The following is a 41,293-nucleotide window of genomic DNA, read 5'->3' as shown; positions in this document are numbered from 1 at the left end:
AACTCAGCCCGGAGACTCTGTACTTCACCCAGCCTCACACCAGGACCTTGCCCGCCACCAGGCGAGATCACTCAACCTAACGAAGCACTACTAGGCACTGTCCGGCGGATCATTCTTCGGGGGCGACGGCCCTGAGGTCGTAGAGGTAGGAGCGGTCATCCTTGAAGCTGCGCCAGACGGTGGCCGGGGGTTCGGGTTCGTCAGCGAGGCTGTTGAGGGGATGGGCGGTGACGAGGCCGTCCGTGATCTCGCAGTGCCAGCCGTCGGCCGGCGACCAGACACACCACACCTTCCCGTCCGTTCGGCGGTAGGCAGGACGGCCGTTGTGCTCGCCGTCCCGTTCGAAGTGGTAGCGGAGCCCGTCTATGTGGCGCACGAAGGTAAAGGATGCGAGTGGCGTCATATTTTCGGCACTGTATGAGATGACGCTGCCGGTGGCTAAGCAGTTCTGTGTGTCACCAGATGCAGGGCGCATCTCACGGGCGGAGCCAGAGCCGGATTGCGGCGACGGTGACGGTGACGGTGCCGTGGAAGACGTAGACCCTCTTGTCGTAACGGGTGGCGATGGCCCGGGAGTTCTTGAGCCGGTTGATCGTTCGCTCGACCTCGTTGCGGCGTTTGTAGATCTCGCTGTCGAAGCCGGTGTGCCGACCGCCCTTGCTTCCGCGTCTTGTGCGGTTGGCCCGCTGGTCCTTCGGTTCGGGGATGGTGTGCTTGATCCGGCGTCTTCGCAGGTAGCGGCGGTTGCGGCGTGAGCTGTATGCCTTGTCGCCGCCGAGGCGGTCTGGCCGGGTGCGTGGCCGTCCGCCCTGCGGTCGGGGAACGGCGACGCGTTCGAGGACCTCGATCATCTGCGGGGCGTCGCCCCACTGGCCGGGCGTAAGAAGGAACGCCATAGCCGGCAGCCGCCCTCACCGGCGAGGTGGATCTTGCAGGTCAGGCCGCCCCGGGACCGTCCGAGTCCTTCGTCGGGGTGGTGGTGCCGAGGCGTTGTCCTTTTTTCGGGATGCGCGGCTTTTTCTTGCGTGCCCCGGCAGCGTGCTGATGGGCACGGCAAGACGTCGAATCGACGCTGACCATGCTCCAGTCGATCCGGCCCGCGAGATCGGCGTCCGCCTGGACAGCACGCAGAATCCGGTCCCACGTGCCGTCCGCCGACCAGCGCCGGTGTCGCTCGTAGACGGTCTTCCGGTTGCCGAAACGCTCCGGAAGATCCCGCCACGGTATGCCCGTTCGCACCCGGAACAAGATCCCGTTGATCACCCTGCGGTGATCACTCCACCGGCCGCCACGCTGCCCCGACACCGGCAAGTGCGGCTCCAATCGGCCCCACTCGGCATTCGTCAGATCACCCCGCCCCATGCAGGGGACAACGAGCCACCAACCCGACAGTCACATGATCCGCCGGACAGTGCCTGGTCCCGGCGAGTGAAACGCCCGGCCGCAGGTGGTCGCGCGCTCACGAGGGGAAACCGATGAAGGCGTACGCGGCCGTAGGCGCCGCGCCTCCCGATAGGAGAAACCATGCCGCAGGGTTCGAATGCCAAGCGTGAGAGGCAGTACGAACACATCAAGGAGAGTGCCGAGAAGCGAGGCACCTCCAAGGGCCGCGCGAAGGAGATCGCCGCGCGCACCGTCAACAAGGAACGGGCCCGCTCCGGCGAGTCCAAAACCGCGAGCAGGACATCCACTCAGGACAAGAAGTCGGCCCCGCAGCGCGGCGGCGAGCACTCGCACAGCGGAGCCCAGGGACCGACCAAGGACCAGCTCTACGCGGAGGCGAAAAAGCGCGGCATCGACGGCCGTTCCTCCATGACCAAGGCGGAACTTGCCAAGGCCCTCGGCCGCTGAACAGGGCGCCCCCGCGACGCGGTGGGACCTACCGGTTCCCTGCGCCGCGGGGCGCGAGGGCCACGACGGCGGGACCTTGGCGGCCGGTGCCGACCGGGGGCGGGAGGCGCCGAACCGGAGCGCTCTCCACGCCCGCAGCACGAGAGCCGCGGCTCACTGATCGCCCCGCCTGTACAGAATCAGGTGGCCACGTCTGGCGGGACCTGCCCTGCGCCAGGGGCTCGCGGTGGGGCGAGCGTCAACTGCGGGAGGGCCTGCGGGCAGGGCGCGGTTCCGCAGCCTGGGCATCTTGCTCGGCATCTTGCTCCAGACACGCTCCAGAATGGATCATGCCGAGAAGCCCTCAGCCATGCGCGCGGGAGCAGGGTGTGGCCGAGAAAACGGTGGGGATGCGCATCCGGCGCAGGAGATCGCGGGTAGTGCGCTGGTGCAGCGTGCTGCGCCAGGTGAGTTCCGGGTGGCGGGAGCGCAGGTGGGAGAGCGCACGGGTGCCCAGACCCGTGCTGTGGAAGTGCTCGTCGATGACAACGGCGGTGATGACACCCTGGGTGCAGTCCGTGCAGATCCGGTACTGGACTTGGCCGACGACCTTGCGGATGTGGACCAGGAGCAGACATTCCTCGCCCGGGCCGGGGCCGTCCGGGAGGTGCGTGGGCAGGAACTCGATCGCCCTGTAGGCGAGAAGGCGGCGGCGCAACCGCAGGCCGAGCCGGCCCCCGCGGGAATGCCTGGCGCCGCTACAAGCGGGTGGTGTGGTCCCGACTGCGGAGGCCCGGCCGAACAGAGTGCTCTTGGTGGGACGCGCATGTTGTCCGTGCATGACACCCCGAGTGCCCCAACAGCCAATAGCTACCCGCTCGGATGCCCGCGTCGCCCTCAGGGGTCCGGCAACCCTCGTGCGGTTCACTGCTCGACGGTGGCTGCTGGGGATTCTCCCCTCGCAGGGCAGACCGATTTCGCCCCCGCGGACTTTTACGCACCAAAGGGTTCATGAAACAGGGCGATGCGGGCACTGGTATCGCAGTGGAGGGGGAGGCAGCCCCTCCGGATCCGGGCCTGTGCCACTACCGGCGTTGAGGCGGAGGGCCGCGCACGGTGAAGGCACACACGCCTGCCGGACGAAGGAGCCACCGTGAGCAGACGTCATGGGGGCGTACGCGCGGCCGGATTATCCGGGCTGGGCGAGTGCCGGCGGGCTGCGCCATGCGGTGTTCTCCCGCTCCCTCGGCCTGGTGATGGGCGCGCTCTTCCTGCTGTCCTGGCTGACCCAGTCCCTCGCGGGCACCGCCGCGTACAACGACTCGCGGGCACCGCCGCGTACAACGACTCGCGGGCACCGCCGCGTACAACGACTCGCGGGCACCGCCGCGTACAACGAGCAGCAACTGCGTCAGCTCCAGGACCCTGTCGACTGGGGGCAGTACGTCGCGTCCGCGGACTTCTGGAGCCGGAGCCTGCAGAACTGGCAGTCCGAGCTCCTCGCCGTCGCCTCCATGGCCATCCTCTCCGTCTACCTGCGCCAGCGGGGCTCCCCCGAGTCCAAGCCCGTGGGAACCCCGCATGCGTCGACCGGCATCGAGGGCTGACCTGCGGCGACCGCAGAGGAACGGGCGCCCCCCTCGACGGCCGACCGACCGCGACCAGGACGCAAGCAGGCCCTCTGCCCGGCTCCCTACCTCTTCACCCTGGTCACCGGGGAGGTTCTTCTCCTGGGTCCGCCCCCGTGCCGTGCCCCTTTCAGCTGCCCTGCCCTGTGTCCGGTTGCGGGCATTAGGCTGTCGCTATGTCCACTGCCGCACAGATTCCGCCCGCCGCCTTCGACGTGGTCTGTATGACCGCGTCGCTGGGCGGGGTGAGCGCCTACCGCGAGATTCTGTCGGAGCTGCCCGAGTCGTTCCCGGCCGCGCTGGTGCTTGTGCAGCACCGTGCGGTGCGTGAGCAGGACTCGCTGGCACGAGTGTTGCAGTACCGCTCCGCACTCCCCGTGCGGTTGCTGCACGACGGTGACCGGCTGGCACCCGGGGTGGCTCATGTGGTGCCGTCGGGGCGCTGGGCCGCTTTCGCCCCGGACGGCCCGGTGTCGCTGCACCCGATGGACGGCCATTGCGCGGGGGATTCGACGTTCGCCTCTGCCGCAGCCGCTTTCGGTCCGCGCCTTTTGGCCGTGGTGCTGACCGGCCGACTGCAGGACGGGGCTTTGGGGGTGCGCCATGTCCGCGGTGCGGGCGGGCGGGCGCTGGCCCAGGATTGCATCACGGCCGAGGCGTGCGGCATGCCGAGCGCGGCGATGGCCACTGGGTGCATAGACTTCGTGCTGCCCTTGCCGGTGCTGGCGCACGCGCTGGTCAGCCTGGTGATGGTGCCCGGTGCCGCGGGCCTGCTGCGTGTGTCGCTGCCGCCCTGGGCGGCAGCCCTCCCCCCGGCCTTCGCCACCTGATGTGAGGACGAGAGGCGGACTTCATGACGAGCGGCACGACCGGCCCGGATGACCCGCAGCGCAACCGGCTCCTGGCCGCCCTGTCGAAGAGCGGACGCGAAGAGCTCCTTCCCCACCTGGAATTGATCGAGTTGACGGCCGGGGAACTGCTGTACCGACCCGGCGAGCGCATCGAGACCGTGTACTTCCCGCTGATCGGGGTGATCTCGATCGTCACCGATCTGGAAGGCCCGACCGTAGAGGTCGCCACCGTCGGCGACGAAGGCATGGTGGGCCTCCCGGTCTTCCTCGGCGTAGCCACCTCCAGCGAACGAACCCTGTGCCAGGTATCCGGCCGGGCCCTGCGCATGGACGCCGACCAGTTCCGCCATGAGGTCGCCGTCCTGGACGGACCGCTGCAACAGGTGCTGCAGCGCTTTACCCAGGCGATGTTCACCCAGCTGGCACGCAATGCGGGCTGCATTCGCGGCCACCGCACCCATGAGCGCTGCGCGCGCTGGCTGTTGATGACCGCTGACCGCATGCACAGCGACCGTTTCGACCTGACGCAGAAGTTCCTCGGCCAGATGCTTGCGGTGCGCAGGTCTTCGGTCAGTGAGGTGGCCGGCGCCCTGGCCGCGGACGGCTGCATCCAGTACAGCCGCGGCACCATCACCATCCTGGACCGCGACCGCCTCGAAGCCCACGCCTGCAGCTGCTACCGCGTCATCCGCGACACCCTCGACGCCACCCTGCCGCCGAACACCGGCACGTACTGACGTGGCTCGCGACCGGCTTGTCCCGACGGCCGCGCCATGATCGGCGCGCACAGCGCCATCGCGGACCTTCGTGGAGCCGTTCGCGGCTATCCCGCCCCGGCGCATGCCTCCGCCTCAGTCAGGTAGTGCGCCACCGGGCCCAGGGTGAGCATTCCGCCGGCGGCGCCGGCGTGTTCGGCGCGGGCATCGCGCAGGGCGACTGCGGCGCGTGCGGCGATTGCGTGCTCGCCGAGGCGTACGGCGGCGCGGGCGGTCAGGCACCACATCGCCTCCTGCATGTGATCATGCGGTGGCTGGGGCATCGCGAGGAGGGCGGCACGGGCCTCCTCGGCCTGGTCCTGGGCGAGCAGCACGAGGGGGAGCGCCCAGGGCCGGTACGGGCCCCAGTCGAGGCGGGGGTCGGTGGGTGCGGGCCGGTCGTGCAGCAGGCGCAGCCCCAGGAGAGCGAGCGGGAACAGGCCCCGGTGCAGCCCCGGCATTCCGGCCGTCCGGAGGGCGTCCTCGGCAGCGCGGTAGTGCGCTGCCGCCGTGGCGGCGGTCGGTCCGCCGGCTTCGGCGCTGCGAGCCGCCGTGACCCGTGCCCGGAACCACCGGGTGAGGACGGGGACAAGGGGTGCCTCGGTGGTGGTGGCGAGCTGTTCGGCTGCCTTCGCGTGCGAGGCCGCGGCGAGGAGATCGCCGAGGGCCGAGGCGGATTGCAGGCGGACGAGTCGGCCGAGTACGGCGAAGTTCGGCAGCTCGTGCTGGGTGGCCAGGTCGAGGATCTCGGCGCCGATCCGGTCCCGTACCGCCGCGAGTCCGGGGCGGCTGAAGGTCTGTAGGAACACCCCGTTGAGGGCGAACGCCAGCAGGGCGGGATCGGCCAAGTCCCGTGCCAGGGCCTCGGCCTGCCGTGCCGCCTGCCGTGCGCGCTTCAGCTCGGAATGGGACAGATCGGCGCTGCGGCTCTCGACGGCGATCGTGGCCAGGAGGCGGGCCAGCAGGTCGGCGGAGCCGTCCGGGCCGAGCGCGGTGAGCGTGCGCTCGGCCGCCGCGACGACGGCGCGGGACTGCTCGGGATCGTCGGCCCGGCTCCAGAGGGCAGGTACGTCGTAGGCGCCGATGATCCGGGCTGTCAGGGAGAGGTCTCCCGTGCGTTCCGCGGCCTGGACGGCGGCGAGGCGGTCACGCCGCGAGTGGACGAGGGCGTCCCCACCCGCCAGCGCGAGGGTGCGGGCCAGATCCACGGTGGTGCGCGGGCCGAGCCGGACGCCATGGCCGGCCCACCCGGCACGGGCGCCTTCGGGGGGCACGTACCCGTTGAGGATGTCCGCCTCCAGGCGTTGGAGGCCGGCACCGGGGTCCAACCCGAGTTGATCAACGAGCATCGTGCGGGCGCGGCGGAGGGTGGCCAGCGCATCGGCCTGGCGGCCCGCGCGGAGGAGCGCGCGGGCAAGGAGCCCCCAGGCCGGCTCGCGCCACGGGTGTTCGGTGACGTGGGCACCCAGGTCGGCGACGAGATCGGCTCCTTCCCCGGAGTCGAGGAGGATGCGGGCGCGCAGTTCCGCCCCCTCCAGCCTCAGCTCGTCCAGCCGGGTCCGCTCGCGCTGCGCCCATGCGGCGCCGGTCACATCGGCGTAGGCGGGTCCACGCCAGTTGGCGAGAACCCTGCCGAGATCGGTCACCGCGTCGGGGTTTCGCCGGGCTCGCGCCAGGGTGTCCTGGAACCGATGGACGTCCACGTCCTCGCGCGGTAGCCGCAGTGCGTAGCCGGGACCTTCGGTGACGATCACGCGCGGCGGATCGCGGGGTGGCCGGTCGGGTTCGAGGGCGCGGCGCAGCGCGGCAACGAACGTACGCAAAGCGCCCACGGCGCGGGCCGGCGGATCGCTCCACAGGTCGTCGACAAAGCTGTCAGTGGTGACCATCCGCCCCTCTGCGGCGACGAGCCGGGCGAGCACTTCGCGATGGCGGGGTCCGCCCAGGTCAACCGGACTGCCGTCGTCGCGGAAGGCCCGCACGGCACCGAGGACGTCGATTCGCATGCCCCCATCCTCCTGTGTCAGGGGTCGGCTGCGCCCCACCGTACTGATCGGCTGCTGATCGCCGTCGCCCAGGCTGATCCAGTCCTGTTCCCCATCCAGTCCTGTTCCCCATCCAGTCCTGTTCCCACCCGAAAAGACGGCTCTTCATGACGCTCACCATTCCCGGCTTCGACCACATCCGCCTGCCCGGCGCGGACGGTGTGGAGCTGGCTGCCGCCGCGGGCGGCAGCGGCAGTCCGGTCGTGCTGTTGCACGGATTCCCCCAGACCCACCTGATGTGGCGACACGTCGCCGAGCGGCTCGCCGACGAGCACACGGTGATCTGCCCCGACCTGCGGGGCTACGGCGCCAGCGACAAGCCGGCGGACACCGGCCCCGACGTGTACGCCAAGCGGACCATGGCCGCCGACGTCGTGACCCTGGCGGCGGCCCTCGGCCACGAGCGTTTCGCCCTCGTCGGCCACGACCGGGGCGCCCTGGTCGCCTTCCGAGCGGGGCTCGACCACCCCGAAACCCTCACGCACCTGGGCATTCTCGATGTCGTACCGACGCTCGACATGTGGACTGTCCTGCGCGGTACTTCGGCGGCAATCGGCTACCACCTCTTCCTCATGGCGCAGCCGCCAGGCCTCCCGGAGGAGATGATCGCCAAGAGCGCGGACGCGTTCTTCGGCTCGTTCCTCGACGCCTGGGCCAACGACCCGGCTGCCATGCCGAAGGACGTGCGTGCCGCATACCTGCGGGCAAGCGCTGCGGCGGTGCCGTCGATCGTCGCGGACTACCGGGCCTCGGCAAGCATCGACGTGACGCACGACCAGGCGGACCTGGACGCCGGGTCGCAGCTGGCCATGCCCGTGACGGTCGTCCAGCAGGACTGGGGCGCGCAACTGGGCTTCGACGCGGCTGCCGTGTGGAAGGCGTGGGCGCCGGACCTCGACCACCGGCTGACCCGAGCGGGGCACTTCATGGCTGAGGAGGCTCCCGACGAGATCTCCGAAGCCATCGAGGACCTGCTGGCCCGCTGACCCTGCTTCTCCCTGCTCGCCGACCGGGCTGCGGATGGTCGCCGTGAGGAATGCGGATGGTCGCCGTGAGGAATAAGAAGAGCCCCGGCTGGACGGGGGAGACCAGCCGGGGCGGTAAAGCGTGGCAGGCGGAGGGCGGTCGCCTCGCGGCGAAAGGCTCCATGGGGCTTCAGCCGAACGATCTTCCCCATGGGCTATAGGTAGGGCCCGGGGACACTGTCCCCTCCGCAGCCACACTCAACAGAACAGCACCCCGCCCCCGGATGTTCCGTGCGCACCCCCCATCAGGCTGTGAAGCGCGGCACACCGGGAGGCGGGGGAGGCGCCGCCGAAATCACAGCGCCATCCTGCCCCGTCCCGAGCCCACCGGCGTTGTGATGCGTCCGGCCTCGTCCGGTGGCGACGAGGGCGGAGAACAGGATGCGGAGGTGACGATCAGCAAGGAAGCAGCCATCGGCTCACCAGCGCTCGAACGCGGAGAAGGCATGATCGCCGGCCGCCCCGACGACGATGATCCGCCCGTCGTGCTCGGAGAAGTAGCCGCTGGGCGCTTCCTCGCGGAAATGACGCTCGTCGAGCTCCTCGCCGTCGCGGGCGTCGTACACGAGCAGCTCGGTAATGGCGCTGGCCTGGGTCGACCACTCGCACAGCACGGTGATCCGGTCGCCCCGCACGGCCAGCCCGGCGGCGGGCTCGTCCAGCTCTTCGTTCCACACCTCTTCGCCGGTCTTCAGGTCGAAGGCGATCAGCCGGTAGTGCCGTCCTTTGGAATAGGTCCACGCCAGCGCGTACATCCGCTCGCCGACGACCTCCGCCGCGTCGATCTGTCCGTAGTCGCCGCTGAGTTCGACGCCCTGCCGGGTACGCCCGTCCTGATCGAAGGGGACGAACGTGCCCGTCGCCTCGCCCGCGTTCTCGTTCGAGGACCGCACGACCCTCAGCACCAAGGGGTCCGCCGACTCGATGGATACCTTGGCGTCCGTCGACACGGGGCGGCGGGCGTCGATGGGAACGTTCCACTTCAGGGCGCCGGTCCTGCGGTCGAAGGCCGCCGCCATCAGCTCCAGGTCACCGCCGCCGTAGGAGCCCGGGTCGTTCACGCCCTCCCCGCAGGCCAGGACGGCGTGGACCTGTTCCTCGCCCACGGAGGTTTCCCGCACCCCGCACGTGCCGGGAACGGCCGCCGTCCAACGGGCCTTGCCTGTACGGAGGTCGAGGGCGCGCAGGGAACGGTTGCCACCGGGCTTCCGCATCTCCTGCTCGGTCCGTTCGTGCTGGATCAACGCCAGTCCGCCCCCCGCCTCCAGGACTCCGCCCCCGGGGAACCGGCCGTCCGAGACGGTCCGCGGGACGCTCCAGAGTTCCCGTCCGTCCTTCGAGTCGAAGGCGACAACGGTCGAGCAGCCCTTTCCCTTGCCCGGCGGGGCGGGCTTGCCGCTCCCGCCACTGGTGGCTTTGCTCTCCAGGCCGTACGCGACCAGGAGGACCCCCTCGCCCGCACGAGGCGCGCTCCCGCAGATCTGGGCGCGGCCGGGCGGTACGAACTCCCAGAGCTTCTTGCCGTCCTGCCCGTCGGCGATGCCGAAGCCGGTCACCGCATCGAACCGGCTGCGGACGGCGACGTCCCCGACAACCCAACTGTCGTTGGACTTGCCATCGCTGGGCCGGTCCTTCGCGGTGGCCCAGGTCCGCACCATGGCGTCGCCGGGCAGATAGCCCTCGAACGACAGGAACCAGGCGGTGATGGACCCGATCACCCCCAGCACGAGGCCGATCACCGCCAGCGCCTTCATGAACCCTGCTCTGCCTGACATCACGCGCTCCCCCTGCCGTGCACCGCACGCCCCCTGCGAGCGGCGTTCCGGAGAACCCGCCCGACACGTTGATCTTCGAACGACGGTCAGGCTAAGTGCAGGGCCTCCCAGCCGTCCATGCCGATCCGGGGCCGGTGGAGGTCATGCCGGCCCGAGGGCGAGCTGCGCATCTGCGGATTCTCTCCCTCACCACCGACGATGTCCGGGCCCTCGCTGCTGAACAGCGCGAACGTGTGCGGAGCGGAGGGGCAGTCGCGCAGACTGAACGGCATGACGACACCCGCAGAGCTGCTTCGGTCCTTCGCCCGCACCCGGGCCTCGCTCGACGGGGAGGAGGTCACGTACTGGTGGTCCGGGGATGTGTACTCCTGGGCCCCCGACGAGCCCTACCAGCGTCTCTTCGGCTTTGAAGGGCTCAACGTGTCCCGCCTTGCCGAGGACCCGGAAAACGGCCCGGACGCCTATCAGCTCCTCACCCGCGAGGCCGCCTTCTACCTGGACCCCGTCACCCGCGAAATCCTGGAGACGTGGCAGGGCCTCCCGGTGGTGCACATCTGGAACGACCCGGCGAACCAGAAGTGGCGCCCCTTTCCGATCCCGACGACGGCCCTTGGCGATCAGGTCTGCTTCAGCCTGGAGATCCCGCTGGCCTACCCTTCGCCGCTGCCGGTGGCCGACTACCCGCTTGCCTCCGCCGGAGACACGTACAGGGCCCTGGAACTCTTCCAGTTCTTCGCCGACCGCGCCGACCTTGCCGGGGCGGCACCCAGCGTCCCGGCCACGATGTCGTGGAGCCGGATGTCCCCGTGGCTCCCGTGGATGGGCCGTGGGCAGCAGCCGGGCGGCCTCACTTACCACTGCCGGGGCCGCAAGCTCACCTCGTACGACGAGGTCCCCGAGCGCACCCGCGCCCACATTGCCGATCATCATCCGGAGTTCGCTCACGCCCCGGAGAAGTGGAGCGAGCCGAACGAGACCAGCTGGACGTACTGGCGCAGGCTCCACCCGCCCAAGTAGTTGCCGAGAGCGCTCACGCGACACCGGGGGCAGCGGGCCCTTGTCGGCGGGCCAACCCGTGCCGCCCCGTGTCTGCGCGAGCTTCACCGGGCCGTGACCGCGAGGGCCACCCACCGGAATCCGGCGTCCCACCCACCGGAATCCGGCGTCCCGCGCCGACCATCGTCGCCATGATCCGACCGGGATTTCGGCACAGGATGTGAGCCGGCCGAACCGTGCCCCGCCCCCAGCGCGCACGCTTGTTCGGAGCGCACGGTAGCGCACGAGAGCGGGGCAGTGAGCCCCCTGTGCTTCGCGGGGGCGGCGGCGGAGCGTTGCTTCATCCCCGTCATGGGAACTGGTGTTGCGGTGTCCCTCCGGGTCCGCCCGGACCCCCGGTCAAGGAGTGCAGCGTGATACGTGTCCAAGTCGCCCATGCGGAAGGCCTGTTCGGCTCGGCCCTGGTGGCCCTGTTGCGCGAGGAAGTGGACTTCGAGGTCACCCGTGGCCCTGCCGATCCCGTGACGGAGGACCCTGGCTGGGCGGAGGTGCTGGTGGCGGACGCCGACGAGTTACTGCCGCCCCCCGTCCCCTCGGTTCCACCGGCCTTACCGGGCGCGGAAGTCTTACCGGGTGCGGGAAGGGGAAAGGGGAGGTCCGTGGAACCCGAGGCGGCTCGGCGCGCCGCCCCCGCCCTCCCCAAGGGGGCCGGCCTGCTGGTTCTGGCCACTGCCCACCGGCCGGGCGCCCTGCGACGCGCCTTCGATGCGGGGGCGCTGGGCTATGTCAACAAGGCGGGCTCCCCGGAGCGACTGGCCGAGGGGGTGCGTGCGGTGGCCGGAGGGGCGCGGTACGTCGACGTCTCACTGGCCATCGATCTCCTGCGCGCCACCGAAATTCCCCTGACGCCGAGGGAGTTGAGCGTCCTCGCGCTCGCCGGAGCCGGGGCCGGTGTCCGCGAGATCGCCCTCGCCCTGCATCTGTCCCGGGGGACCGTGCGCAACTACCTGGCGGCGGCCATCCGCAAGACCGGGGCCCGCAACCGGGTGGACGCGATACGCATCGCGCACGGCGCGGGCTGGGTGTGACCGGGGCCCGGAGTCCGACCGGGCGTGTCCCCGTGCCCCCTCCTGCCAGTGACCCGCCAGGTCCCGGTAGAGGGGGGACCGCTCCAGCAGCTCCGCGTGCGTTCCGCAGTCCGCCCGGACGCCGTCCAGTACCAGTACCCGGTCCGCACGCAGGGCCGACGACATCCGGTGCGCCACCACGACCAGCGCTCCCGGCCGTGCCGCCAGGGCCCGCTCCGCGCGTTCCTCCGACTCCTGGTCCAGGTGGCAGGTCGCCTCGTCCAGTACGAGGAGCGGGGCGGGCGACAGGTGGGCGCGGGCAAGTGTGAGCAACTGGGCCTCACCGTGCGAGAGTTGGGACGGATCGAGGGTGGCGTCCAGGCCGCCGGCCCGGTCGGCCACTGGGTCCAGGTGCAGGGCGGCGACGGCCTCCGTGACCTCGGCGTCCGTCGCGCCGGGGCGCAGATGCGTGAGGTTGTCGCGCAGGCTCGCGGTGAAGACGTACGACTGCTGGGGGACGAGGGTGCGCCACCGCGCAAGTTCGGCGGGGGTACGTTCCCGGACGGGCCGGCCGCCGAGGAACACCGCTCCCCGGTCGGGCGCCAGCAGCCCCGCGAGGATGTTGGCCAGGGTGGACTTGCCGATGCCGCTGGGACCGACCACCGCGAGGTGCTCCCCGTCGCCGAGGGTCAGGTGGAGGTTCTCCAGTACGGGTCGGGCACCGGGGCCGTAGGCGAGGGTGACGCCCCGTAGTTCGGCGGCGGGCACGGAGGGGCGGGTGGCCGGGGTTCGCGAAGTCGTGGAAGTGGGGCCGGGTTCGGTGGTCGTACGGGGGGATGGGGTGCCGCCGGGCGTCCCGTTGCTCCCGGGTGCCTCGTCGCCGCCGGGATCGGGCGCGAACCTGTCCAGTACCACCAGCAAGCGGGTGCCCGCCGCGCCCAGCGCCGTCATGAGGGTGTGCAGGGCGGGCAGGAGCGATTGCACGAGATAGGTGAGCGCACCCGTCAGTGTGCCCGCGGTGAGGCCCCGGTCCAGCAGCCACGGTACGGCCAACAGGAGCAGCAGGGGCGGGAGTTGGCCTGCCAGTCCGAGAGTGAGTGTACGTACCGCGGACCAGCGGGCCAGTACGCCAGCCGCCCGCTCCGCCGACCGTGCCGTCCGTGTGACACGCGCGCCCACCTCGCGCTGCACGCCGCAGGCCGTTACGTCGCGCAGACCGGCAGCGGCCGTGCGCGTTCGGTCGGTAAAGTCCTCCTCCGCGTCCAGGGCGGTTCGCTGGGCTGCCGCCATCGGACGCAGGGTGACGATGAAGAGTCCGAGCCCGAGCACCAGGGGAGGGGTGGTGACCAGCAGCAGCTCCGGTGCGAGGACGAACATTCCGGCAAGCGCGCCGGCTGCCGTGAACACGAACGACCGCGCCGTGAGTACCAGTCCGGCGAAGCTGTCCCGGGCGATCTCGCTCTGCTGGGAGAGGCGCGAGACGGCGCTGCCCGCCGCCCCTGCCGGGCGGGAGGCCGCAGGGGGTGCCCCTGCCGCGGCGGCCGGAACCGCCGCTGTCGCGTCGCGGCCCGTGACGGCACGACGCAGTGCTTGGTCCACCGCACGCCGTACCAGTGCGTCCCTGAACGGCTCCACCAGCAGGGCGAGTTGGGTGAACACACCACGGGCCACCGGGCCGCCCGCCAGGATCGCCAGCGCGGCGAACGCCAGCCAAGCCGCACCGAGACCCGCCCGCCCCGCCAGAAAGCCCCGGTCGAGCGCCTGCGCGAGGCAGTAACCGCCCAGGAACGTCTGCGCCGACTCCACCAGCGACCACGCACCGACACGCACCAGCACTCCCTTGCGGCGGGCGAGGAAACGCCACCCGTCACGCCACAGCCAGGAGCGGGAGTTGGGGTTGAGGTTGGGGTTCGGGTTGGGGTTGCCACCTGGGCTTCGGCGGATGCTGCTGGTGCCGCTGACAGTGGCCCCGCCCCCGCGATCCCCGTTCGCCGAGCCCCTGCTTCGGGCCGTCCCGCGCGCCCTCACGGTTCTATCGCCCCGGGGAGGCCGGGGCGTACGGCCTCCTGCGCAGCCCCGGCGCCCTGGGCCGTCGCGGCGAAGACTTCGCGGTAGGCGCTCTCGTGCCACAGTTCCCGGTGCGGGCCCACCGCTCGCACCCGTCCTTCGTCCAGCCAGACGACCTGGTCCGCGCGCACCGCGGAGGAGAGCCGGTGTGCGACACACAGCCGGGTGCCCGGGCCCACGTCCTGGGTGAGGGCCTCCTCGATGCGCCGTTCGGTCGCCGTGTCCAGGCTGGAGGTCGCGTCGTCGAGGATCAGCAGGCGCCCGGCATGTGCGAACGCCCTTGCCAGGCCCAGGCGTTGGAACTCGCCGCCGGACAACGGTGCTTCGACGGGGTCGGTGTCGTATCCGCTGGGCAGTAGTTGTACGAAGTTCTCCGCGCCCGCCGCGCGGGCCGCCGCCCGCACCTCGGCGGGCGTCGCGGTACGCGCACCCGAGGCGAGCGCGGCGGCGAGGGTGTCCCCGAAGAGCGCCGGACGCTCGAACGCGTACCCCACCTCGGCGCGCAGTTGACCGGCGCCGAGCTCCCGCAGCGGTACGCCGTCCAGGAGCACGGTGCCCGCATCCGGGTCGCAGAGCCGCCCGGCGACCGCCGCCAGCGTGGATTTGCCCGCGCCGCTGCGGCCGACCACCGCCGTGGTCGTACCGCCGGGAAGCACTAGGGAGACCTCGCTCAGCAGGGGCTTTCCGTCGTGCAGGACGTCGACACCGCACAGTTCCAGGGTGCCGGGGCCGCCCGGCGGCAGTTTCCGCACACCGTGGGTCAGGCCCGGCAGCGCGAGGACTTCGGAGAGCCGGCGGGCGGCCGTGCGGCTGCGGACCAGGGTGCCCAGGAGCCCTGCCACCGCGCCGACCCCGGCGGCGAGGGCCGCGTACCGGGAGGCGGCGAGGAGTTCGCCGACGCTCATCCGGCCCGACACCACGCCCAGGCCACCGACCAGGACCACGGCGGTCGTCAGGAGGGGGAGGAGGACGCCGCTGCGCGCCACGGCCCGGCCGTGGACGGCCCACATGCGGTGTCCCTGGACTCCGAGTTCGGGCAGCGGGGCCAGGATGCGGGCGCGGTCGCGGTCCACGGTGCCCGCGGCGGCGATGCTGCGCGCACCGGCCAGCGCTTCGGTGAGCAACGACGCCAGGACGGACTGGACCTGCTGGTAGCGGGCGACGCTGTCGGAGGAGCCGACGGCGAATGCGCGCAGTACCAACAGCAGCAGCGGCAGCCCGGCGGCGAACGCCAGCGCGCACCAGGGGTCGACCAGCACCAGCGCGACGAGCGCACCGGCAGGTGCGAGCAGTGCCGCCGCGAGACCGGCGGCGGCTCCCGGCGCGGCCCCCGCCTCGGTCGCGTTCACGGAAAGCCGGGTGGCGGTGTCGCCCGGCGGGAAGCGGGCGGCATCCCTCGGCGCGGACCCCAGCAGTCGGGCAACTCCGCGCGTGCGCAGCCATGCGGTCGACCTGGCCTGCGCGGTCCCGGTGTACCAGCTCTCCGCAGCCTCCAGCAGCACCTCCGCCACGACCAGTACGGCGCACAGCACGAGCCAGCCCCGGGCCGCCGGATCGCGGGCGAGCAGCAGGTCGAGGGTGCGTCCGACGACGGCGGGCAGCGCGACGGCTGCGCCCGCGGAAAGCGCGGAGGAGGCGAACACCCCGGTGGCGCGGCCCTTGTTGCGCCGGACCGCATCCCGGAGGAGAGAGTCCGCGGGGCTTGCAGGGTTCGCAGGGGCGGGCTGGCGGGTGTGCCGCGGGTCCTGCTGGGTCACGGGCGGCGCCCTTCCCTCGTACCGGCGTGATCGTCTGATGGGCGCAGGTTCTCCTCGCGCGGGCCTCCCCGGCACGGGCTCCCGGGGTTCGGGCCTCGCGCAGTACGGGCCCCGGGCGGAAGGTTCCGGCCGGGGCCCGCGACCACTGACGGTCCGTAACGGGTCAGGGTGCCCAATCCGTCACGTACGACGGTCAGTTACGTACGAGGTCAGTTACAGGTGGTGACGCTCAGGCTGCTGTCGCCGCAGAGGAGCAGGCTCGCGCGGCTGCCCGTCTCGACGTCGCCCATCGCTTCTTCCTTCGGGGTCTCCATCGACTGGAGGTCAAGAATGCTCATGGCATTTCCTCTCACTGGGGACGGTGTGTTTCTGGTACGGCCCCCGACGGGGGCCGGCTCTGGGGCCGCAGTGGCGGCAGGAAGGGCAGCTGCGCGTGCCTGCCTTCGACGGTCGGCTGACCGGAGGCGGCGGCGAGTGCCAGCAGACAACCGGCGGAACCGGTCGCGAGGTCCATGGAAAGGCGCATCATCTGCTCGCCCGGGAAGGCGAGTTGACCACGGTGCGGTACGGCGTGCCAGCTGAGCGCGTCGATCTGACGCCGGACGTCGGCGGGCCGGGTGCCGGGGCCGCCGGTCGTGGTCCGGCTCAGGTGCAGCACCATGCCCGCCGCACCCCGGAACAGGCCGGGCTGCGCGTAGAAGGTGGCCTGCGCGGCGCCCACGATGTCCCGGCGGGCCCGCTCGAACTCGCCCTCAGGCCCGGCGGGGTCGGGCCGGAGGGCGAGGAAGTCGTCGAGCACCGCCCCGATGCCGACACTGCCCGCCCCCAGGTACGGCATCGTGCGCCAGCCCTCGTCGACCTGGAGGGTGCCGCTCGCACCGCGCACACAGCGGTCGAGATCACGGCGCAGCGCGTCGGCGGCGAGGTCGAGCAGGGCGTCGTCGCCGGTGCGCTCGTACAGCCGCAGGAAGAGCAGAGCGCTGCCGGAGGCCCCGTACAGGAGCCCGGCGCGCGGCGATCTGCCGTCCGGGGCACCGTCGTTCGGCCGGGCGAGCAGATCGGCGCAGCGCAGCGCCGCGTCGTGCAGAGCGGGTTCGCCGCACGCCGTGCCGAGCGCGTCGAGGGCGAGGCCCAGCCCGGCGAGCCCGCTGTGCAGGTCGGGGGAGAGCGCCTCCCAGGGCTGGGCGAGGGAGAGTTCGGCCAGCTCCAGGGCGCGGGGGCGGTGGCCGAGCCGCTCCAGTGTCCAGGCGATGCCGGAGAGCCCGTCGTAGAAGCCGAGCGGATGTCCGGAGTCCGGTTCCTTGGTACGGGCGAGCAGCCACTCCTCCCCGGCCACGTACCGTCCGGCCCCGCTCTCGGCCAGCGCGTACAGGACCCCGGCCGTGCCGTAGCCGAAGCTCTGCCCGCCGCCGGTGGTGGCGAACTGTGCGATGTCGCCGGGGAAGCACCGGTCCTCACGCCCGGGCGTCGCGGCAGCGAGGATGCCGCCCACCAGGGAGTCGCGGCTGCGGGGCCAATCGCCGGGGGAGACGGGGAGATACGGCTCTGCGGCGACGGAACCAACCGCACCACCCGTGCCCCCTGCACCACCCACCCCGAAGGCGGACGGCCGCACCCGCGGATCGCGCAGTATCTCCTCGACCGCCTCCCGCAGGAACGACTCCGGGACCGGGAACTGCCGGCCCGCGATCTCCGCCAGATGTGCCGACTTCCCCCGGTCCAGTGCGAACAGGCTGGTCAGCGGTATGAACAGGGAAAGCCGAAGACAGGCCAGTGCATACAGATCGACGTCGAAGCCCCGCCGGTCCGCAGGAGCCACGAACGCCGGGTTGGCGACGGTCTGCCGCCGGTTCTCCGACGCGGGCGCGGCGGCCTCGAAGTCCAGCAGCACCACCGACGACTCGTCCTCGGACACCATGATGTTGAACAGATGCAGGTCGTTGAAGACCACACCCCGCGCATGGACCGCGGCCACCGCGTCCGTCACCAGCGCGTGGATGCGCAGCGCCCACGCCGTGTACTCGGCGAGCCGCTCCGGTCCTGGATCGGCCTCGATCAACGGATGCCGGCGCGCGAAGAACGAATTGAGCGGCTTGCCCTCGATGAACTCCAGCACCAGGAAGTGGTGCTCGCCCAGCACGAAGGAATCCAGCACCTCAGGAGTGCACCCGAGCCCCGACAGCCGCTCCAGCGCGTCCCGTTCACGGGCCAGCCGGCCCACCGCGTCCACCCCGTCGGCCGCGAGCCCCGCATGCGGCCTGGCCTCCTTGAGCACGACCTTGGCCCCGGTCCTGCGGTCCGTCCCCGCGTACACCCCGCCACCGTTGGAGAAGTGCAGCGCCTTCTCGATCACGTACGGCAGCTCCGCGACGGTCGCGGCGGCACGCGCCTCCTGATGCGGCCGCAGCCACTCGGGCACCTCGATCCACTCCGGCACCCGGAAGACGGGCCCGCGCACATCGGGCACGAGCACCCCTTCGGCGTTCTCCAGCGCCGGGCGCAGCTCACCGCGCCCGTCGTAGCTGTGCCGCCGGGTGAAACTGCCGTACCGCAGATGGACGGGGCCCTCGCCCCAGCGCAGATCACTCAGGATGTACGGGCCGGGCTCCCCTGCCAGCAGGGCGTCCAGGTCTGTGGCGACCTCCCGGCACTGCGCGTCGTCCGCCGGGTAGACGGTGAGGAACTTCCCGCTGGCGCTGCGGTCCGCGTACTTGGCGTTGCGAGCGTGCAGCAGATACCGGCTCGGCACGAACTTGAAGGCGACGGAGCGCGGCACGCAGTACTCCATGACCCGCTCCAGCACCGACTGCGCGTTGTCGAGCGTCGCCGACACATGGATCTTCCAGCCCTGCGCGGGCAGCCGGCTCTCCACCGGCCGCAACGCCAGCCAGTCGCCCGACCGGTGACGCTGCCAGCCCTCGGGCACAGGCCGCACGGCCGCCGGGTACAGCGCATTGCTGCCCCCGTGGGCGTCGGCGCTCATCCGGTGCGGCGCGTCGTAGAAGTGCCGGTCCGCGTCGCAGAACACGGCGTACCCCTTGTTCACGCGCTCTCCTTCGCCCTCGCCCCACCTCGCGGCCTGCTGACGAAACGAATCTGTCACGCGCACTCGGGGGCCCGGCAGTCACAATTGTCACCGTACGACCATGCATAACTCACCAGCGGAATGCGGGCGTTACGGGAGAAGTGAGGGCTTTACGGTACGAGTCCGCAGCCGAGCCATCGACTGCGGGCACGCGAACCGCGGGGGGAGCACCGCTTCCGTCGACCTTCACCGCCCACAGGGCGTACTCCTCCCGCCGCGACCGTCGCTACCTCGCCTCGCCTCGCCTCGATCCGACTCCGGCCCGGCCGATGACCCTCCTCGGGACACACTCCTACGCTCGGGCGAGTTGGTCGGCCAGGCCGGCCAGATCGTCGGCGTGCACGTCGAACCCGTCCGAGGATGTGGGCGGGTCGCCGACGGGGCGGGCGACGTAGGCGGTGCGTAGGCCGAGGCGCTGTGCTCCGCGCAGGTCCCAGGCGTGGGCTGCGACCATCAGGAGTCGCTCCGGCGGTCGTCCGGAAACGGTGACGGCCAGTTGGTAGACCGCTGGGTCCGGCTTGTAGGTCCGGGCGTCTTCGGCGGACAGCGCTTGGTGCCAGCGCAGTCCGGCGTGGGCATTGAGACCCAGCAGCGCCGTCCGGCTCGCGTTGGAGAGTCCGATCAGCGGGAACCGTTCGGCGAGTCGGGCGAGCCCTGTCACGGTGTCGGGCCACGGCGGGAGCCTGCGGCCCGACAGGGCCAGAGCCGCTACGGCGGTCGGGTCGTCGACGCCGACAGCATCAGCGACGAGTCGGGCGGCTTCCAGGTCGAGGACGTCGCTGGTGCGATAGGGCCGGGCGCCATCGAGGATGCGCCGTTGCTCGCGGTCGATGTACTGCTGCCACAGCGACAGAAGCTGCTCGACCCTGGGACCGTCGAGCGAGGGGTCGAGTGCACGAATGCCGGCGCGGATACCGGCGGGTTCGTCGACGAGCGTGCCGAGCACGTCGAACACGACGGCATCGATATCTGGCTCTGACATGAGATCTGACATGAGAGAGGTCTCCCGGACGAGGCAGGGGCACAAGAGTGGCTGCTGGCTGCTGGCTGAACGCGGCTGGAAGCCACCTGCATTCCGGAACCGCGCGGCCCGTACGGGAACCGCCTCAACGTCATCGGCCACCGCGCCCGCCAAGCCTGCGACGCACGACCGGGTCCGCAGCACGCCCGGGGGACATCCACATGATCAGCCAAGGTCAGTGAGGCCCGGCTCTCTCCGGACCGGTGAGCCCCGGAGGCCCGCTGCCCCGTGGGCCTCCGGTTGCCGCTGAGGCCCGTGTGAGTAAGCGTGTGAGGGGTACCTGGGGCCGAACAAGGATCTTCCTTGGTGCTCAGCGCCCCCCGATGCGCAGGAGGAAACATGACTCACCCCGACCAGGACCCGAACGAGCAGGAAGGCCCGGCCGACGGCGGTGCGGCGGGTACGCCGGGAGTGCATGACGGTGGTGCGGACGGTGGAGCCGAGGGTCCCGCCGACGGCGGCGCGGCAGGTACGCCCGGTGTGCATGACGGTGGTGCGGACGGTGGAGCGGAAGGCCCGGCCGACGGCGGCGCCGCGGGTACGCCGGGAGTGCATGACGGCGGTGCGGACGGTGGAGCCGAGGGTCCCGCCGACGGCGGCGCCGCGGGTACGCCCGGTGTGCAGGACGGCGGCGCGGACGGCGGAGCCGAAGAGTCCGGCGGCGGAAATTGAGCCTGGGGTCCCTCACCCTCCAGGAGACCGCGGCCGACCAGGGCCGCGGTCTCCTGGAGGGACGCCTCATCAGCCTCAGCCGTGACGAATTCGCCCGGGACGTCTGGGCACGATCCCCGCTCCTCACCCGCGCGGCGAGCGACTTCTCCGACCTGTTCTCCACGGCGGCCGTGGACGAGCTGATCGCACGGCGAGGGCTGCGTACACCGTTCCTCCGCGTGGCGAAGAACGGGGCCACTCTCCCCGACACGTCGTTCACCTCTTCCGGCGGCGTCGGAGCCACCATCACCGACCAACTGGACGACACCGCGCTGTGGCGGAGCTTCGCCGACGGCGCCACGCTGGTCCTGCAAGCACTGCAGCGCACCTGGGCGCCCGTCACCGACTTCGCTTCCCGGCTCGGTACGGAGCTGGGGCACCCGGTACAGGCCAACGCCTATGTCACCCCTCCGCAGAATCGTGGATTCGACGCGCACTACGACGTGCACGACGTCTTCGTGCTTCAGATCGCCGGAACCAAACGCTGGGTCGTCCACGAGCCCGTACACCCCGACCCGCTGCGGGACCAGCCGTGGACCGAGCACAGGGCGGCGGTCACCGAGGCGGCCCAGGGCGAACCGCGCATCGACACCCTGCTGGAGCCCGGAGACGTGCTCTACCTGCCGCGCGGCTGGTTGCACGCCGCTGAGGCGCAAGGCGCCGTGTCGGTGCATCTGACGCTGGGCATCCATAACGGAACGCGCCACGCACTGGCCGAGCAACTCGCCCAGGCCGCCCTGGAGTTGCTGCGCGACGACCCCGCGATGCGCGCCTCCCTGCCGCTGGGCGTGGACACCCCGGACCCGGAAGGCGACCTGGCCTACGTACGGGAACGCCTGACCGCCGCTCTCGCCGAGGCCGATCCCGCGCCCCTGTTCCACCGGGCCCGCCGCAGCCAGGCCCGCCCAGAGCCCATGGGGCCGCTGGCCCAGCTCACGGCCGTGGCCACGCTCACCGCCGACACCCCGGTGCGGCTGCGCGAGGCCCTGGCGGCCCGGCTGGAGGGCCCGCGCCTCACCACACGCGTGGGCTGGCTGGACTTCCCGGAGCGGGACCTGCCGACCGTACGGCGTCTCCTCGACGGCGAGCCGCACACCACGGCCGACCTCGGACGCGAGCTCGTCGAACGGCTGCTGCGCGCGGGCGTGTTGATGCCCGCAGCCCCATGAGGTGCCGTACGCGGAAGCAGCCGCGGTGACGGCGCCGGCCCGCTTCTTCTGCGCCGAGGCAGCCCGCGAGCGCGGTGATCCACTCGCGGGCACCGCACCGTACGGCGCCGTCTGGATTCTCATCGAGTACCGGGGCGGCTGGCCGTCCAACGGTTACGACGGGCTCGACCTCGAACCGGCGACCAAGTCCCGCGTCTACGCCGCGGCCCAAGCGGTGCGAGCCCGCATCCTGTTGATCAGGCGCCCCGGCCGCCGCCGCTCGGAAGGCCCGAAGCGCTGGGCCGTCCTGCACGGCGACCGCGACGGCGCGCACCGCCAGCAGTGGGGCACCTGGAACGACGACTGGGACCTGGCAGCGATCGCCCAGGCCCTGGACCCGCCCGACGCCCCGAACGCGACCGGAGAAGCGGGCCCCGGCCGCCCTCCCGTCCTGCTCGTCTGCACCCACGGCCCGCACGACACCTGCTGCGCCGTGCGAGGCCGCCCGGTGGCACAGGCGCTCGGCGAGCGCTGGCCCGAGCTGGTCTGGGAGTGCACACACATCGGGGGCGACAGGTTCGCCGCCAGCGTCGTCGTCGCCCCCGACGGCGTCTACTACGGCAACCTCGACGCCGGCACGTCCCTCACCGCCGTCGAACACCACCTGGCCGACCGTATCCACGCCAACCACCTGCGCGGCTACACCGACCTCACCCCGGCCCAGCAGGTCGCCGTGGCCGCGGTCCTCCGCGAGTCGGGACCTGCCGGACGGCACGACTACGCCGTGGAGCGAACGGTGCGTGACAACGACCGGTGGCTCATCCGCGTCGCGGGAATCGCACCCGGCCTGCCGTCCTACGACGTCGAAGTCACCTCCCACCGCACTCCGGCGAGGCAACTCACCTGCCACGGACGGTTCCGCAGCTCCGCCCTCGTCCACGAGGTCACCGCCCTGCGCGCGGTGTGACCCGCGCGTTGAGGGTGGCCTCACGGTCCTGCGATCAGCCACAGGATGAGCGCGGCGTCCAGGTCCAGGTCGTTGCGGTACACCACGCTGATGCCACGGCCGCCGGTCTGCGCGGGCACCAGCGGGATGGTGTACGACCGGCTGCGCGGGTCGGTGCCCGGGAGGGCGCGGGCGTGGTCCGGGGTGGGGTCGTCCTGCAACGCCCGACGGACGGCCTCGACGGCAGCCCGCTCGGAGCGGGTCAGCTCGGTACGGATCTTCTCGGCGGCGTCGCTGTAGAACGCGTAGGTCACCGGGCGTTCCCCTCGGCCATCCTCTGCCCCAGCTCGAACGCGACGTCCTCGGTGCTGCGCATGACGGCGGCCATGGCCTGCGGGTCGCAGCGCAGCATCACGCGGTGCCGGAACTCCTGGATGAGGCTGCGGATGCGGGTGAGGTCGTCGAGGTCGAGGGTATTGAGTTCCTTCTCGAACTCGGTGAGGTCGCCGGGGAACCCCCAGACGCCGAGCGCGGCGCGCAACTCGGCGAGTGTGCGCATGGGCGGGGGAGTGGAGCCGGGCCGGTCGGCCTGGTGGTCGGGCTGTGCGGTCACGATGCCTCCTCGTCGTCGCCGTCGACGCTACTCGCCCAACACCCGGCAGCGGTACGGCCCTGGGGGATTCGGATCCGTGCAAGCCGGTACGGCTGCGAAAGTCCTTTGCCAACGTGCTGTCTGCGGCTCCCGAGTACGCGGGTACCGACGTATCGCACGCGCTGCTGAGCCGGCTCGTGCAACCAGAATCACGATCACGCCGATGAGCACCACGGGCGCGGCAATCAGAACGCCCCGAAGGCTCTTCCTGCGCCGGTGGTGCCCATCAGCCGCTGATGTGATGCGGATCACGCCCGCACGCCGTGTGTGCTCAGCGTGTCCGAGGCTCACAAGCCGCGCCGGTTACGGGGGTGGGGCGCTCGCCGAGGAAAACGCTTGCCAAGCCATTCTCCTGACATAGGCTCAGCGCCGATCGTTCGGGGCTGCCGGCAGTTTCCCGAGGCCTTTTGCAGAAAGAGGAAATAATGGTCAACCCGCTCGCCCGCATAGTCCTGGTGGCCGCGACCGCCGCCGCCGTGTTCGTCACCGCGGCAACACCCGCCCTGGCCGCCGACGTTCTCGTCTCGAACAAGGTCATCAAGCTCCCGGGCGGCCGGGGCAGCATGACGTTCATCGACGACGGGGACATGTTCCAGGTCTGTGACACCAAGGCGGACGGCCATGGCGTTGCGGGTCGACTGATCGACAACGACTACAACCAGAAGCTCTACATCACCGACGGTGGCGACGCCAACTGCGGCAAGGACGGTTACAACGTCGGCCAGAGCGGCTCGTACCAGATGCAGCTCTCGTGGAACGGCGACGGCTATGAAGTGAAGTCCGAGTGGTTCAACGAGTAGACCCCACCCTTTTGCCTGCGAATCCGGACGTACCACGGCAAGTGTTTGGTCGTGACGGGCTACGGGCTACCTACGGGCTACGGGCACCCGATTGCTCACGCCCGATCGCGCACACCCAAGGGGCACCGGCCTGACCAAGGCCGGTGCCCCTTGCCGGTGGTCGGCTGTTATTCGTTGAACCGCTCGGACTTCACGGTGGCTCCGCCGCCGTTCCAGGCGAGCCACATCTCGTACAGCTCGTTGAACTGGTTGCCGACGTTGTAGCCCTTCTTGCCACAATTGGAGTCGCCGCCGTCGGTGACGGTGAGGCGCACCTTGTTGCTTCCGTCGGGGTAGACCTGGACCAGCTCACCGGTCATGCCGTGGCCGTCCGCCTTGGTGTCGCAGACCTGGAACATGTCCCCGTCGTCGATGAACGTCATCTTGCCGTGGCTGTTGCTGATGGTCTTGTTCGAGACGGCCATGGCCGGTGTTGCCGTGCCGACGAGTACGGCGGCAACTGCCATACCAGCCACAGCGATACGGGAGAACGATTTCACAGTTTTTCCTCTTTCTCTTTTCCCCACTGGCCGAGAAGTCCGATCGGCGCTGAGCCTAGGCCAGGGCAATTATTTAGCAAGCGGTTTCCCGAATTCCGGTTCACCTCCTCAGGAACAGAGCGTGACATGCACGCAGCGTGCATACAGGGCACGGGTTCGGCGATCGTGTGATTCTGGACGCAGAAAAGGGGCAAAAGCGAAAGCGGCCGACACGGCGCGTACTAACCTGAATGGAAAGTGATCTGCGCCACACATGTATGCGGATTCGCTTACCGGGCTTCCGGGGGCACCGGGAGGCGACCTTTTTGGCGTATTGATGAATGAGTTGCCACCATTTATCAATTCATAAAGCATTCATGAACGTGACGTACATCACTAGACTGCGCTTTCTGTACGCGCAGTGTTCGGCGCCTCCGATCCTGCTGGCCACGGTGTCCCGAATCGCACCATCACCGAGCTGGCACCCTGTATGCGAGCACCCTCTCTGTCACTCTCCGTACGTGATTCGGATGGTGGCCGGTCTTGCGAAACCGCTTGCTAAACAGTGGCGCTGGCCTAGGCTCAGCGCCGATCGGACTTTCCCGCAGCTCGGCGGGGAAAAGAGAAAGAGGAAGCAACCGTGAAATCGTTCTCCCGTATCGCTGTGGCCGGCGCAGCCGTTGCCGCCGTAATCGCCGGCACGGCGACACCGGCCATGGCCGACACAAACAGAACCATCAGCAACAGTCACGGCAAGTTCACTTTCATCGACGACGGGGACATGTTCGAGGTCTGTGACACCAAGGCGGACGGCCACGGAGTCACAGGAAAGCTGTTGGAATCCGGTTCCAACGACTTTGTTCTCACCGTCACCGATGGCGGAGACTCGGGCTGCGACAAAAAGGGATACAACATCGGTAACCTGCGGGAATACCAGATGTGGCTCTCCTGGAACGGTGGCGGCGCCACCGTGAAGTCCATCTGGTTCAACGAGTAGAGCCCTCGCGAGGTCGAGGTGAGGGGCGACGAGAGAAGCACTGGGCTTCTTCGCGTTGGCCATCGATCGGGTGACGGGCCGTGAAGCGCGGCGCACGAGGCCCCCGGGCTGCGGATCGAGATGTCCAGACGTCTCAATCACGTTGCCCGGGGGCCTCGTTGCTCATCTCTGGGAGGCTGGTGGTTGAGAACCGGGGGCGGGCGCGGCATCCGCCTTCGGGCGAATCAATGTGCTGGCCCGCCAGAGGAAATGGACGCCACCGGTGACTGAACCGCCCCCCGTGTCATCTGCCAAGCGCACGTCTCGTGTCCATGGGCTGGGGCCCCGCGTGGCTGCCGCGCTCGTGTTCGGCTCCTCGGCCGCGGTCCTGGTGGTCGAGATCGCCGCCCTGAGGCTGCTGGCTCCGTACCTCGGGCTCACCCTTGAGACGAGCACGATGGTCATCGGGATCGCCCTCACCGCCATTGCCCTCGGCTCCTGGCTGGGTGGGCTCATCGCCGACCGGCTCGAACCACGGCGGCTCATCGCTCCCGCGCTCGGGGTATCGGGTGCGGTTGTGGCGCTCACTCCCGCTGGTTTGCGCGCCGCTGCGGAGTGGGTGCCGGTGACGCTCTTTCTGGTCGCGGCGCTGACCATCCTCGTGCCGGGCGCGCTGCTCGCCGCGGTGACACCGCTCGTGACCAAGTTGCGCCTCACCAGCCTCACCGAGACGGGAACAGTGGTTGGCCGCCTGTCCGGCGTCGGCACCGCGGGCTCCATCGTCGGCACCGTTCTCACCGGCTTCGTCTTTGTGTCCCGGTGGCCCGTCAGCGGGATTCTGATCGGCCTCGGAACGCTGCTGCTGGTTGGTTCGGCGCTGATCGGGTGGCGAACGTGGGGGTGGACGGGTACTCCGGCGCTGGCCCTCGTGGTCGTCGCCGGGGGACTCGCCAGTGCGGTCGTGCCCGGTGACTGCGACACGGAGACCCGGTACCACTGCGTACGCGTCGTCGCGGACCCTGCCCGTGACGGCGGCCGCACGCTGGTCCTGGATGGTGTTCGGCACTCGTACGTCGACCTTGCCGATCCGACCCACCTGGAGTTCACCTACGTGCGCGCCGTCGCGTCCGCTGTCGATGCCGTGTTTCCCGAACGTGAGCCCCTGGTCGCCCACCATCTGGGCGGAGGCGGCCTCACTCTGCCCCGGTACCTGGCAGCCACGCGGCCCGGGACACGCAACGTGGTTTCGGAAATCGACAGCGGGGTCGTGCGCGTCGACCACACCCGGTTCGGAAGTCCGGATCCTCGCACCGAGGTACGTGTCGAGGACGGCAGGCTCGGCCTTCGGCGACTGGATCCGGGAAGCCGTGACCTCGTGGTCGGCGACGCCTTCGGAGGTGTCAGCGTGCCCTGGCACCTCACCACGGCAGAAGCATTGGCTGAGGTACGGCGTGTGCTCACCACGAACGGCCTTTACGTTGCCAACCTCATCGACCACGGCGACCTGGCCTTCGCCCGCGCCGAAGTAGCAACCCTCCGGGCGACCTTCAAGCAGGTCTCCCTCCTCGGAAGGCCCGCCGACATCGGCACCGGTTCGAGCGGTACCCGGGTAGGGGGCAACTTCGTGGTGCTCGCCTCCAACTCCCACCGGCCCGTCGATCTGCGTGCGACCCAGGAAGCGCTCGACGCCCGGCACACCGGTTGGAGAATCGCAACGGGCGCCGCCCTGACCACGTGGATCGCTGACGCCCAACCGCTCACTGACGACTTCGCGCCCGTCGACCAACTCCTCCAGCCCAGCCCGCGACGAAGCCGGTAACCGGCGCATCCCGGTGCGTCAGGTGACCAGCCGGACGCCTCGGCGCGCGAGGTAGGAGGTGGGGTTCACGTCGCTCCCGTACTGGCGCCTTGCCCTGATCTCCAGGTGCAGGTGCGGGCCGTTGGAGCGCCCGGTGTTGCCGCTCCTGCCCAATCGCTGCCCCACCCTCACCCGGGCTCCCTGGCGCACCTCGATCCTGGACAGGTGGGCGTACACGGCGAAGTGGCCGTCCGTCATCCGAACGGTCACGGCTCGGCCGTAGGAGCCGGACCACTTCGCCAGCATCACGACGCCCGCGCCCACCGCGTGCACCGGCGTCCCCGTGGGCACCGCAAGGTCGATGCCGGTGTGGTGGCCGGCCAGCCAGTCACCCCGGACCCCGTAGCGGGTGCTCACCCGGTACGGGCGGCGCAGTGGCTTCGACCCGCGGGGAACGGGGCCGTGGCGTTCTCCGCGGTCGGCGGCGAGTGCGGGGAGTTGCGTGAGCGCCCGGGTGAGGTCGTCCTCGAACACCGGGTCGTGTCCCAGCGGACAGGCGTCGTCCTGCGCCGAGGGGGTCGTGGCGGAGGCAGGGCCGGGCGGCGGCCACAGCACCAGGCCGAGTGCGAGCAGCGCGGATCGCCGGGTCACGGACCCCGCGCAGGCATCTGTCGTAAATCGCTTCATAACATCGACCTGAAGCGCACTGCCCCCGGAACGCACGCCCAGCCGAGCGTACGGGGGACGGGCCCGCCCCCCGGCGGATGTTTCCTGTGCACACCACGGGGCCGCCGTGCAGGTACACATCCCGGGCCCGTGCCGTGTACACCCCGGCCGCCGTGCGCCGGGCGGCGAAGCGGCCGTCCTCAGAGAAGCGCGTACCGCAACGCCATGCGGAGGGTGATGGCGCCCGGCAGGGCCGGATCGGCCTCGACGCCCCGGTACTGCCTGACTTCCCGTCATCCCCGGGCGGGGGCGGAGGCCGGGTCACCCCGGGAACGACGGTGTCTCGATGATCTTGCGGAGGGCCTGCAAGCCTCGGCGGATGTGGCTTTTCACGGTTCCCAGCGGCAGGCCCGTCTCACGGGAGATCTGGGAATGTGTCAGGTCGCCCCAGATCGCCAGCCCCAGCAGACGCCGCTGGACCGCGGGCAGCCGGCTCAGCGTCTCCAGGAGGAGAACCCGGGTCAGGGCCTCCTCGCTCTCGTTGTGCTGCGAGTGGCGCAGCGCGTCCTCCTGGTGGGCGGTGGCCAGAGTGGTGAGTCTGGCGCGGCGGGTGCGGGCGGCGAGGCCGTCGGCGATCGCGTGCCGTGTGATGCCGACCAGCCATCCGCCCAACGATCCCCGGGCCGGGTCGAATCCGTTACGTCCGCGCCAGGCGGCGAAGAACACCTGCTGGGTGGCATCCTCCGCGTCCTGTGGGTCACGCAGTGCTCGCAGTGCCAGGGAGTACACCAGGGAACCCCAGCGCTCGTACGCGGCGGCAAGGGCGGCTTCTTCGCCCCGGGCGAGCCCGTCGGCGATGGCGGCTTCGGCGCCGGCGAGCGCGTCGGGGGCCGGAGCTGGGTGGGCGATGTCCGCCGCACGAGGCAGGGCGGGCAGAGCTGGGGGCATGGTGCACTCCTCGCGGTCTGGAGCCGGTTCGCGACGTCGATCAACGTTCGGCAGTTCGCTCCGGCGACCCAACTCGCATTGGTTAGGCATCGGTTTGGGAGGAGCCGTGTGCGGCCCGCGCGAACCCCGCCCGTTGTGGCCCGGCAGTGCGGACCCGCAGGTCAGTGGCGTAGTCACGGGAGTTGCCTGGGCCGACTTCGTGGCCGGATGCGGGCAGGCGCCGGAAAGGAGTGGAGTGAATGCGCATCCAGGGACCGGCGATGCCCGGTATCAATCGGTGCCGCAGGCCCGCCCGTTCGAGCCCCTCCGGAGGGGCTGCGGTGAGCCTGGGCCGCCGTGGCCCGGCGGCTCCCAGGTTCCGCCCCATGTCCAGCGCATCCTCAGTTCGCGCGGAGGTCACCATGCCCGGCCACCTGGACTCCGACGAGCTCGCCGAGATCTCCCTCTGTCCTCCCGATCCCGTCCGGCTCACCCCGTACCAGCGCGACCACCTCCGGCTCTGCGACCGCTGCCGCGGTGAACTCGCCGAACTGCGGGCGGTGGTCCGGACAGCACGCGGTATCAGCAGTGAGGACCTGCTCGTCGAACCTCCCGCATCCGTGTGGGAGTCCGTCGCCGCACGGATGCACCTCGACGACGACGAGGACGCGTAGTTCCGTGCGCACACCCGCCCCGGACAGACCCGCCCCCGGGCGCCCGAAGGGGCCCGAGCTGTCCCGCCCGTCCGGTGCGCCCGCTGCTGCGACGTCCCCGCGCCCTGCGGCAGGAGCCGTCCCGCGAGACGGTCTGCCGCGCTGACGACCCCGGCGGGCCCTTTCCACGACGTACGGTCGGGTCGTGGACAGGACAACGCAGGCGGCGGAGGAACCGGGGGAGGCGAGCTTCTCCACCGGAGAGGTCGCCCGGCGCCTGGGGGTGTCGCCCACCACCGTGCGCTCGTGGGACCGGCGTTACGGCATCGGCGCCGGAACGCGTACGCAGGGCAGCCACCGCCGCTGGAGCCCGCAGGACATGGCCCGGCTGGAGCGGATGTGCGGGCTGACCTCGACGGGTGTGCCGCCCGCCGAGGCGGCCCGCCTGGTGATCGGCAGCCTCCCGCCGCCGGCCGGCCAGCCATCGATCCCGGCGCCCACGAGTGCGGGCGGCCGGGCGGGCGGGGGGATGCGCCTGGGCAGTGTGCGGGCGGAGTGCCGGGGCGTCGCCCGGGCGGCCCTGCGCCTTGACGCGGGCACTCTGGACGAGCTGCTGACGACCGTCATACGGGACCTCGGGCTGATCACCGCCTGGACGGAAGTGATCATGCCCGCGCTGCACGCGGCCGGCCGGAAGTGGGAGGGAGAACCCGACAGATACGTCGAGGTCGAGCACTTCCTGTCCTGGCACGTCTCCGGTGCGCTCCGGCGGGCCTGCTCTCCGCTGCCCCCGGGCAGGTCGCGCGGCGCCGTCACTTTGCTGGCCTGCGTGCCGCAGGAGAGCCACACGCTGCCGCTGGAGGTTCTGGCGGCCTCCTTGACCGAACGCGCCCTCCCGGTGCGCATGTTCGGCGCCGCACTGCCGGCCGAGAACCTCCTGGGGGCGGTCGAGCGAACCGGACCCGTGGTCGTCGGTCTGTGGGCGCAGTCCCGCGCCACGGCAGACCGTGTGCTCGCCGATCGCGTGGCGGATCTGCGATGGGGCCCTCAGGGAGCCCGCAGGAAACCCGCCGTCCTCGCGCTGGGGCCCGGTTGGTCCGGTACCTCGGCACATGCCCGCCCGCAGGGGCTCGCGGAGGCCGTCGCGGCCGTGGAAGCGCGTGTGGCACAGCACCAACGCGGCCGCCGACGGCACTCGGCCGCCTCGCGGTGAGCAATCCGTCACCCCGGGCGTCGGCAGCGACGCCGCTTGTCGTACGAGCCCGCCGCCCCGGGGCGTCGGCCGCCCTGCTCGCTTCCCCCAGCCTGTGGCGCCGACGAGCTTGAGGGACCGCGTCGACCGGCCGACGGCCGACGGTTCGACTCACTCGTACGAGGGAACTCCGCCCCGTGGCTGCGCTGCGGCGCATCCGACGGGGCGTCACGGAGCGAAGGTCCGCAAAGGCCGTCGTCGTCCGTGTCAGTGCCGAAACCGGGGCTGCCGGCGACGGGGGCCAGCGCCACTGTGTGGTCACACCGAACGTGCCGTCACACCGAACGTGCCGTCACACCGAAGCCTGGCCGCCGACAGATCGGACCGGCCCAAGGGAGCTCCTCGATGAAGTTCGTCCGCTCAGCCGCCCGTACCGCAGTCGCCCTCGCCGCCGCGACGGCCTGCGTTCTCACGGCCGGGGGTGCCGCGCCCGCCGCCCCGGCTTCCTCCGCCGAAGCGCACGCCGCACCGGTCCCGGCCGGCGAACCCGCCTCCGTCGGCGTCCTCGACGTCCCGCGCTACCTCGGCCACTGGTTCCAGTTCGCCGCTGTGCCACGGGCGTTCGAAGCCAAGTGCGCGAAGAACGTCCATGGGGTTTACGGACTGCGGCCGTCGGGCTCTCTCTCCGTACGCAATGGCTGCACCACCTGGCAGGGGCGCGCCACTTCCATCGAGGGCGAAGCCAAGCCGCTCGATGCCACCGGATCGCGGCTGAACGTCTCCTTCGTCGCCGTCGACGGCGTCCACCAGCACGGCGAGAACGCCAACTACATCGTCGTCGGGCTCGCACCCGACCACCGCTGGGCCGTGGTGACGGACAGCGCACGGCGGTCCGGATTCGTGCTCTCCCGCACCCCTGGCCTCTCCCCGGCCCGGCAGCAGGCCGCCCGGCACGCGATCCGCGCGGCGGGTCTCGACCCGTGTTCCTTCCTGACGACCCGGCAGGACGGCGGCTCCGGTACGAGCGCACCCTTCTGCTGACCTCCGCCGGCCGGCGCCGATCCTCGCCGTCGCCGGTCGACGTGCATCCGAATGCGCCTCCCGTACGGAATCCTGGTCGACCGGCTCTTCGGCGCGAGAGGAATGGACGGAGGCGCCCCCTTGCACCCCTCACACCCACGTACCCCCGAGGCCCGAAAACCGCGTGCCCCGGCCGACCCCGGCCGCCCGGTCCCGTGGCACGGCACGAAGACGCACGGCAGTAGGACCTACGACGCCGAGGCCTATGACACGGACATCGCCGTCATCGGCGCCGGGGCGGCCGGACTCTCCCTCGTCCACCGGCTCTGCGCACCCGCCCCCGGCCGCCGGCCCGACGTAACCCTGATCGACGCGCCACCAGGACCGCTGCGGCCGCCGGAGCGCACCTGGTGCTTCTGGGGGGAGCCGGGCGGCGCGTACGACGAGGCGCTGACCGCCTCCTGGGACCGGCTGCGGCTGCGCGGGCACGCCGGGGACACCGTCGACTGCACGCTGGCTCCCACGCGCTACAAGATGCTGCGCTCCACCGACTTCGAGCGGCTGGTGAACGCACGGCTCGACGCCGCCCCCCACCTGCGGCGGACGACGGCGACCGTCGACGGCATCGACGACCTGCGCCCCGGTGCCGTCGTACGGGGGACCACGGAGGGGGGAACGCCACTGCGTCTGCGCGCCCGTTGGGTCTTCGACTCCCGGCCGCCGCGCGCCCTGCCCCCGGCCCGCACCCTGCTGCTCCAGCACTTCCGGGGCTGGTTCGTCCGTACCGCACAGCCGTGTTTCGACCCCGCCGTCGCCGACCTGATGGACTTCCGCACCCCCCAGCCCGCACACGGGCTCTCCTTCGGGTACGTGCTGCCGCTCGACCCGTGCCGGGCGCTGGTGGAGTACACCGAATTCTCCCCGCAGCCGCTGGACGACACCGGCTACGACCGGGCCCTGCACCACTACACCTCCCAGGTCCTGGGGCTGGGTGCGTTCGAGGTGACGGGCACCGAGCAGGGCGTGATCCCGATGACGGACGCCCGCTTCCCCCGCCGCACCGGGTCCTCGGCCTTCCGTATCGGCACCGCGGGCGGTGCCACCCGGCCGTCCACCGGCTACACCTTCGCCGCCGTGCAGCGGCAGAGCCGAGCCGTCGCGGACGCCCTGGCCCGCGGTCGCCCGCCGCTGCCGCCGCCCGCCTACCCGGCCCGCTCCCGGGCCATGGACGGCGTCCTGCTGCGCGCACTGGCCACCGGACGGGTGGACGGGACGCGGTTCTTCACCCAGCTCTTCCGGGAAGCGGGACCGGAGCGGATGCTCCGCTTCCTGGACGGCCGCACCACCTGCCGCGAGGACTTCGCCCTCGGCCTGCGCACCCCGGTCCTGCCGATGCTGCGCACGGCCGCCGAACTGCCGTGGCTGCGCAGACGCCCGGACACCCGGGCGCGCGGCATCCCGGCCGGCGGGCGCCCCGGGCACGAGGAGACCGGGCCACCGGCCCCGGAAACCGGACCCCTTGCGTGACCGACGCCCGCCCGCACCCGGCAGCCCGCATCCGCCCCACCACGCCCACCAACCCCACCTCGATCACCCCCGGAAGGACCGCATGAGCCTGCTCCGCGACGACGCCCTGTCCACCGCGTTCGACCATGCCGCCCACACCTACGACCGGCTCACGGCGGCCAACCCCGGCTACCACTCCCACCTGCGACGCTCCGCCCGCCGACTCGGCCTGCCGGACGGTGCCGCGGGTCTGCGACTGCTGGACCTGGGCTGCGGGACCGGCGCCTCCACCGCGGCCCTCCTGCGGGCCGCCCCACAGGCGGAGATCGTCGCCGTGGACGCCTCGCGGAGGATGCTGGAGCAGGCCCGGGCCAAGCCCTGGCCGTCGGGCGTCACCTTCGTCCACGCACCTGCCGAAGGCCTCGAAGAGGCGGGCGTACATGGCCCCTTCGACGCGGTGCTCGCCGCCTACCTGCTGCGCAACGTGCGCGACCCGGACGCCGTCCTGACTGCCGTACGCGCACTTCTCGCCCCCGGCGGACGGCTCGCCGTGCACGAGTACACCCTCAGCGGCAGGCCCCTCGACCGCATGGTGTGGAGCGCGGTGTGCCACGGGATCGTGCTGCCGGCGGGCCGGGCGTCCGGCGACGGGGACCTCTACCGGCACCTGCTGCGCAGCGTGGTGGAGTTCGACACCGCCGACCGGCTCGCGGCACGGGTGCGCCGCGCCGGCTTCGCCTCCGTACGCGTTCTGCCGATGCCCGGCTGGCAGACCGGCATCGTGCACACCGTCCTCGCCGCCGCCCCGAGCGCGACGGCGTACCCGGCCCCGGCCGGTGCGGAGATGTCCCGATGAGGACGAGGGCGCCCCGCCGGGGCCGCGACCGCCGCGCGGAGATCCTGCCCGGCCCCGCAGGACGCGCCCGTGTCCAGGGCGAGGCCCCCTCGGTAGCCGTCGTCGGCGGCGGCATCGCCGGCCTCGCCGCGGCCACCGCACTCGCCGAGCGCGGCATCCGCGTCACCGTGTACGAACGCGAGGACACCCTCGGCGGACGCCTCGCCGGATGGTCCACCGCACTCGCCGACGGCTCCACCGCCACCATGAGCCGCGGCTTCCACGCCTTCTTCCGGCAGTACTACAACCTGCGCGGCCTGATCCGGCGCGTCGACCCCGGCCTGGACGTCCTGACCAAGCTGCCCGACTATCCCCTCCAGCACAGCGACGGCCTGCGCGACAGCTTCGCCCGGGTGCCGCGCACCCCGCCCTGGAGCGCGCTCGGCTTCGTCGCGCTCAGTCCCGCCTTCGGATGGGGTGATCTCGCCCGGATGAATCCGCGCGCCGCCCTGCCCCTGCTCGACGTCCGGGTGCCGGAGGTGTACCACCGTCTCGACAAGGTCAGTGCCCGGGACTTCCTCACCGGCATCCGCTTTCCCGAGGCCGCCGACCACCTGGCGTTCGAGGTGTTCTCCCGGAGCTTCTTCGCGGACCCGCGCGAGCTGTCCGCCGCCGAACTGGTCCTGATGTTCCACATCTACTTCCTCGGCTCCAGCGAGGGGCTGCTCTTCGACGTCCCCCGCGAACCGTTCCCGGCCGCCCTCTGGGACCCCCTCGGGCGCTATCTCGCCGGGCACGGTGTGCGACTGCGCACCGGGACACCCGTGCACGGCGTCACCCCGGTTCGCGGCGGCGGGGTCGCCGTCGCCACGGACGCGGGGGAGGAGCCGTACGACCGGCTGGTCCTGGCCCTGGACACCGGCGGCCTCCAGCACGTGGTCGGGAACTCGCCGTCACTCGGGAACGCCGCCTGGCGCGAGCGCATCGCCCGGCTGCGCACCGCCCCGCCCTTCCTCGTCTCCCGGTACTGGCTTGACCGCCCGGTGGCCGCCGACCGGCCCGGCTTCCTGGGCACCGGCGGGTACGGTCCGCTGGACAACGTCAGCGTGCTGGACCACTGGGAGGGCGAGGCGGCGCGCTGGGCCGCCCGCACCGGCGGCTCGGTCGTCGAACTCCACGCGTACGCCGTCGACCCGGGGGCCGACCGCGAAGTGGTCCAGGACCGGGCAAGGGCCGAACTGCACCGGGTGTACCCGGAGACGCGGGACGCCAAGACCGTCGACGTACGGCACGAATGGCGGGCGGACTGCCCGCTGTTCGAGGTCGGCGGCCACCGCGACCGGCCAGGCACGCACACCCCCGACCCGACCGTGGTCCTCGCCGGCGACCTGGTGCGCACCAGCCTCCCCGTGGCCTTGATGGAGCGAGCCGCCACCACCGGCTTCCTCGCCGCGAACGAACTCCTCGGGCAGTGGGGGCTGCGCGGCCAGACGCTCTGGACGGTCCCCGCCCGCGGCCGCGTGCCCGGCCTGCGGACGCTGGCCGCCCTGGCCGCGACCTGACGCCGCACCGGCCGGTGACCTGACCGCACGCCCGGCCGGTACCGCACGCGTGGCGAGCGGTACCGGCCGGGCGCGCGGGCCATGGGCCACGGGCCTCAGCCCGGGAACCGCCCCGTGCTGCGCAGTGTCCAGCGCCGCTCCGCGTACGCGAGGTCGTCGCGCCACAGCCGCCCCGCCGCCGCACGCATGAGCGGACGCAGTGCGGGCGCGGCCGCCCTCGCCACGGCGAAGCCCCTGCGGTCCGACGCCGCGACGACCGCTTCCACCACCGCCGTGCGCGGGCGCCCCGAGGCGTCCGGGGCCAGCGGAGTGGCATGCGTCTCCACCACCGAACCCTCCCCCTCCCCCCGGGTGATGTGCATGACGACGGTGCGTGGCTCGGGCGCGGTGAAGACGGCCCGCACCGGCACCACGGCACGCCCGGCGACCTTGAAGGACACGTCCACCACGAACGCGTCCTCCCCTGCGTGGTCGTCCTCCCCCGCCACCCCCGAGTGGTCACGGTCGGCGGCTTGCGGACCCGGCGAGCCGACCACCGTCAGATCCACGAAGGAGTACGGGTGGAACCAGGCCCCGTGCCACGGGTCGAGGCGATTGGCCACCACGTCCTCCGGCTCGCAGCGCCCCACGACCGTGCAGACGGCCGCGACCGACGAGACCGGGTCAGGACGCGGGGGCACCACCGGTCGCTCCAACGGCTCCTCACCGCCCACCCGGTCGAGCCTGACCCACAGCAACACCCCGTCGTCATGCACCGGGTAGGGCTCCCACCCGGCGAACGGGCCGCCGTCCAGGGCCAGTCCGTGCCAGTGGCAGACGAGCGTGCCGCACCGCACCCTGCTGTCCTTCAGCGGTGCGCCCAGATGCGGGCACGACCCCGCCCCGGCCCGTACGCTGCCGTCCTCGCCGCGCCAGAGCACGACCTCGGCCCCGGCGACGAGGCGCCCCAACGGCCGGTCGGCCGGGACGCAGCCGGAGCTTCCCACCACGTACCAGTTGCCGGAAGGGCGGGCCTGCGCGCGCTTCAGCGCGGCGGCGATCACCCCGGGGGAGGCGTCGCGCCACGTGGGCCGCTGACGTTCCCAGGACACGGGGGCGCGCCGCAGCCGCAACGGGAACCGCCCGTTCGCGGGCGGGGAACCGCCGTCACCGTCCGGTCGCCTGTCCTCGTTCACACCGTCTCCTTCCGAACCTGTCCGTCGCGCGCCACAGCGCCCCCGCCCACGACCGCGCGCCGGTTCGCCGCGGCCGCGGCACCGTGCGTGCGACGTGACCCGGCCGCGCGGGACCGGGCCGCCGCGAGGCGCACCAGCCCGTCGGCGGCCACCACCGCCCGCCGTCGCCGGGACACCACGGCCCGCCGGTGCAGCACCCGGTACCCGTCGTCCGCGACGGCATCCAGGATCGCCCCGTACAGCACGAAGGCGGTACGGATGCACGGGCGGGCCACCGGGTCGAGCTGCTTCAGCCCCGGCGCCGCCTCCCGGTACACGGTGCGGGTCAGCTCGGCGAAGTGTCGCAGCGCGGCGGTGATCCGCCGGTCCGGGAGCCCGGTCAGCCGGCTCCAGGCGAGCAGATCCCGGTCGACGCCGTGCGCGGCCAGCAGGTCGCCCGGCAGGTAGACCCGGCCGCGGTCCAGGTCCTCGCCCACGTCCCGCAGGAAGTTGGTCTGCTGGAAGGCCACACCGAGCGCTGCGGCCTGCGGGGCGGCCTCGGCGCGCGGCACGACGGTCCCCAGGACCGGCAGCATCTGGAGGCCGATCACCGCCGCCGACCCGTGCATGTACGCCCGCAGGTCGTCGTACGTCGGATAGTCGGTGACGGTCAGGTCGCTGCGCATGGACGCCATGAAGTCGGTGAAGAGGCGGTGCTCGATGTCGTACCGGGCGGCGGTGTCCGCCAGCGCGCACACCACGGGCTCGTCGCTGTGTTCCCCGGCCAGGCCTGCCGTCAGCCGTGCGCGCAGCGTGTCGAGGGCTGCCGAACGGTGTGCGGTGGTGGCCGGGGAGTGCAGGTCGTCGACGATGTCGTCGGCCCACCGGGCGAAGCCGTAGAGCGCGTGGACGGCGGGCCGGCGTTCCACGGGCAGCAGCCGGGTCGCCAGGAAATAGGTGCGCCCGTGCCGGGCGTTGAGCCCGCGGCAGTGGTGGTACGCCGCACGCAGCGCCGCATCGGTAATGCCGGCGGCGTCGAGTTCACGGTCGGTCATGCAGGGGCGCCTTCCGGGCTGCGGGGTCGGTGGTTTGGATCGGGAGTGCGGGGCCGGGCATACGGGCGGCACGGGCGGGCAGATCGGCGCCGGTGATCCGGGCGGCCGCGAGCTTCCCGGAGATCAGGACGGTCGGTACGCCGACCCCGGGGGTGGTGCCGCAACCGGCGAGGACCGCGTTGTCGGTGCCGCGCACCAGGTTGCGCGGCCGGAAGGGGCCGGTCTGCGGGAAGGTGTGGGCCGCCGAGAAGGGCGTACCGGCGCCGTGGCCGTCCGCGCTCCAGTCGGCGGGCGTCACCAGGCACTCCTCCTCGATCGCCGCGCCGAAGCCCTCCAGGCCGCGGGCGGCGAGGGTGCGCAGGAGGCTGTCGCGGTAGCGGGGGCCGAGGTCCGCCCACTCGCGTACGTCAGGGCCGACGACCGTGTTGGGGCAGGGCGCCAGCACGTAGTGCAGGTGCCGGCCCGGCGGCGCCAGCGAGGGGTCGGTGGCGGTGGGGCGGGTGATCAGCAGGGAGGGGTCGGACATCAGGTCCCCGGTGCGGGTCAGCTCCCGGAAGGTCTCCTTCCAGGCGCCGCCGAAGGAGATCGTGTGGTGGCCCAGTTCCGGCCAGGTGCGGTCGGTGCCCGCGTGCAGGATCACCGCGGACGGCGAGTGGCGCAGCGGCGCCGGGCGGCGCGGGCTCCTGCCCAGCAGCCGGTAGGCGACCGGCAGGTCGGGGGTCAGGACCACCGCGTCGCAGGGGATGCGCTCCTGGTCGGTGATGACGGCGGTGATCCGCTCGCCGGTGCCGGAGCGCTCCAGGCGGGTCACGTCGTGCCCGTAGCGGAAGTCGGCGCCCGCCTCGGCGGCGGAGCCGGCCATCGCGCGCGGCAGTGCGTGCATGCCGCCGCGCGGGAAGTACACCCCGGCCACGGTGTCCATGTACGCGATCACGGCGTACGCGGCGAGGGCCCGCGCGGGCGGCACACCCGCGTACAGGGCCTGGAAGGTGAAGACGCGGCGCAGCCGCTCGTCGGAGAGGAAGCTGCCGATCCGGGCGTCCATCCTGCCGAACCCGCCGAGTGCGGCGAGCCGTGCCAGGTCGGGGTGCAGGAGCTGGAGCGGGGAGTCGAAGTTGGCGTCGATGAAGCGGCGCATCTGCACCCGGTACAGCTTCTCCAGCCAGGTCCGCAGCCGCCGGTAGCCGAGGGCCTCGCGGGCCCCCGCGAACCGGGCGATCTCCGCCTCCATCTCCGGGCCCCGGGTGTGCACGTCCAGCGCGCTGCCGTCGGCGAACCGGGCCCGGTAGGCGGGGTGCAGCTCCAGCAGTTCCAGCCGTCCGCTCAGGGAGTGGCCGACGGCGGCGAACGCCTCCTCGACGAGGTCCGGCATGGTGAGCACGGTCGGGCCGGTGTCGATGCGGTAGCCGCCCCGGTCCAGCAGGCCCGCCCGGCCGCCGGGTTCACCGGCCCGCTCCACGACGGTGACCCGGCGTCCCGCGCCGAGCAGGTGCAGGGCGGCGGACAGTCCGGACAGGCCCGCCCCGACCACGACAACGTGGTCGGTGGGTCCCGGCAGCGTCCTCGTCGCCGATGCTCCCGCGCGGTTCATCGCGCTCATACGATCGTCTCCTCACGGAATGCGGCCCCGGCCGGGCCTTGGCTCGTCCGCGTGCCCCGCCCGGCGTTCTTCGGTCCGCCGCGTCCGGCGTGGAGCGCGTGATCGGTCGGGGGTACGCGGACGGTGGCGACGGCCCCCAGGAGTTCCCGCAGCCGTCCCTCGGCCTGCGGCAGGAGCGGAACCGACGTCAGATGCCGGTGGGCCGAGGCGACCAGCCGCTGGATCTTGGTCTCCACCAGGTCCCGGGCGCCGGTTTCCACCAGTACGTGCCTGACTCGTTCCAGGCCCTCCTCGTCGAGCCCGGGGTTGCCCAGGGCGGAATCGAGGAGGGCGGCAGCGGCCCGGTCGCCGGACACCTCGGCACGGGCGCGGGCGAGGGCCGTCAGATAGGTGGGCTTGCCGTCGCGGACATCGTCACCGGACGGTTTGCCCATCGTGCGGGGATCGCCGAAGATGCCGAGCAGGTCGTCGCGGAGCTGGAAGGCGATGCCCGCGCACCGGCCCGCCGAGCACAGCGCCCCGCTGGTCCTCTCGTCCGCCCGGGCGAGGGCGGCCCCCAGAGCCAGCGGCCGTTCCACCGAGTACAGGGCGCTCTTGAGCGTCGCGGTGCGGATCGCGGTACTCGCCGCGCGGGACCCGGTGACCTGGCCGTGCAGGTCCAGGTACTGCCCGGCCACCATCTCGGTCCGCATGGCCCGCCACAGCGAGCGGACCCGCGCTCGGACGTCCGCTGCTACCTCGGCAGCGTCCCAGGCCTCCGCCACCACGTCGTCGGCCCAGCTCAGGGCCAGGTCCCCGGCGAGGACGGCCGCTGCTCTGCCGAACGGTCCGTCCCCGCCGTGGGGTGCGCCCAGCGCGATGTGGAGGGCGGGCCGGCCCCGGCGGACGGGGGAGTCGTCCATCACGTCGTCGTGCACCAGGGCGCAGGTCTGGATGAGTTCGAGCCCTGCGGCCAACCGCAGGGCGGTGTCCGCCGTACCGGCTCCCGAACCTCCGCCACAGGCCCGCAGCCCCCACCACAGGAACTGGGCGCGCAGCCGCTTGCCGCCGTTCAGCGTGAAGTCGGCGACCCGCTCCGCGACATCCACGCCGAACGTGGCGTCGAGTGCGGCACACTCCCGCAGCCGTTCGTGCAGCAACTCCTCCAGCACGCGCCGCACGGCTGCCGGAACGTCCTCGTCGATCCGCCGGGCGGCCACGGCGGCGCCGGTGGGCATCGCCTGCGGGCCATGGCCCACCGGGGACCGCCCGGAAGCCGCTCGTCGCTCGTGGCCAGGCCCCGGGCGGATCTCATGGCCGTCCGGGGAGCTCTCGCCCGTCCTCGTACGGTGCATCGCGCTGCCTTTCGTGGCGTCGGCGGTCTCGGTCCTGGGTCTTCGCCTCCGCCGCCCCCTTCGGATGCACCGGGGGCCGTCACATTCCCTGCGGCATCCCCAGCCGGCTCGCTGCGGGTGCGTGAGGCCACCTGCGCGAACCCCGGCGCCTGGTGCCTCCCCCGATGCCTCGCTGGATAACGCCGACCCCGGCTCGCCCACCCGAATGCGGGCACCCGCCTCCCGGCTTTCCGGGGCACCCGCCGCGGGGGGGGGGGGGGGGGGGGGGGGGGGGGGGGGGGGGGGGGGGGGGGGGGGGGGGGGGGGTGAGGGGGGGGGGGGGGGGGGGTGGGTGGGGT

General features: G+C 71.9%; 36 protein-coding genes and 3 pseudogenes. 19 read left to right on the top strand and 20 right to left on the bottom strand.

Annotation, left to right across the window (positions count from 1 at the left end):
- Nucleotides 1-109 precede the first annotated feature (109 nt).
- Together ACIA73_RS28790 and ACIA73_RS28785 are read right to left on the bottom strand one after the other, a co-directional pair.
- Nucleotides 110-403, bottom strand: coding sequence for a hypothetical protein (locus tag ACIA73_RS28790; RefSeq protein WP_399441688.1), 294 nt, complete (start codon nt 401-403; stop codon nt 110-112).
- Nucleotides 404-476: 73 nt separating this feature from the next.
- Nucleotides 477-1,362: pseudogene (locus tag ACIA73_RS28785) on the bottom strand (IS5 family transposase).
- Between the two features lie 162 nt (nt 1,363-1,524).
- Between ACIA73_RS28785 and ACIA73_RS28780 the strand changes: the two are divergent.
- A complete protein-coding gene (locus ACIA73_RS28780; RefSeq protein WP_399441687.1) occupies nt 1,525-1,851 on the top strand; it encodes a plasmid stabilization protein in 327 nt (108 codons plus the stop codon).
- Between the two features lie 343 nt (nt 1,852-2,194).
- On the opposite strand, the gene ACIA73_RS28775 is transcribed toward ACIA73_RS28780, so the two are convergent.
- The gene (locus ACIA73_RS28775; protein ID WP_399441686.1) at nt 2,195-2,548 is read right to left on the bottom strand and encodes a hypothetical protein; all 354 of its coding nucleotides are present in this window, start codon (nt 2,546-2,548) and stop codon (nt 2,195-2,197) included.
- A gap of 383 nt (nt 2,549-2,931) precedes the next feature.
- Here ACIA73_RS28775 and ACIA73_RS28770 point away from each other — a divergent pair.
- From ACIA73_RS28770 to ACIA73_RS28760, 3 genes and pseudogenes are all read left to right on the top strand, one after another.
- A pseudogene (locus ACIA73_RS28770) lies at nt 2,932-3,437 on the top strand (DUF6766 family protein); the annotation flags it as partial.
- A 197-nt stretch (nt 3,438-3,634) separates the two neighbouring features.
- Nucleotides 3,635-4,288: a chemotaxis protein CheB gene (locus tag ACIA73_RS28765; protein WP_399441685.1), complete on the top strand. Its 654-nt coding sequence runs from the start codon at nt 3,635-3,637 to the stop codon at nt 4,286-4,288.
- A 23-nt stretch (nt 4,289-4,311) separates the two neighbouring features.
- Complete coding sequence (locus ACIA73_RS28760) at nt 4,312-5,046, top strand: Crp/Fnr family transcriptional regulator (protein ID WP_399441684.1); 735 nt, start codon at nt 4,312-4,314, stop codon at nt 5,044-5,046.
- A gap of 86 nt (nt 5,047-5,132) precedes the next feature.
- On the opposite strand, the gene ACIA73_RS28755 is transcribed toward ACIA73_RS28760, so the two are convergent.
- Nucleotides 5,133-7,070, bottom strand: coding sequence for a BTAD domain-containing putative transcriptional regulator (locus ACIA73_RS28755; RefSeq protein ID WP_399441683.1), 1,938 nt, complete (start codon nt 7,068-7,070; stop codon nt 5,133-5,135).
- A 146-nt stretch (nt 7,071-7,216) separates the two neighbouring features.
- Between ACIA73_RS28755 and ACIA73_RS28750 the strand changes: the two genes are divergently transcribed.
- Nucleotides 7,217-8,095, top strand: a complete 879-nt coding sequence (locus tag ACIA73_RS28750) for an alpha/beta fold hydrolase (protein WP_399441682.1) — start codon at nt 7,217-7,219, stop codon at nt 8,093-8,095.
- A gap of 458 nt (nt 8,096-8,553) precedes the next feature.
- On the opposite strand, the gene ACIA73_RS28745 is transcribed toward ACIA73_RS28750, so the two are convergent.
- Together ACIA73_RS28745 and ACIA73_RS28740 are read right to left on the bottom strand one after the other, a co-directional pair.
- The gene (locus ACIA73_RS28745) at nt 8,554-9,909 is read right to left on the bottom strand and encodes a PQQ-binding-like beta-propeller repeat protein (protein WP_399441681.1); all 1,356 of its coding nucleotides are present in this window, start codon (nt 9,907-9,909) and stop codon (nt 8,554-8,556) included.
- A gap of 86 nt (nt 9,910-9,995) precedes the next feature.
- Nucleotides 9,996-10,181: a hypothetical protein gene (locus ACIA73_RS28740; protein ID WP_399441680.1), complete on the bottom strand. Its 186-nt coding sequence runs from the start codon at nt 10,179-10,181 to the stop codon at nt 9,996-9,998.
- Between ACIA73_RS28740 and ACIA73_RS28735 the strand changes: the two genes are divergently transcribed.
- Nucleotides 10,180-10,926 (top strand): DUF1838 family protein, encoded by a 747-nt coding sequence (locus ACIA73_RS28735; RefSeq protein WP_399441679.1) that lies wholly within the window; start codon nt 10,180-10,182, stop codon nt 10,924-10,926. The genes ACIA73_RS28740 and ACIA73_RS28735 overlap by 2 nt on opposite strands.
- A gap of 392 nt (nt 10,927-11,318) precedes the next feature.
- Nucleotides 11,319-11,993, top strand: a complete 675-nt coding sequence (locus ACIA73_RS28730) for a DNA-binding response regulator (RefSeq protein ID WP_399441678.1) — start codon at nt 11,319-11,321, stop codon at nt 11,991-11,993.
- 309 nt (nt 11,994-12,302) lie between these two features.
- Here the strand turns inward: ACIA73_RS28730 and ACIA73_RS28725 are convergent.
- From ACIA73_RS28725 to ACIA73_RS28705, 5 genes and pseudogenes are all read right to left on the bottom strand, one after another.
- A pseudogene (locus tag ACIA73_RS28725) lies at nt 12,303-12,923 on the bottom strand (ATP-binding cassette domain-containing protein); the annotation flags it as partial.
- 1,073 nt (nt 12,924-13,996) lie between these two features.
- Nucleotides 13,997-15,796 carry an ATP-binding cassette domain-containing protein gene (locus ACIA73_RS28720; RefSeq protein ID WP_399441677.1) on the bottom strand — a complete coding sequence of 600 codons (1,800 nt, stop codon included), beginning with the start codon at nt 15,794-15,796 and terminating at the stop codon, nt 13,997-13,999.
- A 209-nt stretch (nt 15,797-16,005) separates the two neighbouring features.
- Nucleotides 16,006-16,134 carry a SapB/AmfS family lanthipeptide gene (locus tag ACIA73_RS28715; RefSeq protein ID WP_399441676.1) on the bottom strand — a complete coding sequence of 43 codons (129 nt, stop codon included), beginning with the start codon at nt 16,132-16,134 and terminating at the stop codon, nt 16,006-16,008.
- 11 nt (nt 16,135-16,145) lie between these two features.
- A complete protein-coding gene (lanKC, locus tag ACIA73_RS28710; RefSeq protein WP_399441674.1) occupies nt 16,146-18,842 on the bottom strand; it encodes a class III lanthionine synthetase LanKC in 2,697 nt (898 codons plus the stop codon).
- Nucleotides 18,843-19,173: 331 nt separating this feature from the next.
- On the bottom strand, nt 19,174-19,863 hold the full coding sequence (locus ACIA73_RS28705; RefSeq protein ID WP_399441673.1) for a haloacid dehalogenase type II: 690 nt from the start codon (nt 19,861-19,863) through the stop codon (nt 19,174-19,176).
- A gap of 378 nt (nt 19,864-20,241) precedes the next feature.
- On the opposite strand from ACIA73_RS28705, the gene ACIA73_RS28700 reads away from it, so the two are divergent.
- Genes ACIA73_RS28700 through ACIA73_RS28690 form a run of 3 tightly spaced genes read left to right on the top strand, consistent with a single transcriptional unit; the run spans nt 20,242 to nt 22,728 of the window.
- Entirely contained in the window at nt 20,242-20,574 is a 333-nt protein-coding gene (locus tag ACIA73_RS28700) for a BatC protein (RefSeq protein ID WP_399441672.1), read from the top strand.
- Nucleotides 20,571-21,782: a cupin domain-containing protein gene (locus tag ACIA73_RS28695; protein ID WP_399441671.1), complete on the top strand. Its 1,212-nt coding sequence runs from the start codon at nt 20,571-20,573 to the stop codon at nt 21,780-21,782. The genes ACIA73_RS28700 and ACIA73_RS28695 overlap by 4 nt, the downstream gene beginning before the upstream one ends.
- Before the next feature lie 25 nt (nt 21,783-21,807).
- Entirely contained in the window at nt 21,808-22,728 is a 921-nt protein-coding gene (locus ACIA73_RS28690; RefSeq protein WP_399441670.1) for a sucrase ferredoxin, read from the top strand.
- Nucleotides 22,729-22,748: 20 nt separating this feature from the next.
- Here ACIA73_RS28690 and ACIA73_RS28685 read toward each other — a convergent pair whose 3' ends face one another.
- Nucleotides 22,749-23,021, bottom strand: a complete 273-nt coding sequence (locus tag ACIA73_RS28685) for a hypothetical protein (protein ID WP_399441669.1) — start codon at nt 23,019-23,021, stop codon at nt 22,749-22,751.
- Nucleotides 23,018-23,320, bottom strand: coding sequence for a hypothetical protein (locus ACIA73_RS28680; RefSeq protein ID WP_399441668.1), 303 nt, complete (start codon nt 23,318-23,320; stop codon nt 23,018-23,020). The genes ACIA73_RS28685 and ACIA73_RS28680 overlap by 4 nt, the downstream gene beginning before the upstream one ends.
- A gap of 464 nt (nt 23,321-23,784) precedes the next feature.
- Here ACIA73_RS28680 and ACIA73_RS28675 point away from each other — a divergent pair, with 464 nt between their 5' ends.
- A complete protein-coding gene (locus tag ACIA73_RS28675) occupies nt 23,785-24,159 on the top strand; it encodes a hypothetical protein (protein ID WP_399441666.1) in 375 nt (124 codons plus the stop codon).
- A 167-nt stretch (nt 24,160-24,326) separates the two neighbouring features.
- Here the strand turns inward: ACIA73_RS28675 and ACIA73_RS28670 are convergent, their stop codons facing one another.
- A complete protein-coding gene (locus ACIA73_RS28670) occupies nt 24,327-24,665 on the bottom strand; it encodes a hypothetical protein (protein ID WP_399441665.1) in 339 nt (112 codons plus the stop codon).
- A gap of 652 nt (nt 24,666-25,317) precedes the next feature.
- Between ACIA73_RS28670 and ACIA73_RS28665 the strand changes: the two genes are divergently transcribed.
- Together ACIA73_RS28665 and ACIA73_RS28660 are read left to right on the top strand one after the other, a co-directional pair.
- Entirely contained in the window at nt 25,318-25,674 is a 357-nt protein-coding gene (locus ACIA73_RS28665) for a hypothetical protein (protein ID WP_399441664.1), read from the top strand.
- Nucleotides 25,675-25,990: 316 nt separating this feature from the next.
- Complete coding sequence (locus tag ACIA73_RS28660) at nt 25,991-27,472, top strand: fused MFS/spermidine synthase (RefSeq protein WP_399441708.1); 1,482 nt, start codon at nt 25,991-25,993, stop codon at nt 27,470-27,472.
- 18 nt (nt 27,473-27,490) lie between these two features.
- On the opposite strand, the gene ACIA73_RS28655 is transcribed toward ACIA73_RS28660, so the two are convergent.
- Nucleotides 27,491-28,102 (bottom strand): M23 family metallopeptidase, encoded by a 612-nt coding sequence (locus ACIA73_RS28655; protein WP_399441663.1) that lies wholly within the window; start codon nt 28,100-28,102, stop codon nt 27,491-27,493.
- 336 nt (nt 28,103-28,438) lie between these two features.
- Entirely contained in the window at nt 28,439-29,065 is a 627-nt protein-coding gene (locus tag ACIA73_RS28650; RefSeq protein WP_399441662.1) for an RNA polymerase sigma factor, read from the bottom strand.
- Nucleotides 29,066-29,430: 365 nt separating this feature from the next.
- Between ACIA73_RS28650 and ACIA73_RS28645 the strand changes: the two genes are divergently transcribed.
- From ACIA73_RS28645 to ACIA73_RS28620, 6 genes are all read left to right on the top strand, one after another.
- On the top strand, nt 29,431-29,718 hold the full coding sequence (locus tag ACIA73_RS28645) for a hypothetical protein (RefSeq protein ID WP_399441661.1): 288 nt from the start codon (nt 29,431-29,433) through the stop codon (nt 29,716-29,718).
- Between the two features lie 184 nt (nt 29,719-29,902).
- On the top strand, nt 29,903-30,910 hold the full coding sequence (locus ACIA73_RS28640) for a MerR family transcriptional regulator (protein ID WP_399441660.1): 1,008 nt from the start codon (nt 29,903-29,905) through the stop codon (nt 30,908-30,910).
- Between the two features lie 384 nt (nt 30,911-31,294).
- Nucleotides 31,295-31,930 (top strand): lipocalin family protein, encoded by a 636-nt coding sequence (locus ACIA73_RS28635; protein WP_399441659.1) that lies wholly within the window; start codon nt 31,295-31,297, stop codon nt 31,928-31,930.
- A gap of 255 nt (nt 31,931-32,185) precedes the next feature.
- Complete coding sequence (locus ACIA73_RS28630) at nt 32,186-33,436, top strand: lycopene cyclase family protein (RefSeq protein ID WP_399441707.1); 1,251 nt, start codon at nt 32,186-32,188, stop codon at nt 33,434-33,436.
- An 82-nt stretch (nt 33,437-33,518) separates the two neighbouring features.
- Nucleotides 33,519-34,271, top strand: a complete 753-nt coding sequence (locus ACIA73_RS28625; RefSeq protein ID WP_399441658.1) for a class I SAM-dependent methyltransferase — start codon at nt 33,519-33,521, stop codon at nt 34,269-34,271.
- Nucleotides 34,268-35,812 (top strand): FAD-dependent oxidoreductase, encoded by a 1,545-nt coding sequence (locus ACIA73_RS28620; protein WP_399441656.1) that lies wholly within the window; start codon nt 34,268-34,270, stop codon nt 35,810-35,812. The genes ACIA73_RS28625 and ACIA73_RS28620 overlap by 4 nt, the downstream gene beginning before the upstream one ends.
- A 95-nt stretch (nt 35,813-35,907) precedes the next feature.
- Here the strand turns inward: ACIA73_RS28620 and ACIA73_RS28615 are convergent, their stop codons facing one another.
- The 4 genes from ACIA73_RS28615 to ACIA73_RS28600 are packed head-to-tail and all read right to left on the bottom strand — an operon-like array spanning nt 35,908 to nt 40,838.
- Nucleotides 35,908-36,987, bottom strand: a complete 1,080-nt coding sequence (locus tag ACIA73_RS28615; protein ID WP_399441655.1) for a DUF5914 domain-containing protein — start codon at nt 36,985-36,987, stop codon at nt 35,908-35,910.
- Nucleotides 36,984-38,021, bottom strand: coding sequence for a phytoene/squalene synthase family protein (locus tag ACIA73_RS28610; RefSeq protein ID WP_399441654.1), 1,038 nt, complete (start codon nt 38,019-38,021; stop codon nt 36,984-36,986). Before ACIA73_RS28610 ends, ACIA73_RS28615 begins: the two co-directional genes overlap by 4 nt.
- Entirely contained in the window at nt 38,008-39,612 is a 1,605-nt protein-coding gene (locus tag ACIA73_RS28605) for a phytoene desaturase (RefSeq protein WP_399441706.1), read from the bottom strand. The genes ACIA73_RS28610 and ACIA73_RS28605 overlap by 14 nt, the downstream gene beginning before the upstream one ends.
- 5 nt (nt 39,613-39,617) lie before the next feature.
- Nucleotides 39,618-40,838, bottom strand: coding sequence for a polyprenyl synthetase family protein (locus tag ACIA73_RS28600; protein WP_399441652.1), 1,221 nt, complete (start codon nt 40,836-40,838; stop codon nt 39,618-39,620).
- Nucleotides 40,839-41,293 lie beyond the last annotated feature (455 nt).

Origin of the sequence: Streptomyces sp. NPDC051561, from assembly GCF_044454195.1 — a bacterium.
In the GTDB taxonomy this organism is placed as follows: Bacteria; Actinomycetota; Actinomycetes; order Streptomycetales; family Streptomycetaceae; genus Streptomyces.
Note: the sequence above shows the minus strand (reverse complement) of the source record. Positions and strands in the feature narration are given on the sequence as shown.

Excerpts from the sequence above, each read along its gene's own strand:
- ACIA73_RS28780 (WP_399441687.1), top strand. The coding sequence starts at position 1,525 with ATGCCGCAGGGTTCGAATGCCAAGCGTGAGAGGCAGTACGAACACATC.
- ACIA73_RS28740 (WP_399441680.1), bottom strand. The coding sequence starts at position 10,181 with ATGCCGTTCAGTCTGCGCGACTGCCCCTCCGCTCCGCACACGTTCGCG.
- ACIA73_RS28765 (WP_399441685.1), top strand. The coding sequence starts at position 3,635 with ATGTCCACTGCCGCACAGATTCCGCCCGCCGCCTTCGACGTGGTCTGT.
- ACIA73_RS28790 (WP_399441688.1), bottom strand. The coding sequence starts at position 403 with ATGACGCCACTCGCATCCTTTACCTTCGTGCGCCACATAGACGGGCTC.
- ACIA73_RS28700 (WP_399441672.1), top strand. The coding sequence starts at position 20,242 with ATGACTCACCCCGACCAGGACCCGAACGAGCAGGAAGGCCCGGCCGAC.
- ACIA73_RS28750 (WP_399441682.1), top strand. The coding sequence starts at position 7,217 with ATGACGCTCACCATTCCCGGCTTCGACCACATCCGCCTGCCCGGCGCG.
- ACIA73_RS28715 (WP_399441676.1), bottom strand. The coding sequence starts at position 16,134 with ATGAGCATTCTTGACCTCCAGTCGATGGAGACCCCGAAGGAAGAAGCG.
- ACIA73_RS28755 (WP_399441683.1), bottom strand. The coding sequence starts at position 7,070 with ATGCGAATCGACGTCCTCGGTGCCGTGCGGGCCTTCCGCGACGACGGC.
- ACIA73_RS28600 (WP_399441652.1), bottom strand. The coding sequence starts at position 40,838 with ATGCCCACCGGCGCCGCCGTGGCCGCCCGGCGGATCGACGAGGACGTT.
- ACIA73_RS28650 (WP_399441662.1), bottom strand. The coding sequence starts at position 29,065 with ATGCCCCCAGCTCTGCCCGCCCTGCCTCGTGCGGCGGACATCGCCCAC.
- ACIA73_RS28745 (WP_399441681.1), bottom strand. The coding sequence starts at position 9,909 with ATGTCAGGCAGAGCAGGGTTCATGAAGGCGCTGGCGGTGATCGGCCTC.
- ACIA73_RS28760 (WP_399441684.1), top strand. The coding sequence starts at position 4,312 with ATGACGAGCGGCACGACCGGCCCGGATGACCCGCAGCGCAACCGGCTC.
- ACIA73_RS28625 (WP_399441658.1), top strand. The coding sequence starts at position 33,519 with ATGAGCCTGCTCCGCGACGACGCCCTGTCCACCGCGTTCGACCATGCC.
- ACIA73_RS28620 (WP_399441656.1), top strand. The coding sequence starts at position 34,268 with ATGAGGACGAGGGCGCCCCGCCGGGGCCGCGACCGCCGCGCGGAGATC.
- ACIA73_RS28610 (WP_399441654.1), bottom strand. The coding sequence starts at position 38,021 with ATGACCGACCGTGAACTCGACGCCGCCGGCATTACCGATGCGGCGCTG.
- ACIA73_RS28735 (WP_399441679.1), top strand. The coding sequence starts at position 10,180 with ATGACGACACCCGCAGAGCTGCTTCGGTCCTTCGCCCGCACCCGGGCC.
- ACIA73_RS28705 (WP_399441673.1), bottom strand. The coding sequence starts at position 19,863 with ATGTCAGAGCCAGATATCGATGCCGTCGTGTTCGACGTGCTCGGCACG.
- ACIA73_RS28670 (WP_399441665.1), bottom strand. The coding sequence starts at position 24,665 with ATGGCAGTTGCCGCCGTACTCGTCGGCACGGCAACACCGGCCATGGCC.
- ACIA73_RS28605 (WP_399441706.1), bottom strand. The coding sequence starts at position 39,612 with ATGAACCGCGCGGGAGCATCGGCGACGAGGACGCTGCCGGGACCCACC.
- ACIA73_RS28645 (WP_399441661.1), top strand. The coding sequence starts at position 29,431 with ATGTCCAGCGCATCCTCAGTTCGCGCGGAGGTCACCATGCCCGGCCAC.
- ACIA73_RS28675 (WP_399441666.1), top strand. The coding sequence starts at position 23,785 with ATGGTCAACCCGCTCGCCCGCATAGTCCTGGTGGCCGCGACCGCCGCC.
- ACIA73_RS28635 (WP_399441659.1), top strand. The coding sequence starts at position 31,295 with ATGAAGTTCGTCCGCTCAGCCGCCCGTACCGCAGTCGCCCTCGCCGCC.